Genomic DNA, 57671 nt, shown 5'->3' on the forward strand with positions numbered 1-57671 from the left:
CGAGCGAATACCACCGCCGACCGGCGTGGTCAGCGGGCCCTTGATGGACACCACGTAATCCTTGACCGCGTCCAGGGTTTCCTGGGGCAACCAGGTGTCCTGGTCGTAGACCTGGGTCGCCTTTTCGCCGGCATACACCTCCATCCACGAGATTTTGCGCTTGCCGCCGTAAGCCTTTTCAACAGCTGCGTCGACTACCTTGATCATCACCGGGCTGATGTCGACGCCAATACCGTCACCTTCGATATAGGGGATGATCGGTTGGTCAGGAACATTGAGAGAATGGTCTGCATTGACGGTGATTTTGTCGCCGACTGCCGGAACCTGAATCTTCTTGTATCCCATGCTGAACTCCATCTATGGATTGAACATCTGGCTGCATTCGAGCCTACTCCAGATAAATGGCGACCGAAACCTCGCGCCATGCTCATTTGCATCGAAAACAGCATAAATTGTCGCCTACAAGCCCGAAAGCAAAGGGAAAAGTGCCAATCTTGAGCACAACGTGCGACTTTAGGCGTAACGCAGCACCTGCGACCTTTAGACCAATGGACGACACACCTTTTGTATGAAGGCTCTGCGTAAGCATAGCGACCTATGTATAATGCCGCCGCTGACCAAAGAGTCACGACGGTTGACCGCTCTAGACAGTAGCCTTCAGCCAGAAAGCAGGACTATTACAATAGTCCAAACGCTTGACGCTCGACTGATGCAACCCAACATCACCGCGAAGAAACCTCGACATTTCGCTCATGGATGACTTTGAACGAACGCGCTCCACCCGGCGCATCTCGAGTTTCTGCGCACGCTTTCAGCAAAGAAGAGAGTTAATCCGAATATGCCCACCCGCTCGAAGATCATCTACACCTTCACCGACGAAGCTCCAGCCCTCGCCACCTATTCACTGTTGCCTATCGTAGAGGCCTTCACCGCTTCCGCTGATATTGCCGTTGAAACCCGCGACATCTCCCTCGCAGGGCGCATCCTCGCAAGCTTCCCCGAGCAACTGGGCACCAAGGCTATCCCGGACCACCTCGCCGAACTGGGCGACCTGGCCGTAACCCCTGAAGCCAACATCATCAAGCTGCCTAACATCAGTGCCTCGACCCCGCAGCTGCAAGCCGCGATCAAGGAACTGCAGGCCCAGGGCTACGCCCTGCCGGACTACCCGGAAACCGTAACCACCGACGCGGAAAAAGAAACCCGTGCACGTTACGACAAGGTCAAGGGCAGCGCCGTGAACCCGGTACTGCGCGAAGGCAACTCCGACCGCCGCGCGCCGCTGTCGGTCAAGAACTACGCACGCAAGCACCCTCACAAGATGGGCGCCTGGGCTGCCGACTCCAAGTCGCACATTGCCCACATGAGCAATGGTGACTTCTACGGCAGCGAAAAAGCCGTACAGATCGAAGCCGCCGATGCTGTCAAAATTGCGCTGGTTGCTCAGGACGGCACCACCACCGTCCTGAAAGAAAAGACCAGCGTCCAGGCCGGCGAGATCATCGACACCGCCGTGTTGAGCAAGAAAGCGCTGCGCAGCTTCATCGCCGCTGAAATCGAAGACGCCAAGAAGCAAGGCGTGCTGCTGTCGGTCCACCTTAAAGCCACCATGATGAAGGTCTCCGACCCGATCATGTTCGGCCAGATCGTTGCCGAGTTCTATAAAGATGCCCTGGCCAAGCACGCTACCGTGCTTGAGCAGATCGGCTTCAACCTGAACAACGGCATCGGCGACCTGTATGCCCGCATCAAGGCCCTGCCGGCCGACCAGCAAGCGCAGATCGAAGCCGACATCCAGGCCGTCTACGCCGCTCGTCCTGCCCTGGCGATGGTCAACTCCGACAAAGGCATCACCAACCTGCACGTGCCGAGCGACGTGATCGTCGACGCCTCGATGCCAGCCATGATCCGTGACTCCGGCAAGATGTGGGGCACCGACGGCCAGCTGCACGACACCAAGGCTGTGATCCCGGATCGCTGCTACGCCACTATTTACCAGGCAGTCATCGAAGACTGCAAGGCCAATGGCGCCTTCGACCCGACCACCATGGGCAGCGTGCCAAACGTTGGCCTGATGGCCAAGAAAGCCGAAGAGTACGGTTCCCACGACAAGACCTTCCAGATCAAGGCTGACGGCGTTGTTCGCGTCACCGACAGCCAGGGCAACCTGCTGATGGAACAGAAAGTCGAGGCCGGCGATATCTTCCGCATGTGCCAGACCAAAGACGCGCCGATCCAGGACTGGGTCAAGCTCGCCGTCAACCGTGCCCGCGCCAGCAACACCCCGGCCATTTTCTGGCTGGACCCCAAGCGCGCTCACGATGGCGTAGTGGTCGAGAAAGTTCAGGCGTACCTGAAAGACCACAACACCGAAGGCCTGGACATCCGCATCATGGCCCCGGTCGATGCGATGAAGTTCACCCTGGAGCGCACCCGCAAAGGCCTGGACACCATTTCGGTGACCGGTAACGTGCTGCGCGACTACCTGACCGACCTGTTCCCGATCATGGAACTGGGCACCAGCGCCAAGATGCTGTCGATCGTGCCGCTGATGAACGGCGGCGGCCTGTTCGAAACCGGCGCTGGCGGTTCGGCGCCCAAGCACGTTCAGCAGCTGCTGGAAGAAAACTTCCTGCGTTGGGACTCCCTGGGCGAGTTCCTGGCCCTGGCCGCTTCCCTTGAGCACCTGGGTGTGACCTACAACAACCCCAAAGCCTTGGTACTGTCCAAGACCCTGGACCAGGCTACCGGCCAGTTCCTGGACAACAACAAGTCGCCATCGCGTAAAGTCGGCAACATCGACAACCGCGGCAGCCACTTCTACCTGGCGCTGTACTGGGCCCAGGCCCTGGCTGCCCAAACCGAAGACGCTGCACTGCAAGCGCAGTTCGGCGAACTGGCAAAAACCCTGGCCGAGAACGAAGCAACCATCGTTGCCGAGCTCAACGCCGTACAGGGCAAGCCCGTGGACATCGGCGGCTACTACGCACCGAACCCCGAGTTGACCAGCAAGGCCATGCGCCCAAGCAACACCCTCAATGCGGCGATTGCCAAGTTGAAGTAAGGTTGTAAGGATGCAAAGAAGCCCCGGCCCAGTGCCGGGGTTTCTGTTTGCAGGGACTTCATTGAAGAAACCCAATCAAGTGTGGGAGCTGGCTTGCCTGCGATTACAGCCTGTCAGTTCATACAGGTGCAGCTTACCCACCGCCATCGCAGGCAAGCCAGCTCCCACATTGACCGAGTCACCTTCCCGATACCGAGGCTTGCAATGACCTGGCTTCCCCATATCACCGTCGCCACCATCGTCGAAGACAACGGCCGCTTCCTGATGGTTGAAGAACTCAAGGGCGGCCGCGCCGTGCTCAACCAGCCCGCCGGCCATCTGGACCCGAACGAAACCCTGACCGAAGCGGCCGTGCGCGAAACCCTCGAAGAAACCGGCTGGGATGTCGAGCCCACTGGCATCGTCGGCATTTACCTGTACACCGCACCGAGCAATGGCGTGACCTATCAGCGCGTATGCTTTATCGCCAAGGCGCTGAAACATCACCCGGATTATCAACTCGACGAAGGCATCCTGCGCGCCCGCTGGCTGACCCGTAACGAGCTGATGACCGTGCGCGATGACTGGCGCAGCGAGCTGATCATCCGCTGTATCGATGATTATCTGGCCGGCCACCGGCACAGTCTCGAATTGATCCGCCCTTCTCTTTAGCCTTAGCGGCTCGGGCCTGATAGAATCGCGTCCTTTTTCAAGACACCCGTTGAAACCCTATGCGTGATCCAGCCCCTTCTGACACACAAAAGAAGCGCGTCATCGTCGGTATGTCCGGCGGCGTGGATTCTTCCGTTTCCGCCGTTCTGCTCATGGAGCAGGGTTATGAGGTGGAAGGCCTGTTCATGAAGAACTGGGAAGAAGACGATGGAACCGAATACTGCACCGCCATGGACGACCTGGCGGACGCCCAGGCCGTGTGCGACAAGATCGGAATCAAGCTGCACACTGCCAACTTCGCCGCCGAGTACTGGGACAACGTGTTCGAGCACTTCCTGGCCGAATACAAGGCCGGCCGCACGCCGAACCCGGATATCCTGTGCAACCGCGAGATCAAGTTCAAGGCGTTCCTCGACTACGCCATGATGCTTGGCGCCGACCTGATTGCCACGGGCCACTACGTGCGCCGTCGCGATATCGATGGCCGCACCGAATTGCTCAAGGGCCTGGACCCGAACAAGGACCAGAGCTACTTCCTGCACGCCGTCGGCGGCGAACAGATCGCCAAGACCCTGTTCCCGGTCGGCGAGCTGGAAAAGCCCGAAGTGCGCAGGATCGCCGAGCAACACGGCCTGGCCACCGCCAAGAAGAAAGACTCCACCGGGATCTGCTTTATCGGCGAGCGCCGCTTCAGCGATTTCCTCAAGCAGTACCTGCCGGCACAGCCGGGCGAGATCAAGACCACTGACGGCGAAGTGATCGGCCGTCACCATGGCCTGATGTACCACACCATTGGCCAGCGCCAGGGCCTGGGCATCGGCGGCCTGAAAGACGCCGGTGAAGAGCCTTGGTACGTGCTGGTCAAGGATCTGGAAAACAACGTGCTGGTGGTCGGCCAGGGCAACGAACATCCATTGCTGTTCTCCGGCGCCCTGCTCGCTTCCGAGATCTACTGGGTCAACCCGATCGACCTGAGCACGCCACGCCGCCTGACCGCCAAGGTGCGCTATCGCCAGAGCGACCAGCCGTGCACCCTGGAAAAAACCGCCACAGGTTACCGCGCGACCTTCGATGACCCGCAACGCGCGGTCACCCCAGGCCAATCCGTGGTGTTCTACGACGGCGAAATCTGCCTGGGCGGCGGCGTGATTGAAGTTGCGCAAGCCTGGAGCCATCCGGCATGAGCCCGACCCAGGAGCAATTGACGGCGCTTGGCGGGGTATTCCTGGCCGCCGTACTGGTGGACAAGATCGCCAAGACCGGCCAGGTCACCGAGGCCGGCCTGACGTGCATGCTCGGCAGCCTGCTAGTGGTTGATCCGAAGGATACCCTGGACGTGTACGGCGGCGACGACCTGAGCCTGCGCGAAGGTTATCGCGCCCTGATCGGCGCCCTCGAACGCGACCCAAGCACCCTGCAGCGCGAGCCGTTGCGCTACGCCCTGTCGATGCTCGGCCTGGAACGGCAGCTAGCCAAGCGCGACGACCTGCTGGAAACCATCGGCAAGCGCCTGCCGCAAATCCAGTCTCAGGTTGAGCACTTCGGCCCGGCCCACGAAAACGTAATCGCGGCCTGTGGGGCGCTTTACCAGGACACCTTGAGCACCTTGCGCCAACGGATCCAGGTCCACGGCGACATGCGCAACCTGCAGCAACCCAATAACGCCTCGAAGATCCGCGCGCTGCTCCTGGCCGGCATTCGTTCGGCGCGGTTGTGGCGGCAGTTGGGCGGACATCGCTGGCAACTGGTGATCAGCCGACGCAAATTGCTCAAAGAGCTTTACCCGTTGATGCGCAACGAATAAGTCGCATCAGCAGGCCATTTTCAAGCCGTTACGCGTAATACGCCGGTCAGTTGGCAACGGACCGGCGGATTTTTTCATGTATGATACGCGCCCCATTTCGTTGCCCGACTGTCCGAGAACACCCCATGCAGCTCTCTTCGCTCACTGCGGTTTCCCCTGTTGACGGCCGCTACGCCGGCAAAACCCAGGCCCTGCGCCCTATTTTCAGCGAATACGGTTTGATCCGTGCGCGTGTACTGGTTGAAGTGCGCTGGCTCCAGCGCCTGGCCGCTCACCCTGCCATCGGCGAAGTGCCGGCGTTTTCCGCCGAGGCCAACGCTGTATTGAACACCCTGGCGGAAAACTTCTCCCTGGAGCACGCCGAGCGTGTGAAAGAGATCGAGCGCACCACCAACCACGACGTCAAAGCCATCGAGTACCTGCTCAAAGAGCAAGCGGCCAAGCTGCCGGAACTGGCCCAGGTCAGCGAATTCATCCACTTTGCCTGCACCAGCGAGGACATCAACAACCTGTCCCACGCCCTGATGCTGCGTGAAGGCCGTGATGACGTGATGCTGCCGCTGATGCGCCAGACCGCCAACGCGATCCGTGAACTGGCGATCCGTTTCGCTGATGTGCCGATGCTCTCGCGCACCCACGGCCAGCCGGCTTCGCCGACCACCCTGGGCAAAGAACTGGCCAACGTGGTGTACCGCCTGGAGCGCCAGATCGCTCAAGTGGCCGCCGTGCCATTGCTGGGCAAGATCAACGGCGCCGTGGGCAACTACAACGCCCACCTGTCGGCCTACCCCGAGATCGACTGGGAAGCCAACGCCCGCGCCTTCATCGAAGACGAGCTGGGTCTGGGCTTCAACCCTTACACCACGCAGATCGAACCCCACGACTACATTGCCGAGCTGTTCGACGCGATTGCGCGCTTCAACACCATCCTGATCGACTTCGATCGCGATATCTGGGGCTACATCTCCCTGGGCTACTTCAAGCAGCGCACCATTGCCGGTGAAATCGGCTCGTCGACCATGCCGCACAAGGTCAACCCGATCGACTTCGAGAACTCCGAAGGCAACCTCGGCATCGCCAACGCGCTGTTCCAGCACCTGGCCAGCAAGTTGCCGATCTCTCGCTGGCAGCGCGACCTGACCGACTCCACCGTACTGCGCAACCTCGGTGTCGGCTTTGCCCACAGCGTGATCGCGTACGAAGCCAGCCTCAAAGGTATCAGCAAGCTTGAGCTCAACGAGCAGAAAATCGCCGCTGACCTGGATGCCTGCTGGGAAGTCCTGGCCGAGCCGATCCAGACCGTGATGCGTCGCTACAACATCGAAAACCCGTACGAAAAACTCAAAGAACTGACACGCGGCAAGGGGATCACCTCTGAAGCGCTGCAGACTTTCATCGACGGCCTGGACATGCCAGCTGCCGCCAAGGCCGAGCTGAAACTGCTCACCCCGGCCAACTACATCGGCAACGCTGTAGAGCAAGCCAAGCGCATCTGATTACCGCAAGACCCTTGAGACGCCCGGCCGCGCCGGGCGTTTTTATTCCAGTCTTAAAAGTGCTTTTTTTCAATAGGTTACACATGAATCCTGATATCCCTCTTCAACTTCTGGGCGGCATCACGGCACGGGAATTCCTGCGCGACTACTGGCAGAAGAAACCCCTGCTGATCCGTCAGGCCATCCCTGACTTCGAAAGCCCGATCGACGCCGACGAACTGGCAGGCCTGGCCCTGGAAGAAGAAGTCGAATCGCGCCTGGTGATCGAACACGGCGAGCGCCCGTGGGAACTGCGTCGCGGCCCATTCGCCGAAGATGCCTTCAGCGCCCTGCCAGAGCGTGAGTGGACCCTGCTGGTGCAAGCGGTCGACCAGTTCGTGCCGGAAGTCGCCGAACTGCTGGAGCACTTCCGTTTCCTGCCAAGCTGGCGTATCGACGATGTGATGATCAGCTTCGCCGCGCCCGGCGGCAGCGTCGGTCCGCACTTCGATAACTACGATGTGTTCCTGCTGCAAGCCCAGGGCAAGCGCAACTGGAAGATCGGCCAGATGTGCAGCTCCGAAAGCCCGCTGCTGCAACACGCTGACCTGCGCATCCTCGCCGAATTCGAAGAAAGCGCCGAATGGGTGCTGGAGCCAGGCGACATGCTCTACCTGCCACCGCGCCTGGCGCACTTCGGCATTGCCGAAGACGATTGCATGACCTACTCGGTGGGTTTCCGCGCCCCGAGCGCCGCCGAAGTGCTGACCCACTTCACCGACTTCCTCAGCCAGTACCTGACTGACGAAGAGCGCTACACCGACGCCGACGCCCAGCCGGTCAGCGACCCACACCAGATTCAGGTCGACGCTCTGGACCGCCTCAAGGGTCTGCTGGCTGAGCACATGAGCGACGAGCGCATGTTGCTGACCTGGTTCGGCCAGTTCATGACCGAGCCGCGCTACCCGGAACTGGTCGCTGGTGAAGAACTGGGCGAAGAAGACTTCATCAACAGCCTGCAAGATGGCGCGATTCTGGTACGCAACCCAAGCGCGCGCCTGGCCTGGTCTGAAGTCGACGACGATGTATTGCTGTTTGCCAGTGGCCAGAGCCGTTACCTGCCCGGCAAGCTGCGTGAACTGCTGAAGCTGGTGTGCTCGGCCGACGCACTGCACAGCGAAAACCTCAGCGTATGGCTGGCCGACGAAGACGGCCGCGACCTGCTGTGCGAACTGGTCAAGCAAGGCAGCCTGGGGTTCGCGGATGAATAAGATTCACGTAAGTGTCGCGGACTGGCGAAAGGATATCGACGAGATTCGGCGCATTCGTGAAGCGGTATTTATCGCCGAGCAATCGGTTCCAGCCGAGCTCGAGTGGGATGCGGACGACGCTGGCGCCATGCATTTCCTCGCATTCGAAGGCGACTTTCCGATTGGTACCGCACGCCTGCTGCCCAGCGGCGAGATTGGTCGCGTGTCGGTGCTCAAGGACTGGCGCGGGCTGAAGGTGGGCGACAAGCTGATGGAAGCGGTGATTGGGGTGGCTGAAAAGCGCGGCCAGACCCGGCAGTTTCTCAGTGCGCAGGTGTATGCGGCGGCGTTTTATGAGCGGTTGGGTTTCAAGATTATCAGTGATGAGTTTCTTGAAGTCGGGATTCCGCATGTGGACATGGAGCGCGAGGGCTGACCCGAGTCCGCGTCGCCTGCATCGCAGGCAAGCCAGCTCCCACACTGACCGCATTCCAAAGGTTGTACTCGGTCAAGTGTGGGAGCTGGCTTGCCTGCGATAGCGATTTCAGCAACACCGCAAATGCCCTGCCATGCCAGGGCATTTTGCCGTCTACGATTCAACTTGCGACCCTTCAGGCCGACAAACTGGCACTATCAAGCCAAATGACTCGCAGAGATAACGGACATGTCCCTACGCACCTTGCTCACCGCCCTGCTCCTGACCGCCAGTGTTTCGGCCATGGCTGCCACCGAGGTCGTCAACCTGAGCAACCGCACCAGCGCCGACCTGCTGCCCGTGGCGCAGAACTTCATCGGCAAGGACGGCACCGTCAGCGCCTACGGCAACCAGCTTATCGTTAACGCCGACCCTGCGAAGATCGAGGGCTTGCGTACCCTGCTCTCCCAACTGGACACGCCGGCCAAGCGCCTGCTGATCACCGTCGACACCAACGAAACCAACCAGCAGAACAGCGGCGACAGCCAGACCCGCATCATCAGCTATGGCACCGTCAGCCGCGATGGCGGCATCCAGCAGATCCAGGCCAGCGAAGGCGTGCCGGCGCTTATTCAGATCGGCCAGAGCGTTCCGCTGACCACCACGCACCAGGATGGTTATGGCCGCCTGCAGAACCAGACCCAGTATCGCAACGTCACCCAGGGCTTTTACGTCACAGCCAGCGTCACCGGCGAGACCGTACACCTGGCTATCAGTACCAACCGTGACCGTATGAGCCAGGAACGTCCTGATGTAGTGAACGTGCAAAGCACCGACACAACCGTCAGCGGGCGCTTGGGCGAATGGATTACCCTGGCTGGCATCAATGGCGAAACCCAGGCCGACAAATCTTCTACAACCCGCAACTACTCTACTCAGGGCCGCGATGACCTGACGGTGCGGGTCAAGGTCGACACCCTGAACTGAAGCACCAAAAACTGACTGGCGAGTCGTATTAGACCAAAGATGTAGTGCCTTGAAAAAAGCACTACAAAACATTTGACGATCCAAAAAAGCATGGGCATGATGGCCTCGCTCCCGCTAATCAGGGGCCCTGGCAAGGGCCTTCGGATCGCCGCTCCAAGTTACCCACCTGAGCCGATTCGTGTCTGTACCGCCCACAAGGCACGTTGGACGAGGTTGCGACTGGAACGAAGTTGTCCCGAGGGACGGAAGCTAACCAGGTAACCCGGCTACGCACTGATGAATCGTACAAAGGCCCACGACGCCCGAAGACCGTTTGCAGTTTGCCCTTACCTGCTCAACTCCGCCTTGAGGCAATCGTTCATCCCGTCGCCTACCCCGCCGAACTTGACTTGAACACCCAAGCTTCTGGTCAGCGAGCAGCCATCACCACGCACTTTCTACGTGGCTGGCAAATGGAATTTTCCACCTAGACCTATGCGACGAGGTTTTTCCCCATGGCACTGACACGCGAACAGCAAATTGCAGCCCTTGAAAAAGATTGGGCTGAAAACCCACGCTGGAAAGGCGTGACCCGCGCTTATTCCGCTGCTGACGTCGTCCGCCTGCGTGGCTCGGTCCAACCTGAGCACACCTTTGCAAAACTCGGCGCCGAGAAGCTGTGGAAGCTGGTCACCCAAGGTGCCAAGCCGTCCTTCCGTCCCGACAAAGATTTCGTCAACTGCATGGGTGCCCTCACTGGCGGCCAGGCAGTCCAACAGGTAAAAGCCGGCATCCAGGCGATCTACCTGTCCGGCTGGCAAGTGGCAGCGGACAACAACTCCGCTGAATCCATGTACCCCGACCAGTCGCTGTACCCGGTGGACTCGGTTCCAACCGTGGTCAAGCGCATCAACAACTCGTTCCGTCGTGCCGACCAGATCCAGTGGAAAGCCGGCAAGAACCCGGGTGACGAAGGCTACATCGACTACTTCGCGCCAATCGTGGCTGACGCCGAAGCCGGTTTCGGTGGCGTACTCAACGCCTACGAGTTGATGAAGAGCATGATCGAGGCAGGCGCTGCCGGCGTGCACTTCGAAGACCAGCTGGCTTCGGTGAAGAAATGCGGCCACATGGGTGGCAAGGTATTGGTGCCGACCCAGGAAGCTGTGCAGAAGCTGACCGCCGCCCGCCTGGCCGCTGACGTTGCCGGTACTCCGACCATCATCCTGGCCCGTACCGACGCCAACGCGGCAGACTTGCTGACCTCGGACTGCGACCCGTACGACCAGCCGTTCGTCACCGGCGAACGTACTCAGGAAGGCTTCTATAAAGTACGCGCCGGTCTCGACCAGGCGATTGCCCGCGGCCTGGCCTATGCCCCCTACGCCGACCTGATCTGGTGCGAAACCGCCAAGCCGGACCTGGACGAAGCCCGTCGTTTCGCCGAAGCGATCAAGAAGGAATACCCAGACCAACTGCTGTCCTACAACTGCTCGCCTTCCTTCAACTGGAAGAAGAACCTGGACGACGCGACTATCGCCAAGTTCCAGCGCGAGCTGTCGGCCATGGGCTACAAGCACCAGTTCATCACCCTGGCCGGCATTCACAACATGTGGCACAGCATGTTCAACCTGGCGCATGACTACGCCCGCAACGACATGACTGCCTACGTGAAGCTGCAGGAGCAGGAATTCGCTGACGCCGCCAAAGGCTACACCTTCGTGGCGCACCAGCAGGAAGTGGGTACCGGCTACTTCGACGACATGACGACCGTGATCCAGGGCGGCACCTCGTCCGTGACCGCGCTGACCGGTTCGACCGAAGAAGAGCAGTTCCACTAAGTAACGCGTACACGGCCACTGCGGCCCCAGGGAAGACCTAACCGCAGTGCCGCACAACAATCACGCCCCGACTGGTTCGGGGCGTTTTTTTGCCTGAAAAAATCTGACTGACATAATGCAGAGCAGATGTGGGAGCTGGCTTGTCGGGTCGCCGCATCGCTGCGATGGCGGCGTGCCAGTCACCACATTCTTTTGCTGACACACCGCCATCGCGGGCAAGCCCGGCTCCCACAGAGACCGAGTCGGGTGCTTTTTACGCAAAACATTGATCCAGAGCGGTATTCGCACACATCCAATCGGTTAAAAGAACCGTTGCGACAACTAAGCGACACTCAAGCAAGTAACGGCAACTTCCCCCGCCACATGAGAAACAATCGCTTAAACCCCACGCAAACAATATTCATTATCATTTGGCGCCTGAAAACTTCGTTACAGCTTAAACAAAACATAATTGATGAAAAGCCCGCTAATGCCCACGGCATAAGGGCTACAGCCTCAAGAAGGTGCACTATGTGCTTATTCCACCGAATAATTTCGCCCTGGGAATTTTACTTGCCCGGTGTTTAGCCATAAAATCACCGCGATTGATTGCAGTGCGACATATCGTCACTGCATCGTTACTTTTTCGAGCTCAGAGACCTTTGCTCTCTGTTAAGGATTTCCAGCATGACCGACGCGACAGGACTCATGGCCCACAACTGGGGCTTTGCCATTTTCCTCCTCGGTGTAGTGGGCCTTTGCGCCTTCATGCTTGGCGTCTCCAGCCTACTCGGGTCAAAAGCCTGGGGCCGCAGCAAAAACGAACCGTTCGAGTCCGGCATGCTACCTACAGGTGGTGCCCGCTTGCGGCTCTCAGCCAAATTCTATCTGGTCGCGATGCTCTTCGTGATCTTCGATATCGAAGCCCTCTTTCTCTTTGCATGGTCTGTGTCCGTCCGCGAAAGCGGCTGGACCGGATTCGTCGAAGCTCTCGTTTTCATAGCAATTCTGTTGGCAGGTCTTGTCTACCTGTTCCGAGTGGGCGCCCTTGACTGGGCTCCGGAAGCTCGTCGCAAGCGGCAGGCGAAGCTGAAACAATGAGGCTTTGGCAATGCAATACAATCTCACCAGGATCGACCCGGATGCTCCTAACGAGCAGTACCCCATCGGCGAACGGGAAACCGTTTCCGACCCGTTAGAAGACCAAGTCCACAAAAACATCTACATGGGCAAGCTGGAAGACGTGCTGAGTGGCGCGGTCAACTGGGGGCGTAAAAACTCCCTGTGGCCGTACAACTTCGGCCTTTCGTGCTGCTACGTGGAAATGACCACCGCCTTCACGGCGCCCCACGACATCGCGCGCTTTGGTGCCGAAGTGATCCGGGCATCACCGCGCCAGGCGGATTTCATGGTTATCGCCGGTACCTGCTTCATCAAGATGGCGCCGATCATCCAGCGTCTCTATGAGCAAATGCTCGAACCGAAGTGGGTCATCTCCATGGGTTCGTGCGCCAACTCCGGTGGCATGTACGACATCTACTCGGTCGTTCAAGGGGTGGACAAGTTCCTGCCCGTGGACGTCTACGTGCCTGGCTGCCCGCCCCGCCCTGAAGCTTTTCTGCAAGGCTTGATGCTGTTGCAGGAATCGATCGGCAAGGAGCGTCGCCCACTGTCCTGGGTCGTCGGTGATCAAGGTGTGTACCGCGCCGAGATGCCGTCCCAAAAGGAACAGCGCCGCGAACAGCGAATCGCAGTCACCAATCTGCGCAGCCCCGACGAAGTCTGATCCAGCCCGCTTCTTTTATAGAACGAAAACCTGGCTTCATTCTTTACGTTGACCGAAAGCGATAAAAAACCATGACTACAGGCAGTGCTCTGTATATCCCGCCTTATAAGGCAGACGACCAGGATGTGGTTGTCGAACTCAATAACCGTTTTGGCCCTGACGCCTTCACCGCCCAGGCCACACGCACCGGTATGCCGGTGCTGTGGGTGGCGCGCGCCAGGCTCGTCGAAGTCCTGACCTTCCTGCGCAACCTGCCCAAGCCGTACGTCATGCTCTATGACCTGCATGGCGTGGACGAGCGTCTGCGCACCAAGCGCCAGGGGCTGCCGAGCGGCGCCGATTTCACCGTGTTCTACCACCTGATGTCGCTGGAACGTAACAGCGACGTGATGATCAAGGTCGCCCTGAGCGAGAGCGACCTGAGCATCCCGACCGTCACCGGTATCTGGCCGAATGCCAGCTGGTACGAGCGTGAAGTCTGGGACATGTTCGGCATCGACTTCCCTGGCCACCCACACCTGACGCGCATCATGATGCCGCCGACCTGGGAAGGTCACCCGCTGCGCAAGGACTTCCCTGCCCGCGCCACCGAATTCGACCCGTACAGCCTCAACCTCGCCAAGCAGCAGCTTGAAGAAGAAGCAGCGCGCTTCCGTCCGGAAGACTGGGGCATGAAACGCTCCGGCACCAACGAGGACTACATGTTCCTCAACCTGGGCCCGAACCACCCTTCAGCTCACGGTGCCTTCCGTATCATCCTGCAACTGGACGGCGAAGAAATCGTCGACTGCGTCCCGGACATCGGCTACCACCACCGTGGCGCCGAGAAGATGGCCGAGCGTCAGTCCTGGCACAGCTTCATCCCGTACACCGACCGTATCGACTACCTCGGCGGCGTGATGAACAACCTGCCGTACGTGCTCTCGGTCGAGAAGCTGGCCGGCATTAAAGTGCCGGACCGCGTCGACACCATCCGCATCATGATGGCCGAGTTCTTCCGCATCACCAGCCACCTGCTGTTCCTGGGTACCTATATCCAGGACGTCGGCGCCATGACCCCGGTGTTCTTCACTTTCACCGACCGTCAGCGCGCCTACAAGGTCATCGAAGCCATCACCGGTTTCCGCCTGCACCCGGCCTGGTACCGCATCGGCGGCGTGGCCCACGACCTGCCGAACGGCTGGGAGCGCCTGGTCAAGGAGTTCATCGACTGGATGCCCAAGCGTCTGGACGAGTACCAGAAAGCCGCGCTGGACAACAGCATCCTCAAGGGCCGCACCATCGGCGTTGCGCAGTACAACACCAAGGAAGCCCTGGAATGGGGCGTCACTGGTGCCGGCCTGCGTTCCACCGGTTGCGACTTCGACCTGCGTAAAGCCCGCCCGTACTCCGGCTACGAGAACTTCGAGTTCGAAGTACCGCTGGCGGCCAATGGCGATGCCTACGACCGTTGCATCGTGCGCGTCGAAGAAATGCGCCAGAGCCTGAAGATCATCGAGCAGTGCATGCGCAACATGCCGGCTGGCCCGTACAAGGCGGATCACCCGCTGACCACGCCGCCGCCCAAAGAGCGCACGCTGCAACACATCGAAACCCTGATCACGCACTTCCTGCAGGTTTCGTGGGGCCCGGTCATGCCGGCCAACGAATCCTTCCAGATGATCGAAGCGACCAAGGGTATCAACAGTTATTACCTGACGAGCGATGGCGGCACCATGAGCTACCGCACCCGGATTCGTACTCCAAGCTTCGCCCACTTGCAGCAGATCCCTTCGGTGATCAAAGGCGAGATGGTCGCGGACTTGATTGCGTACCTGGGTAGTATCGATTTCGTTATGGCCGACGTGGACCGCTAAGCATGAACAGCACGCTTATCCAGACAGACCGTTTCACCCTCAGTGAAACCGAGCGCTCGGCCATCGAGCACGAGCTGCATCACTACGAAGACCCGCGCGCGGCGTCGATCGAAGCCTTGAAGATCGTCCAGAAGGAACGTGGCTGGGTGCCCGACGGCGCCCTTTACGCCATCGGCGAGATCCTCGGCATCCCCGCCAGCGACGTTGAAGGCGTGGCGACGTTCTACAGCCAGATCTTCCGTCAGCCAGTCGGCCGTCACATCATTCGCGTGTGCGACAGCATGGTCTGCTACATCGGCGGCCATGAGTCCGTGGTCAGCGAAATCCAGGCCAAGCTCGGCATCGGCCTCGGCCAGACCACCGCCGACGGCCGCTTCACGCTGCTGCCGGTGTGCTGCCTGGGCAACTGCGACAAGGCGCCGGCGTTGATGATCGACGACGACACATTCGGTGACGTACAGCCTGCTGGCGTGACCCAATTGCTCGAGGGCTACCCATGACCCTGACCTCTTTCGGCCCGGCCAACCTGATCAAGCGTTCGGCCGAGACCCACCCGCTGACCTGGCGCCTGCGAGACGACGGCGAGCCGGTATGGCTCGACGAATACCAAGCCAAGAACGGTTACGCCGCTGCGCGCAAAGCCTTCGCCGACATGGCCCAGGACGATATCGTCCAGACCGTCAAAGACGCCGGCCTCAAGGGCCGCGGCGGCGCAGGCTTCCCCACGGGTGTGAAGTGGGGCCTGATGCCCAAGGACGAATCCATCAACATCCGCTACCTGCTGTGCAACGCGGATGAGATGGAGCCCAACACCTGGAAAGACCGCATGTTGATGGAGCAACTGCCCCATCTGCTGATCGAAGGCATGTTGATCAGCGCCCGTGCGCTCAAGACCTACCGTGGCTACATCTTCCTGCGTGGCGAGTACACCACCGCCGCCAAGCACCTCAACCGTGCAGTGGCAGAAGCCAAGGCTGCGGGCCTGCTGGGCAAGAACATCCTCGGGTCCGGCTTCGACTTCGAACTGTTCGTGCACACCGGCGCCGGGCGTTATATCTGTGGTGAAGAAACCGCACTGATCAACTCCCTCGAAGGTCGCCGCGCCAACCCGCGCTCCAAGCCGCCCTTCCCCGCCGCCGTAGGCGTGTGGGGCAAGCCGACCTGCGTGAACAACGTCGAGACCCTGTGCAACGTGCCGGCGATCATCGCCGACGGCGTGGACTGGTACAAATCGTTGGCTCGCGAGGGCAGCGAAGACATGGGCACCAAGCTCATGGGCTTCTCCGGCAAGGTCAAGAACCCTGGCCTGTGGGAGCTGCCGTTCGGCGTGACCGCACGCGAGCTGTTCGAGGACTACGCCGGCGGTATGCGCGACGGCTACACCTTGAAAGCCTGGCAGCCAGGCGGCGCCGGCACCGGCTTCCTGCTTCCTGAGCACCTGGACGCACAAATGTATGCCGGCGGCATCGGCAAGGTGGGCACCCGGATGGGTACCGGCCTGGCAATGGCGGTCGACAACACCGTGAACATGGTCTCGCTGCTGCGCAACATGGAGCAGTTTTTTGCCCGTGAGTCCTGCGGTTTCTGCACCCCATGCCGCGACGGTTTGCCGTGGAGCGTCAAGCTGCTGATGGCCCTGGAAAATGGCGAAGGCCGCGAGGGTGACATCGAAACCCTGCTGGGCCTGGTCGGCTTCCTCGGCCCAGGCAAGACCTTCTGTGCTCACGCACCGGGCGCCGTAGAGCCATTGGGCAGCGCAATCAAATACTTCCGCTCGGAGTTCGAAGCCGGCATCGCGCCCACCAGCGCCGCCGTCCCGCCTCTGGCGAAGCCGATCGTAGTCGGCGCGTAACGCTTAAACAGGCGAAGGGTCCGTGCCCTTCGCCTGCTCATGTGCTGACGCCGTCAAGGCTGTGTAGATGCACATGAATAACAAGATTCCATTAGCCACGCCCGCTGACAACGGGCCAACGAAGAACTTTGAACCATGGCCACTATCCACGTAGACGGCAAAGCGCTCGAAGTCGATGGGGCGGACAACCTGTTACAGGCGTGTCTGTCACTCGGCCTCGATATCCCGTATTTCTGCTGGCACCCCGCGCTCGGTAGCGTCGGTGCCTGTCGCCAGTGTGCGGTCAAGCAATACACCGACGAGAACGACACCCGTGGTCGTATCGTCATGTCCTGCATGACCCCAGCCACCGACAACACCTGGATCTCCATCGACGATGAAGAATCCAAGGCGTTCCGCGCCAGCGTTGTCGAATGGCTGATGACCAACCACCCCCACGACTGCCCGGTCTGTGAGGAAGGCGGTCACTGCCACCTGCAAGACATGACGGTGATGACCGGCCACAACGAGCGCCGTTATCGCTTCACCAAGCGTACCCACCAGAACCAGGACCTCGGCCCGTTCATTTCCCACGAAATGAACCGCTGCATCGCCTGCTACCGCTGCGTGCGCTTCTATAAAGACTACGCCGGCGGCACCGACCTGGGCGTCTTCGGCGCCCACGACAACGTGTACTTCGGTCGCGTTGAAGACGGCGTGCTTGAGAGCGAGTTTTCCGGCAACCTCACCGAGGTCTGCCCGACCGGTGTGTTTACCGACAAGACTCACTCCGAGCGCTACAACCGTAAGTGGGACATGCAATTTGCGCCGAGCATCTGCCATGGCTGCTCCAGCGGTTGCAACATCTCCCCGGGCGAGCGCTACGGCGAACTGCGTCGTATCGAAAACCGCTTCAACGGTTCGGTCAACCAGTACTTCCTGTGCGACCGTGGCCGTTTCGGCTATGGCTACGTCAACCGCGAAGACCGCCCACGCCAGCCGCTGCTGGCCGATGGCGCCAAGCTGAGCCTGGACGCCGCGCTGGATAAAGCCGCCGACCTGCTGCGCGGGCGCAATATCGTCGGTATCGGTTCGCCGCGTGCCAGCCTCGAAAGCAACTTCGCGTTGCGCGAGCTGGTCGGTGCCGAGCACTTCTACTGCGGTATCGAAGCCGGCGAGCTGGAGCGCATCCGCCTGGTCCTGCAAGTGCTGAACGACAGCCCGCTGCCGGTTCCGAACATGCGCGACATCGAAGACCACGATGCCATCTTCGTGCTCGGTGAAGACCTGACCCAGACCGCTGCGCGCATTGCCCTGTCGCTGCGCCAGTCGGTCAAAGGCAAGGCCGAAGAAATGGCTGACGCCATGCGCGTACAGCCGTGGCTTGACGCGGCGGTGAAAAACATCGGTCAGCACGCGCTGAACCCGCTGTTTATCGCCTCGCTGGCTGAAACCAAGCTCGACGACATCGCCGAAGAATGCGTGCACGCCGCACCGGACGACCTGGCACGCCTCGGTTTCGCCGTGGCCCACGCCCTCGACGCCAGCGCGCCTGCCGTCGACGGCCTGGACACCGAAGCCGTCGAACTGGCCCAGCGCATCGCCGACGCCCTGCTGGCCGCCAAGCGCCCGTTGATCATTGCCGGTACCTCGCTGGGTTCCAAGGCGCTGATCGAAGCCGCCGCCAACATCGCCAAGGCCCTGAAGCTGCGCGACAAGAACGGCTCCATCAGCCTGGTGGTGCCGGAAGCCAACAGCCTGGGCCTGGCCATGCTCGGTGGCGAGTCCCTGGACGCCGCCCTGCAAGCAGTGACCGACGGAAACGCCGACGCCATTGTGGTATTGGAAAACGACCTGTACACCCGCACCGCTGCCGCCAAGGTTGACGCTGCACTGGACGCTGCCAAAGTCCTGATCGTGGCCGACCACCAGAAGACCGCCACCAGCGAGCGCGCCGACCTGGTGCTGCCAGCCGCCACCTTCGCCGAAGGCGACGGTACCCTGGTCAGCCAGGAAGGCCGCGCCCAGCGCTTCTTCCAGGTGTTCGATCCGAAGTACATGGATGCCAGCATCCTGGTGCACGAAGGCTGGCGCTGGCTGCATGCCCTGCGCGCCACCCTGCTGAACCAGCCGATTGACTGGACCCAGCTCGACCACGTCACCGCAGCCACCGCTGCGAGCGCGCCGCAGTTGGCCCGCATCGTCGACGCTGCACCGTCCGCCGCGTTCCGTATCAAGGGCCTGAAACTGGCCCGTGAACCGCTGCGCTACTCCGGTCGTACCGCCATGCGCGCCGACATCAGCGTGCACGAACCGCGTACCCCGCAAGACATCGACACTGCGTTCGCCTTCTCCATGGAAGGTTACTCGGGCTCGGCCGAGCCGCGTCAGCAGGTGCCATTTGCCTGGTCGCCGGGCTGGAACTCGCCGCAGGCCTGGAACAAGTTCCAGGACGAAGTCGGTGGTCACATCCGTGCTGGCGACCCGGGCACCCGCCTGATCGAAAGCACCGGTGACTCGCTGAACTGGTTCACTGCGGTACCGCGTCCGTTCAACCCGGCGCCGGGCACCTGGCAGGTCGTGCCGTTCTTCCACCTGTTCGGCAGCGAAGAGACCTCTTCCAAGGCCGCGCCGGTGCAGGAACGCATCCCTGCGGCCTACGTGTCGCTGGCCAAGTCCGAAGCCGACCGCCTGGGCGTCAACGACGGTGCCCTGCTCAGCCTTAACGTGGCCGGCCAGACCCTGCGCCTGCCGCTGCGTATCAACGAGGAGTTGGGCGCTGGCCTGGTTGCACTGCCTAAAGGCCTTGCCGGCATTCCGCCCGCTATCTTTGGCCAAACCGTTGACGGTCTGCAGGAGGCAGCGCAATGACCTGGTTCACGCCGGAAGTAATTGACGTGATCATCTCGGTGGTCAAGGCCATCGTGATCCTGTTGGCCGTGGTCGTCGCGGGCGCGCTGCTCAGCTTCGTCGAACGTCGCCTGCTGGGCTGGTGGCAGGACCGTTACGGTCCGAACCGCGTTGGCCCATTCGGCATGTTCCAGATCGCGGCCGACATGCTGAAAATGTTCTTCAAGGAAGATTGGACCCCGCCGTTCGCCGACAAGGTGATCTTCACCCTGGCACCGGTGGTGGCCATGAGCGCCTTGCTGATCGCCTTCGCGATCATCCCGATCACCCCGACCTGGGGCGTGGCGGATCTGAACATCGGCTTGCTGTTCTTCTTCGCCATGGCCGGTCTGTCGGTGTATGCGGTGCTGTTCGCCGGTTGGGCCAGTAACAACAAGTTCGCCCTGCTGGGCAGCTTGCGGGCCTCGGCCCAGACCGTGTCCTACGAAGTGTTCATGGGCCTGGCCCTGATGGGCATCGTGGTGCAGGTCGGCTCGTTCAACATGCGCGATATCGTCGAGTACCAGGCACAGAACCTGTGGTTCATCATTCCGCAGTTCTTTGGCTTCTGTACCTTCTTCATCGCTGGCGTGGCCGTGACTCACCGTCACCCGTTCGACCAGCCGGAAGCGGAGCAGGAACTGGCCGACGGTTACCACATTGAATATGCCGGCATGAAGTGGGGCATGTTCTTCGTCGGTGAGTACATCGGCATCATCTTGATCTCGGCCCTGCTGGTCACGCTGTTCTTCGGCGGCTGGCACGGTCCGTTCGGCATCCTGCCGCAGTTGGCCTTCTTCTGGTTCTTCTTGAAGACCGCGTTCTTCATCATGCTGTTCATCCTGCTGCGCGCCTCGATTCCGCGCCCGCGCTATGACCAGGTGATGGATTTCAGCTGGAGATTCTGCCTGCCGCTGACCCTGATCAATTTGCTGGTGACGGCTGCCGTCGTGTTGTTGAACACGCCAGCTGCCGCGGTTCAGTGAGGATTTGACCCATGTTCAAATATATTGGCGACATCGTTAAGGGTACCGGTACCCAGTTGCGAAGCCTGGTGATGGTGTTCGGTCACGGCTTTCGCAAACGCGACACCCTGCAATACCCCGAAGAAGCGGTCTACCTGCCGCCGCGTTATCGCGGCCGCATCGTACTGACCCGCGACCCCGATGGCGAAGAGCGTTGCGTAGCCTGCAACCTGTGCGCCGTGGCGTGCCCGGTGGGTTGCATCTCCCTGCAGAAAGCTGAAACCGAAGACGGTCGCTGGTACCCGGACTTCTTCCGTATCAACTTCTCGCGCTGCATTTTCTGCGGCCTCTGCGAGGAAGCTTGCCCGACCACCGCGATCCAGCTCACACCGGATTTCGAGATGGCCGAGTTCAAACGTCAGGACCTGGTGTACGAGAAAGAAGATCTTTTGATCTCTGGTCCCGGTAAAAACCCTGATTACAACTTCTATCGTGTTGCAGGTATGGCCGTTGCCGGTAAGCCGAAGGGCGCCGCACAAAACGAAGCCGAGCCGATCAACGTGAAGAGCTTGCTGCCTTAAGGAAGAAAGATGGAATTCGCTTTCTATTTCGCATCGGGTATTGCAGTGGTGTCCACGCTTCGCGTGATCACCAACACCAACCCCGTGCACGCCCTGCTCTACCTGATCATTTCGCTGATCGCCGTGGCCATGACCTTCTTCAGTCTCGGCGCACCGTTCGCCGGTGTACTGGAAGTGATCGCCTACGCCGGCGCCATCATGGTGCTGTTCGTGTTTGTGGTGATGATGCTCAACCTGGGTCCGGCTTCGGTCGCCCAGGAGCGCGTCTGGCTCAAGCCCGGCATCTGGCTCGGCCCGGTTGTCCTCGCAGCGTTGCTGCTGGGTGAACTGCTGTATGTACTGTTCGCTCACCAGAGCGGCCAGGCCATCGGCCACACCACCGTAGACGCCAAAGCCGTGGGCATCAGCCTGTTCGGCCCGTACCTGCTGGTGGTCGAGCTGGCTTCGATGCTGCTGCTCGCCGCAGCCATCACCGCCTTCCACTTGGGCCGCAACGAAGCCAAGGAGCAATGACGATGCCTGCTATCCCTTTGGAGCATGGTCTGGCGGTCGCCGGCATCCTGTTCTGCCTTGGCCTGGTTGGCCTGATGGTGCGCCGTAACATTCTGTTCGTGTTGATGAGCCTGGAAATCATGATGAACGCCGCGGCACTGGCGTTCATCGTGGCGGGCGCACGTTGGGGCCAGCCGGATGGACAAGTCATGTTCATCCTGGTGATCAGCCTGGCAGCCGCCGAAGCCAGTATTGGCCTGGCGATCCTGCTGCAGCTGTATCGTCGCTTCCACACGCTTGATATCGACGCTGCCAGTGAGATGCGCGGATGAACATGATCTTTCTGACTTTCGTATTCCCCCTGATCGGTTTCCTGCTGCTGTCGTTCTCTCGCGGGCGCTGGTCGGAAAACCTCTCGGCCTTGATCGGCGTGGGCTCCATCGGCCTGTCGGCCATCGTGGCCGCCTACGTCATCTGGCAATTCAACGTGGCGCCGCCAGAAGGCGGTCACTACACCCTGGTGCTGTGGCAGTGGATGTCGGTGGAGGGCTTCAAGCCCAACTTCGCCCTCTACGTCGACGGCCTGTCGATCACCATGCTCGGCGTGGTGGTGGGTGTAGGCTTTTTGATCCACCTGTTCGCGTCCTGGTACATGCGCGGCGAAGCGGGCTACTCGCGTTTCTTCTCGTACACCAACCTGTTTATCGCCAGCATGCTGTTCCTGGTACTCGGCGATAACCTGTTGTTCCTGTACTTCGGCTGGGAAGGCGTGGGCCTGTGCTCGTACCTGTTGATCGGTTTCTACTACAGCAACCGCAACAACGGTAACGCAGCACTCAAGGCGTTTATCGTCACCCGTATCGGCGACGTGTTCATGGCCATTGGCTTGTTCATCCTGTTCCAACAGGTGGGCACGCTGAACATTCAGGAACTGCTGGTGCTGGCACCGCAGAAATTCCAGGTCGGCGACTTCTGGATCACCTTGGCGACCCTGATGCTGCTGGGCGGCGCCGTGGGTAAATCCGCGCAACTGCCGCTGCAAACCTGGCTGGCGGATGCGATGGCCGGCCCTACACCGGTTTCGGCACTGATCCACGCCGCGACCATGGTGACCGCCGGTGTCTACCTGATCGCCCGTACCCACGGCCTGTTCACCCTGGCACCGGACATCCTGCACCTGGTAGGCATCGTCGGTGGCGTGACCCTGGTACTGGCCGGCTTCGCCGCGCTGGTGCAGACCGACATCAAGCGTATCCTCGCCTACTCGACCATGAGCCAGATCGGCTACATGTTCCTGGCCCTGGGCGTTGGCGCCTGGGACGCGGCGATCTTCCACCTGATGACCCACGCGTTCTTCAAGGCCCTGCTGTTCCTCGCCTCCGGTGCGGTGATCGTCGCCTGCCACCACGAGCAGAACATCTTCAAGATGGGCGGCCTGTGGAAGAAACTGCCACTGGCCTACGCCAGCTTCATCGTCGGTGGTGCCGCCCTGGCCGCCCTGCCGCTGGTGACCGCCGGTTTCTACTCCAAGGACGAAATCCTCTGGGAAGCGTTTGCCAGCGGTAACCAGAACCTGCTCTACGCAGGCCTGGTGGGTGCGTTCATGACCTCGCTGTACACCTTCCGCCTGATCTTCATCACCTTCCACGGTGAAGCCAAGACCGAAGCGCACGCAGGCCACGGCATCTCCCACTGGCTGCCACTGTCGGTGCTGATCATCCTGTCGACCTTCGTCGGCGCCATGATCACTCCACCACTGGCCGGCGTATTGCCAGAAAGCGTCGGCCATGCCGGCGGCGCAGACAAGCACAGCCTGGAAATCGCCTCGGGCGCCATTGCCATCGCCGGTATCCTGCTGGCCGCCCTGCTGTTCCTCGGCAAGCGTCGCTTCGTGACCGCCGTGGCCAACAGTGGCATCGGGCGCTTCCTGTCGGCCTGGTGGTTCGCTGCCTGGGGCTTCGATTGGCTCTACGACAAACTGTTCGTCAAGCCATACCTCGCCATCAGCCATGTACTGCGCAAAGACCCGCTCGACCAGACCATCGGTTTGATCCCGCGCGCCGCCAAGGCTGGTCACACAGCCCTGAGCCGCAGCGAGACCGGCCAATTGCGTTGGTATGCAGCGTCCATGGCGGCCGGTGCCGTGCTGGTGATCGGCGCCATCGTCGTGGTAGCGGTCTGACTATGTTTAAGTGCACTGCGTACTTTGCAAACTTGCGAAAGGAAACGAGCCCGTCATGATTCTGCCCTGGCTAATCCTGATCCCCTTTATCGGCGGCCTGCTCTGCTGGATGGGTGAACGCTTCGGCGCCACCCTCCCCCGCTGGATTGCGTTGCTGACCATGTCCCTGGAACTCGCACTCGGCCTCTGGCTGTGGGCCCATGGCGACTATTCATTTGCTCCGGCACCGGGTGTCGATCCCACCTTCGCGCTTGAATTCAAGCACGTGTGGATCCAGCGCTTCGGCATCAACGTGCACCTGGCCCTCGACGGCCTGTCTCTGTTGATGATCCTGCTGACCGGCCTGCTGGGTATCCTCTCGGTACTCTGCTCCTGGAAAGAGATCCAGCGTCACGTGGGCTTCTTCCACCTGAACCTGATGTGGATCCTGGGCGGCGTTGTCGGCGTGTTCCTGGCGCTGGACCTGTTCATGTTCTTCTTCTTCTGGGAAATGATGCTGGTGCCGATGTACTTCCTCATCGCGCTCTGGGGTCACAGTTCTTCGGACGGCAAGAAAACCCGGATCTACGCGGCGACCAAGTTCTTCATCTTCACCCAGGCTTCCGGCCTGATCATGTTGGTGGCGATCCTGGGCCTGGTCCTGGTCAACTTCAACAGCACCGGCGTGATTACCTTCAACTACGCCGACCTGTTGAAAACCAAGATGTCGCTGACCACCGAGTACGTGCTGATGCTGGGCTTCTTCATCGCCTTCGCGGTGAAGCTGCCAGTGGTGCCGTTCCACTCCTGGTTGCCTGACGCTCACGCCCAGGCGCCGACTGCCGGTTCCGTGGACCTGGCCGGTATCCTGTTGAAGACGGCGGCCTACGGCCTGCTGCGTTTCGCCCTGCCGCTGTTCCCGAATGCCTCGGCCGAGTTCGCGCCGATCGCCATGACCCTGGGTCTGATCGGGATCTTCTACGGCGCGTTCCTGGCCTTCGCGCAAACCGACATCAAGCGTCTGATTGCCTTCTCGTCCGTTTCCCACATGGGTTTCGTACTGATCGGCATCTACTCCGGCAGCCAACTGGCGCTGCAAGGCGCAGTGATCCAGATGCTGGCCCACGGTGTTTCGGCCGCTGCCCTGTTTATCCTCAGTGGTCAGTTGTACGAGCGCCTGCATACCCGTGACATGCGTGAAATGGGTGGCGTGTGGTCGCGCATTGCTTACCTGCCGGCGATCAGCCTGTTCTTCGCCGCTGCATCCCTGGGCTTGCCGGGTACCGGTAACTTCATCGGCGAGTTCCTGATCCTGATGGGTGCCTTTGTGCAGACGCCGTGGATCAGCGCCATTGCTACCTCCGGCCTGGTGTTCGGTTCGGTGTACTCGCTGATCATGATCCACCGCGCCTACTTCGGCCCGGCCAAGTCCGACACCGTCCTGCAAGGGATGGATGCGCGCGAACTGATCATGGTGCTCGGCCTTGCGGTGTTGCTGATCTTCATCGGCGTGTACCCGCAACCGTTCCTGGACACTTCTGCCGCAACGATGCATGGCGTGCAGCAGTGGTTCGGCACCGCCTTCTCTCAACTCGCTTCGGCCCGGTAAGAGCGCTATGGAATTCACGATCCAACACTTTATCGCGCTTGCGCCGCTGCTGATTACCAGCCTCACCATCGTGGTGGTGATGCTGGCAATCGCCTGGCGCCGCAATCACTCGCAAACGTTCCTGCTGTCCTGCGCCGGGTTGAACCTGGCCCTGCTGTCGATCATCCCGGCCCTCAAGGTCGCGCCACTGGCGGTCACGCCATTGATGATGGTCGATGACTTCGCGTTGCTGTACATCGCCCTGATCCTGGTGGCGACCCTGGCGTGCGTCACCCTCGCCCACGCTTACCTCGGCGAAGGCGGCACCGGCTACCCGGGCAACCGCGAAGAGCTGTACCTGCTGATCCTGCTGGCTGCGGCCGGCGGTATCGTGCTGGTCAGCGCGCAGCACCTGGCCGGCTTGTTCATCGGCCTGGAACTGCTGTCGATCCCGACCTACGGCCTGGTGGCCTACGCCTTCTTCAACAAGCGCTCCCTGGAAGCCGGTATCAAGTACATGGTGCTGTCGGCCGCCGGTTCCGCGTTCCTGTTGTTCGGTATGGCCCTGCTCTACGCAGAAGCTGGCAGCCTGAGCTTCACCGGTATCGGCCACGCCCTGGCTGCCACCAACAGCCCGGCGCCGATTGCCCAACTGGGCCTGGCGATGATGCTGATCGGCCTGGCGTTCAAGCTGTCGCTGGTGCCGTTCCACTTGTGGACTCCGGACGTGTACGAAGGCGCCCCCGCACCGGTGGCCGCGTTCCTGGCAACTGCGTCGAAAGTGGCAGTATTTGCGGTGATGGTGCGTCTGTTCCAAATCTCCCCTGCCGCCAACACCGGCGTGCTGAGCAACGTGCTGACCGTGATCGCCATTGCGTCGATCCTGTTCGGTAACCTGCTGGCCCTGACTCAGAACAACCTCAAGCGTCTGCTGGGTTACTCGTCCATCGCCCACTTCGGCTACCTGCTGATCGCCCTGGTGGCGAGCAAAGGCCTGGCCGTGGAAGCCATCGGCGTGTACCTGGTCACCTACGTGATCACCAGCCTTGGCGCATTCGGCGTGATCACGCTGATGTCCTCGCCCTACAAAGGCCGTGATGCTGATGCCCTGTACGAATACCGCGGCCTGTTCTGGCGCCGTCCGTACCTGACCGCCGTACTCACCGTAATGATGCTGTCGCTGGCCGGTATCCCGCTGACCGCGGGCTTTATCGGCAAGTTCTACATTGTCGCGACCGGTGTTGAAGCCCACGAGTGGTGGTTGGTAGCGTCGTTGGTACTGGGCAGCGCCATCGGCGTGTTCTACTACCTGCGCGTGATGGTCACCCTGTACCTGATCGAGCCAAACCTGCGCCGTGTGGATGCCGAGCTGCATTGGGAACAGAAAGCCGGTGGCGTGATGCTGCTGGCCATCGCCGTGCTCGCGTTCTTCCTGGGCGTGTACCCGCAACCGTTGCTCACCCTGGTGCAGCACGCGGTGTTGGGGGTTTGATCGCTTAGATTGATGCAGTAAGCAGAACGGCGCCTTTGGGCGCCGTTTTGCGTTTTCAGGGCAAGAGTAGGTGCTCTGGTCACCAAATGTATTGACTGCCCCGCCGCCTTCGCGAGCAAGCCCACACACACATTTGGATCGAGGAGCGTCAGTTGGATACTCATGGGCTCACCGCGGTCCCATGCCACGCTAGCATCGCGAATGGTCTGACCCGATACACAGCGACAGCTGACATCTGTGCTCCGTCCTGCCTTCGAAAAGTGATCAATTCATACGCAACCTACGTAGTGATCAGCACAAAACGCACTATTGCTTCAGAGTTGATCGAAGGCTTCGACGCCCTGGCCGACGAACGCCAGGGCAAAATCACCCTGCGCACTCACCAAGTGCACCTCAACAAACTGGCACCGCTCACCGCAGACGAGGTGATCGCCGTGCGACAGCAACTCAACCTCTCCCGGTCGGTATTCGCCATGTACTTGCGTACGAACATCCGGACCCTGGAAAACTGGGAACAAGGCCGGGCCAAACCCAACGCCCAGGCCGTCACCCTGATCCGCCTGGTGGCGCGCTTTCCGAAAACCGTGGCACAACTTGCTGCACTGGGCTGACCTGCAAAAGCATCGAGTAGTAGGCTGCTTCCATTGACGCCACAGCACACAGCGGAGTTTGTGTCGTACCCTTGCCGGGTGTGTAGAGGACTTTCACCTCCAAGTCATTCGACTCACCACCATAGTGAGTCGAACAGCACCAGGCATGGCGGTTTCGGCCGCAAGCGTAAACGCCAGATGCAGATCAATATCAACATAGGCATTCCATACGCCGCAGTTGGTGTCCTCGACTAAACGCTTCTAGCGTTGAGCACCCGCGAAGAAAAATATGTGAACCACAACGACAACGGAACGTCGGCTTATATGCAACTGGATATTACAGTCTTGTATATGAACCAATACTTTTAGAAATCAACGATGGAGCGAAATGTAGGAAATGCCAATCAGACCGATCCGATAAATACCTGGAAAAACACAGGAAGACTCAACTGAAAAATAATACAGCTCAAGAAATAATATTGACAATCACAATAGACGCTCATACGGTTTAAGTGCATCGCAAATCTGCGAAGGCAATAATCATGAGGAACTATATATGAGACGAGTAATTTTGCGGCGCCCTACCCTAGAGAAAACCTCATTAGATTGAATAAAATCAAGAAGCGCGAGGGGTTTCGACCCATTGCGCCGATATGCTTAGAAGAATGTATGGCTGAATACTTTCGCCCGTCTAACCCATCCCCTTTCATGCTGGAATTTCGAAAAGTTATTTCATCTAAAATTCCAGCCGTAACGCACGTTGATAACTCAGCGCGCCCTCAATCAGTCAATAAATCGCAGAATCTTCGTATGCATCAGTTACTGAGCGCCTATCGTGATATATCAGGAGTCGGCGTACTTTGTAACACGTCCCTGAACTTTAACGGCCGCGGTTTTATAAATAGGTTGAGCGACCTGTATCGATTCGCCAGTGAACATGGACTCGACGGCTTCGTGTTTGAAGACAAACTTTTTCTCAATTCAGATCGGCATGATGAAAACGTCAAGTAAGCTTATTTACGTGCAAGCGCTATCCAGCCTATCACTATGGCTTGATATTTTTTTGATCTTCACGGTCCCCGTCTATCTATGGCATGCATCTCCTTCATCGATAGCGTTCCTGGCTTTTTGCCTGGGTGCCCCAATGTTGTTTCTTGGCCCTATCGTTGGAACGCTGATAGATCGACATGACGTAAGGAAGACACTATTATTTGGTGCCATACTGCGCACACTATCTACTGTAGCACTCGCAGTGTCTCCAGACCTTCAGAGCTTTTTGTTTTTGGTTTTATTCAAAGGCGTGTCAAACCTATTTTACTTCCCTTCGATAACCATCATGGTTCGACAACTGATACTTGCCGAAGAGCGCAAATCATTTTTCAGTCACGTCAGTGTATTTGATCAATCCTCCAAAATTCTTGCACCATTACTTGCAGGTATGTTAACGGCAGTATTATCACCTAAGGATTTATTCTTTTTGTCGGCTGCCGCCACTTCATTAACCTTTCCACTCCTAAGGTCTATTTGCCTGGCATTCCGAATGCAAATTAATGACTCCTCTACGAAAACCCTTCCACTCTATCGCGACATAACAAGAGGAATTTCTATTTTCAAAGCCTTGCCATTTCAACTACGCATAGGCTTTTTATACTCCCTACTGACATCGCTGGCTTTAGGAATTTACGACCCGCATTTGGCGTCCTTTCTAGCCTACGAAGGCTTACCTCCAGTTAATTTTTCAGTGATCGTTTCCGCAACCGCCGGAGGCGCGATATGTGCCGCACTGTTGATGAAGTTCAAATTGAGCAATATCGATGAGATTCTACTTCGATCACATGCATTATTTATTTTTTCTGCAGCATTAATCCTGACCGCAATTTTAGTATTTTTCCAAGTACCTGGAAGAGCCTATCTCTATCCGCTGATTTGGTTTTTGAATGGTTTAAGTTATGAGTTATTAATCATATCGTCCAATATAATACTTCAACAATTATGCCCTTCTGATAATATCGGAAGAGTATCCATGTCTTTCAGAAGCATCCAAATGCTATGCGTTATAATTGGACCTTCTTTAGGGACAGTGCTAATAATTGCAGGCGGTCGTCCAGCCCCTTTTGTTGTGGCTGCATGCGTGGCTTTTTTAACTGCATCAGTATCAATTGCGCTCTATCTATATTTGTATAAAAAACAAGCACATACACCTGTCGGTTAGTGCCGAATCAAACGATCACCCAGTGAATCCCCTATTACTTTAAGTTACCTAATCAAGTCCAAGATCGAGTAGGCTTGCGCGCAATGCGCCATGCCTGGCCCACCCAAAAAACGCCCCGAGCATTCGGGGCGTTTTTACAGCGTAAACAGCGTCAGAATGCGATACCCACCTTGAAACCATACTCATCACGCTTGAGCTTGGTGTTATCGGCCACATAGGAATCGCCGTCGAGCTTGTACTCGGTGCGGGTGTAGTACAGGCCCGCCATCACTGGCAGATCGCCCTTCTGGTTCATCAGCAGGCTGACTTCGGCATAAGGGTTGGTGCGGTCCTTGAGGTCCACGCTGTCGCTGCCAACGCCGTCTACCTTGAGTTTGGCGCGGCCATCGATGGTGTGACGGGCGCCGGCTTCGACGCGCAGCGTCATGTCATCGAACTGGTGGTTGTAGCCCAGGGCTGCCTTGGCAAACGGCGACTTGTTGGTCAGCTTCATATCGTAGCCATTGGTGTCCGGCTCATAGCGGGTCCAGGTGTAGCCACCGCCTACGATCACGTCGACGAAGTTGCGCGCATCCAGCGCGGCACGCCAGCCGAGGTCGAGGTCAGCCTGGCCTTCCTTGAGTTTGTTATCGCTTTTTTCGCCGTACTTGGCTTCGATACCGGCCTGGTAGATGAAGCCGGATTCGGCGGTGAGCTTGTTGCCGAAGTTATAGAACAGGCCCGCTTCAGGCATGTGGTCCTTGTCGCTTTCGCTACCGCCTTCCAGTTTGAAGTCGTTGTAGCTGCCCAGGATCCCGAACGTGGAGATCGGGTCGGTGGAAGGTGCAGCGAACACCACGCCAGGCGCAGCTACCAGGGCCAGCAACGAGGTGTTCTTGAGAAATTTTCCGAATAGTTTGGACATCGTTTTACATCTCCATTTTAAGGTGGGCAAAGTATTCAGGAATCGGTTCGAACCTTGGCATTTGCAAAAAGTTCGAACTGATTTGCACCAAAATGGAGAAAAAACGGTTCAGCGAAGGCTCTATCTCAATATTCTTCAGGATTCGTGCGGATAAGGCTTTCAACGGCTTCGCGAAGTTGAGGCTGATCCGGCAGCTGAATCCCGAACGTGTCGTGCAATAGCGCCAGCAACTCGTCGGCACTCTGAAGCGTGCGCTTTTCACTGGGCCGATCCAGGTAATGAAGCGCATAGTGGGCGTTGGCCAAGGTATGACGTTTACCGGGGGCAAGCAGCGCGGCTTTCAACTGCCCCACGAACGGCGACCCAGGGTGCGTGGAGACGTACCAGTTGCCGATTTCGTAGTCGATATCTGCCTGCACTTGCAGATCGAACACGTACAAGCCGCGCCACTCTTCACCGACCTGGGCCCACAATGTGTAGCTGCCCTGATTGCATGTCAGGCGAAAAGGCTCATGGGCAGTGGCCTGGGGCGCTTCGTTGTCCAGTTGCAACGGGCTGCTGGGGACCATGCCACCGAAGCCGACATCGGTGATATAGCGCACGCCGTCGAGGGTCACCAGGCTCAGACGATGAGTACGGCCGGTGTGGGCGTCCGGTGGCCCGCCAATCACCACACGACCGGTAATGCCGCGAGCCTCATAGCCCAGCTCCTGCAACAAGGCCAGGAACAGCTGGTTCAACTCATAGCAATAGCCGCCGCGTCCTTGGTGCAACACCTTTTGCGTGACGCTTTGCAGGTCAATCGGCACCGGCGCATGCATCAGGGTCGACAGGCTTTCAAAGGCAAAAGTGCAGACATGGCGCAGCTGCAAGTCCCGCAGGGTCTGCAAGGTGGGTGCCGGTGGCGAGGCATAGCCCAGGCGTTGCAGGTACAGGCGGCTATCCGTGGGTGTGAGCATGGCGCGATCCTCGGGCGCAGGGCAAGAGCGTCACTATGCCGCGCCACCGCGTACGTTGTCATTTTGAATGAACCTTTTAGAACGCTGGCCTATCCATCTATAACAAGACAGGGAGGCAACATGAGTACCGCAAAAATCTACACCATCCACTATCAGCTACACGGTAAACCCAAGTCTTTCGTGGTGCGCGCCGAGGTGATGAATAACGCCGAAGCCTGGCACTGGGCGGCCGTTGATGCCGACATTGCCCATGTCAGCCGCATCGGCCGCGTCGGTCACGAGCAAGTGAAAAAAACCACCCGGCCCTGGGCGGAAAAATACGGCATCACCGACGTCAGTTGGACCCCACCCAAATAAACAAAGCCCCGCACGACGGCGGGGCTCGGTTCACTTCTTCAAGTCGCCCAACGGATCGTAGGGCGGCTTTTTCTCAGATGACTTTTTCTCATCCAGCGGCGCAATAGCCGGACCTACCGGGTCGACCTGAGGGTCGGCCACATCTGGCGAGTCCGGGTCGAAACCCAGCTCATCCTTGCCACTGGCGTGCTCGTTGGAGTGGGGACCATCGGTACGTTTGTTCATCACATGCTCCTGCTAAAGCGGCCGCGCTTTGTCGTGGAGGTTTTCCAGGTCTTGTTCGACGTGCTCGACATCATTGTCGGGGCCACGCTCTTTGGGATCGTTGGGGCGCAAAGCATCGTTGTCGCGCTCCTCCTCACCCGGCGTGCGGTTCGGATCCGGTGTACCTGGCGGTGGCTGCTTGTGTTCAGACATGATGGCTTACCTCATGAGGGGCTTCACAGGTTTAGAGAAACCGTGCGCAGTCATCGTTCAACTTCATTGCTGCAAGCATGAGAAGATGACCGCCCTTTCTGGAGACCTGACCCGGATGTTCGAGCTCAAACCCTGCGACCCTGTCACCTACCGTCAACAGACCCGCCGCAGCACGCTGATCGTGGCCGTGCTGTTCCTGGCCCTGGCCATGCTGCTGTCGAGCCTGGCGGTGATGCTGTTTGGTGAGCCTGGGGGGGACAACTTTCGCTTCAATGTCGGCGGTGTATTTGCCGGGGTGTTGATCACCGTCGCACTGGTGCGTGGCCCGTTCTGGTCCCAGCCCTGGCTCGCGCCGGCGGTGTACGGCTGGCGGCTCAAGCGCAGCCTGATGAGCGTGACCAACGTAATGCACAAGGTCACCGAGCGGGTACAAGCCAACGACCCGGCCGCCATCAAACTGTTGCGTTTCTATCACCTGGGGCTGACGCAAATGCATGAGCTGGATGCCAACTCCAGCGCCCAGGCGCAACTGGTCGGCGAGATTGACGCACACAAGGCCAAGATGCACGCCCTGGGGATCGATACCGAGCAAACACGGTTTGACCCCGCGTGGCTGGAAACCCTCAAAAGCACTTGAAACGTGCCTCAGGCAGCAAGCAAAAAGGCTGTTAACAAACCAAACTCAGGTCCAGACGCCCTTCCCTGACCGGGGGACACCAGTAATAGCCACCGGTCAATGGCTTACTGATGCGGTACAAACCATCGACAATCCCATCCTCCAACCCGCTCATACGCCGCAACTGCGCTTCAAATGCATCGAAGGAATGACCAAACGCGAGGAACATCAATCCTGCCTGGCCATTCTCGGCCCAAGGCATCGAGCGGCGCACCACGAAGGCTTCCGGGGTGAAGCTTTCCTGGGCTGTGCGCTTGGTGTGGGCCGATTCCGGAGCGTCGTCGAGTTCTTCGTTGTCGCCATGGCGGCGGCCGATGATGTGGTCACGCTCTTGGGCAGGCAACGCGGCGAACCCGTCGAGGTCGTGCTGCCATTGCTGGATAGCGGCAAAGCTGGCACCGCTGTCGGTCAAGGCGGCCTCCACGGCAGCATCGTCGTGAGGGTTTTCGGTGCCGTCTTCGTAGTCGGTCAGGTCAAAGCCGGTCTTGTAGCGGAAGCCTTCAGTCGATTGCACCAGGCGAAACGCCGGGGCCAGGGCTTTCTCGATGGCACGACTACGCAGCAGCAACTCGCCACGATCCGCCCCATGCAGCCATACCCACAGCGCCTGTTGAGTCGAAGGGTTGTCAGCGCCAGGGCCGCTGACGGCGGGGAATGCACGCAGCCCTTCAATTTCGGCGCCCAGCGCCTTTACCAGCGAATCACCGAAACCGACCACGGCCGCCGCATCCGTCAACTGCACCAGCGCGTCCAGCGCCGCGGGCACGGCTTGCAGGGAATCGAGGGCGAAAAACAGATGGCGGGCCTGCAAAGGCACCGGTGCGGCAAGAATGCCCGGCTGGTACTGACTCATGTGAACTCCTTCTGAAAAGCCGCGCAGTTTACCCGGCGCGCACCGCGCTGCGAACAACAATGCGCGTAAGCCTTGCCTTAGAGCCGCTAGTTGGGTGACTCTCTAGTCATGTTTTGCAACTATTCCAGGGGTAGCGACATGACCACCAGCAACCTGCTCGCCCAGCTGTTTCCCACTTCCGTCGCCCAGATTCCCGAGCAATTTCGCCTGACGGCGCCCATTGAGCAGCGTGACTATCTGGTTGATGGCCAGCTGCGGGTGTGGAATGGCCCGCTCGCTCGCGTGCAAAGCCCGGTGCAACTGGGCGACGAACGCGTGCATATCGGCAGCACGCCATTGCTGGACGCCGACACCGCCCTCACCGCCCTGGATGCCGCCGTGCGTGCCTATGACCGCGGCCAGGGTGAGTGGCCGACGATGCGCGTTGTCGAACGTATCCAGCACGTCGAGGCATTTTTGCGGCGTATGCGCGAACAGCGCGATGCGGTGGTGAAGCTGCTGATGTGGGAAATCGGCAAGAACCTCAAGGACTCGCAGAAAGAATTCGACCGTACCTGCGACTACATCACCGACACCATCAACGCCCTCAAGGAACTCGACCGCCGTAGCAGCCGCTTCGAGCTGGAACAGGACACACTCGGGCAAATCCGCCGCGTACCGCTGGGCGTGGCGCTGTGCATGGGGCCTTACAACTACCCGTTGAACGAGACCTTCACCACACTGATCCCGGCGTTGATCATGGGCAATACCGTGGTGTTCAAACCGGCCAAGCTCGGTGTGCTGTTGATCCGCCCCTTGCTGGAGGCGTTCCGCGACAGCTTCCCGGCCGGGGTGATCAACGTGATCTACGGCAGCGGCCGCGAAACCGTGAGCGCGCTGATGGCCAGCGGCAAGATCGACATCTTTGCCTTTATCGGCACCAACAAGGCCGCCAGCGACCTGAAAAAGCTGCACCCCAAGCCGCACCGCTTGCGAGCCGCCCTGGGCCTGGACGCGAAAAATCCCGGCATCGTGCTGCCCGAGGTGGACCTGGATAACGCGGTGAGTGAAGCGGTCACCGGTTCGCTGTCATTTAACGGCCAGCGTTGCACTGCATTGAAGATCCTGTTCGTGCATGAAGATGTCGTCGATAGCTTTATCAAAAAATTCAACGCCAAACTCGCGACGCTCAAGCCCGGTATGCCCTGGGAAGACGGCGTGGCGCTGACGCCACTGCCGGAAGTGGGCAAGGTGGATTACCTCAACGAACTGGTGGCGGATGCCGCCCGACACGGCGCCCAGGTGGTCAATAGCGAGGGCGGCAGCAGCCGTGGTTCGTTCTTCTACCCGGCGGTGCTGTACCCGGTGAACCCACAGATGCGCGTCTACCATGAGGAGCAATTCGGCCCGGTGGTGCCGATCGTGCCCTACCGTGACCTGGAGACCGTGATCGACTACGTGCTGGACTCGGATTTTGGCCAGCAGTTGAGTATCTTCGGCACCGACCCCGTCGCCGTCGGGCGCCTGGTGGACACCTTTGCCAACCAGGTCGGCCGCATCAATATCAACGCCCAGTGCCAGCGCGGGCCGGACACCTTTCCGTTCAACGGCCGCAAGAACTCGGCCGAGGGAACGCTGTCGGTGCATGACGCCTTGCGCGTGTTTTCGATCCGCACCCTGGTGGCGACCAAGTTCCAGGAGAGTAACAAGGCGTTGGTCAGCGATATCCTGCGCAACCGTGACTCGAGCTTCCTGACGACCGATTACATTTTCTGAAGCCAACCCCGTTCCAATGTGCAGACAGGTCAGTGTGGGAGCTGGCTTGCCTGCGATGCCGGCGCCTCGGTCTTTCAGTCAGGTCGCGGTGATGCTATCGCAGGCAAGCCAGCTCCCACATTGAGTCGAGCACATTCATACATTTGAGGCCACTTCAATACCGATGAACCTGCCCATTTTTGCCCGGCGCCTGCTGCGCCCCCTGCTCGACCCGTACCGGCGTTTTCGCCACGCCAAGCTGATCCACGCTGCGCGCGTATCCGTCGGTTTGCTGGCGACCATCCTGCTCACCAGCGGCCTGAGCCTGCCCCACGGCGAATGGGCATCGGTGACCATGCTGATCGTGATCGGCGGCTTGCAGCACCATGGCAATATCGGCAAGAAAGCCGTGGAGCGCGCTTACGGCACCTTGATCGGCGCCAGCGTCGGTTTACTGCTGGTGGTGCAACAGGCTTACTTCGGCCTGCCACTGTTGACCTATCTGTTGATGTCGGTGGTGTGCGGGTTCTTTTCCTACCATGCCATCGGCAAGGGCGGTTACATCGCGCTGCTGTCGGCGATCACGGTGTTTATCGTCGCCGGCCACGGGGACAATCCGATCTCTGATGGCTTGTGGCGTACCGTCGATATCCTGATCGGCATCGTACTGGCCCTGGCCTTCTCCTTCGCCCTGCCACTGTATGCGGTGTACTCATGGCGCTACAACCTGGCCAGTGCATTGCGTGATTGCGCGCAGATCTACAGCCGCATCATCGGTGGCCAATCGGTGACCGATGATGAACACCTCAAGCTGCTCAACCGCCTGAATGCAGCAATGTTGCAACTGCGCTCGTTGATGCCGTCGGTGTCCAAGGAAGTGCGGATCTCCATGACCGAACTGGACGCGATCCAGCGTCACCTGCGCATGTGCATCAGTACCCTGGAGATTCTCGGCAATACCCGGCCAGATCCGCGCGACAAGCAGGCCACGGCGCGGATGCAGGTGATGCTCAAGGCCGAGCACCGGCAGATTCGAGTGCAGTTGGTGGGGATGGCGCGGGCGTTGAAATCGGGGGTCACCGAGCGCTTGGAGCGCACAGGCCCCAGAGCTGGCAGTGAGTCTGCATTGGATGCGCCGGTTTACAGTGCGCTGGATGGGTATCGATTATTGACGGTGCAATTGGCAGCGAATGTCGATGCGATGCGTCAACGCTTGGCCAAAAGCGCTGGCCGCTGGAAGATCTGAATAGGTGAACGCCTCGACTATTTTATGGCCGTCACACATTCACACTTTCTCTTACATATTTTTCACGATTTGTTCACATCCCAGAACGTAGGGTAAAGCCTCATCCGTTACAAACGTTGCATATCAAGCCCGCCGCCCCAGCGGGCTTTTTTTTGCCTGCACTATGGCAATCAGTGTTTCTTTATCCAGACCATTCGTCGCCACTGTCATTTCTCACAGCTATCCCATTCGTCTTCCGAGACGCTTAATTCCTCCAGTGAGCTAATTAATTTGCGGAGGGATTTTTCCATGAGCCAAAACACTGACCTTTCAGTCGTCACAAACGCCGCGCCATTGCCCGTGATCGACTCAGGGCAATTGTCAGAGTCGGCAGAAGAGGCCATTGACCTGTCCGGCCCCCGGCCCCTTAACCGCAGCTACTTCCTACCGCCACAGTCAATCCAGGGCACCATCACCTCCGATAGCTTTAAAAACGTGCCGTTCGAGGTGTTGCCCCTCTATATTCCGGGCTTGACGCAAACAGTCGTCGGCTTCGATGGTGGCATAAACAAAGCGGCTCTGGAGGTTCATCGGGACCTGGGGCTGTTGTGCAACCTGTTGGCCTACCTGAATATGGCTAAGGACGACTTCGTAGAGCTGTTCAGCGAAGACCTGCTAATCCCTGTCGCGACCTATAACGTCACCCAGGATGACGTCGACAAGAGTCGTATGATTCCGTTGTACATCCCTCGAACCCGTCTTCCTGATGGTCCGGTCAACCCGGTGTTCATGAGAGTGACTCGCCTCGGTGGCACGCCCAAAGAAACCAAACACTTCAATCTGAAGGTCGATACCGTGGCCCCCGCTGGTCGCAACCCGATCGGCAGTACGCTGCAAAACGAAAACCTGCCGATTCCGGTGTTCCCTGAGCACATCATCATTTTTGGAGTGACGCAGGCCGACGCACAAAAGGGGGTACCGGTTACCTTCAAGTTCTACCCGGTCGATGCGACCCAGGAACCCAGCACCTACCGGGCCACACGTGACCGTATTCGCTTGCGCATTAATGGGATCGCGGCGCCCATCCTTCCGCTCACCGAAAGCCAAGCCTCCGGACGTGAAGACATCACCTTCACGCTTTATGATGGCTTCTGGAAGCAGGTACGCAGTGGTTCCCATGTGTGTGAATATGAAATCATCGACGAGGTCGGCAACGCGTCCCTCGGCTGGTCACCGGCGCTGCTGTTGAATGTCAGGCTTGACGACGGGGCTGAGCCGCTCTTACCCAAAGCGCTTGTGCTCGAAGCCCCGAACAATACCCTTGACCACGATCAACTCAATGGGCGCGATGCAACCATCTTTATTAACACCCCAGGCCCGGACTTTGCCCTTGAGGATGTTGTGCGTGTAACCGTCAAGGGCCGTTCGAGCGGTGGCGTTATCACCACCACCTACAACTCTCCACCGCTTACCTCACTGAGCTTTATCACCCTGCCCTTCCCGAATGCCGACCTGCGCCCCCTTATCAGCGGGCAGTTCCAGCTGTCCTATGAGCGCATTCGCAGCGACGTGCCCAACCGTTACTCCGACGGCAACATCTTTAATGTCATCGGTACGCCCATCGATATGCGCCTGCCGCCACCCGTAGTGCTGGAAGCGCCCGGCGGCGTCCTCGACCCACAATCACCGCTTGTTAACATTGTTGTCAGGGCGTACCCCGAACTGGGCCAGGACCCCTTTGATCTGGTGATTCTGATCCTCGAGGGCACGAAAGCCAACGGCACTCGCTACTACGACGAAATCTACGAATCTGCGGGAGGGGGCGATGTGTTATTTCCCATTGCCAACGGCCCGAACGGCGTGATTGCCGGTCTTGAAGGCGGCACACTCAGGCTTCTTTATCAGGTGGACAATGGGGATGACGTGCGCACTTCAATGGACGTGACAGTCAACGTCGGCAACGCAGTGGCCTCATTGCCGGAGCCTGAGGTCATGGAAGCGCCGGCGCCGCTGTATCAATTCGACCCCGAACAATCCACCGAGCACGCCAATATCGTGGTCAAGAGTAACCCTGACTTTCTGCTCAACGATATCGTGACGCTTTACTGTGAGGGCAGCGCGCCTGGCGGAACAGCACCTGCGCAGGCGTTTCCGATACGGCGTCAATGGGTCGGGCGAGATCTGCGCTTCAAACTGGAGCGTAGCTACATCCTTGCCAATATCGACAAGACCATGCGCATCTACTACACGCGCTGGCGCGAAAACGTACTGACGCGGTTTTCTCACGCGGTGAACATAAAGGTGGGCTCCAAGCTCGAACTGAAAGCCCCCACCGTGCTCGAGGCGACGCCGACAGGCCCGGACCAGGCCAGCCTGGACCCATTGCACGTGCTGCCGCCTAATCGACCGGTGGTGACTATTCGCGTGGTATCGGACAAGTTCCCTCCTGGGTCGGATATCAAAGTGTTCATCGTCGGCAAGCCGGGTGTCGGCATGCCGAATATTCCGGCCAAACCCGCCACGCCCGAACCTGGAGAAAACTACGTCAGCTTCACCGTGCCACATGCTTTTGTGGCAGCGTATCTGGCCGATAAATGCACGATTTATTACAACCTTATCGAGACCAGCAAGACCACCAAGTCCGATGAGTTGACATTGATGATCCAGGCACTGTCAGCGCAAGAGTGGAATTTGGTGAGTGTGCCCAGTGCGCCCTCCGGTGTGATCGATACCAGTAAATCCCATCGCATAGAAGTGCGGGGATGGCGGTTCATGAAAGCTGGACAGCCCGTTTATATTGACTTGTGCAGTAGCCAATACCATGAACTACGAACCGGCGCAGTGGTGAGCCCTGGTGAGGCCAACGCCAAACTGATCAGCGCAGAAATACCATCGAGTTATCTGCGCTCATTGAAAGAGGGTGACCCACTGGACGTGCATGTATTTGTAAACTTGGAAGAACATGACGACAAGGCCTCAGCACAACCGTTGAAGCCTGTGAGCTATACAATAAAAAAAGTATCAGGGGAAATCGTGGGCAACGTAACGGTCAGGAATGGGCCGACATACCTTGCCATTAGCTCGGATGATAAACGGGTGTACGTTGCCAGCACGGGAACTGGCGGCTATGGCATTACCGTATTCGATGCAGATGGGGGTGAAGTTATCAGTACCCATCCGCTCTCATATCAACCGCGCGGAGTGGCGCTAAAACCTGACGGCAACGTGCTTTATGTAAGTATTTCCAATGCCAGATACCAAGCGCCCAATTTTTTGAACGACGTACTGGTATTGAATACCAGTTCTTGGGCAACAATAAAAGCGATAGCCACTTACCAAACTGGTGAGCTATGCATCAATAACGACGGAACGAAAATATATGCCGGAAGCAGCGCCTACTACTTCATTAGAACCGCAGGCACTCCTTGGTACAATCATACCTCTTCAGTAATAAGTACTGCCTCTAACACGGTCACGGCTCACTTCAATGCATACGAATCGAGCGGTAGCACTATCCATGCCCCGGCACTAGGGCTCAATAGACAGTCAACCATTACTTATGGAACGTGGGGATCCACGAGTATGAGAGTTCACAATGCAATTACGTATGCGGACTTCGGTTCTGGGCCGTCTCCAGGAGGGGTACTCACCGCCTTTGCTCACAGCCCAGTCAACTCAAGGCTTTACGCTACGGTAGCCGATGCCAATAAACTACTGGTTCTCGACAACAGCACTAATGTCCCGACAACTATTAGAAGCATTGACGGCCTCAAAACTCCATGGGGTGTAGCGGCCAACCCTCGCACTGGCGTTATCTATGTGACCGAAAGATCTGGCAATACGGTAAAGTTGTACGACAGCGAAACATTCGAACTCATCAACACCCTCGAAGGCTTCGACCAACCCAGAGCTATTGTGGTCAACTCAGAGGGAACGAGGATGTTTGTCGCTAACTCCGGAAGCAATACCGTCACCATTGTGGATCTTTAACAACGCAAGCATCACCAATGAAAAAGCCCTGATTGGTTCAGGGCTTTTTTCATGTCTGCTACACCTGATAGGCAAGAGTTAGCTCACACCGGGTCAGCGTACCGCTTGTTCACGAATCGCCCGTTGAGTATCCAGCACCTTGGCCAACGCGGTTTCAGCTTCCGGGCTTTGCTGCGGCACTCGAATCGCCGCCGACACCAAGGTAATCAACTTCGCCATCACCTCCGCATCCGTCGCCGGGCGGCCCAGGCTCATGGAGTTCATCAGCAGGCGCAGTTCGGTGCCGGCCATGACCCCGGAAATGGCCTTGAGGGCAAATTGCAGGCGCACGCCCAGCTCATTACGCGGCAAATCCGGCAAGGCCAGGGCGAAGGCTTCGAAGAAGCGCTGGAACACCGGCTGGTAATGCACCTTGAGGTATTCCTGAATGAACGGCGAGGTGTCGCTGTAGACCCGGCCAAGGAAGCGAATGAACGAACGCCCTTCCCCGCTGGCCGGATCGCTGCGCTCCAGGCCCATGGCCGGGGCGAACAGCACGCCGAGCAGCGTGTCGCAATCCAGCGGGCCATCGGATTCGGCTTCACAGCGCGCCAGCAGTTCCAGGCGCTGCTCGTTGAGCGGCTCCAGACGTTGCATCAGCAGGGTTTTCATCAGGGAGTCCTTGTCCCCGAAGTGGTAGTTCACCGCCGCCAGGTTGACCTGTGCGCGTTCGGTTATCTGGCGTAGCAACACGGCGTCGTAGCCGTACTTGATGAAGAGGGCCTCTGTCGCATCCAGCAATCGAGTCTTGGTAACGTTTGGAGCGCTGAGTTTCTTCGCGACCATAAGGGTTCCACGGCGGAAATATTGTTTTAAAAAATAATTTGATTTTTTATACCGGGGCGGCCCGGCGAAAGCAAGTAGTGACACTCCGCCATATCACTAAAAGCCTGTATAACCGGGCTATCGAGACCGATTGAAAGCATTTCTGCCGGTCCGAAACCTGCATTCGGCAAAACGTTTCAAAGGGTAAAACCGCTCTACATCCATGGCTGGCGAAGCAGATTGAACGCAGGTACTATTCAAACAATATTTTAAAAACAAGAAATAAAACCAGTCCGTGACGCGTACAGGCAGCTCCCGAACTTGTTACAAGGATTTTCCGGGGGCATGGCAGTACCGTCGTGACTGCAGGCGTAGTCATGATGACAGACACCCCCACGCAACCCGGCTTGATCTCCCTGCAAGGCATCGGCAAGCGCTATCAGCTCGCCGGGCAGGAACTGAGCATTCTCAATGACGTGTGCCTGTCCATCGCTCGCGGTGACAGCTGCGGCATCCTCGGTGCCTCCGGTTCCGGCAAGAGCACCCTGCTCAATATCCTCGGCCTGCTGGACCTGCCCAACTGCGGCCAATACCACTTTGCCGGTCACGATATTTTCAACGCCACGCCCGACGAACTGGCCGCGATCCGCAACCAGCAGATCGGTTTTGTGTTCCAGAGCTTCAACCTGCTGCCACGCCTGAGCGCCCTGGACAACGTCGCGCTGCCCTTGAGTTATCGCGGCGTATCGCGGCATGAATCGGTGGAACAGGCCCAGCGTATGCTCGATCAAGTCGGCCTGGCCGAGCGCGCCCACCATCGCCCGGCCGACCTCTCCGGCGGCCAGCGTCAGCGCGTCGCCATTGCCCGCGCACTGGTCGGCAAACCCTCGGTGATCCTCGCCGACGAACCCACCGGCAACCTCGACAGCGCCACCGCACAGGAAATCATGGACCTGCTGCTGAGCCTCAACCGTGAGCAGCAGGTGACGCTGATCATCGTCACCCACGACGCCCACATTGCCGAGCGCCTGGAGCGCAAGATCCTGGTGCGCAACGGTGTGGTGCACGAGGCCGGGCGCCTATGAGCCTGCGGGTCGAGCAGAGCCTCAGCCAACTGCTGCATGAAGCCTTGATCAGCCTGCGGACCCTGGGCAAACGTTCGATCCTGGCGCTGCTGGGCATTGTGATCGGCAGTTCCTCGGTAGTGGCGCTGATCAATATCGGCCACAACGCGGCGGTGGATGCCGCGATGATCTTCAAGGACATGGGCACCGATACCCTCATCGCGCAGTTCCCGCCCAAGGGCAGCAGCAATGTGCCGATGCGTACCCAACTCGACCTCGACGCCGTACGCCTGGCCGTACAGGGCATTGCCCATATCGGCGCGCTCAGCCTGTTCAGCGGGCCCATTGTGTTTCATGGACGCACCACTAATGCCAACCTGGTCGGCAGCACGCCGGGTATACAGGCCGCCATGCGCCTGGCCGTGCGCGAGGGGCGCTTCCTGTCGGCCTTCGACGCCAGCGAAACTTTCGCTGTGATTGGTGACCCACTTGCCCAGGCCCTCAGTGCGCCGGGCGACCCACTGCAACTGGGCGACCGCGTGCGCATCAACGACTACCTGTTTCTGATCGTGGGCATCCTGCACGACCAACCCCGGGCCATGCTGATGCCGGTGCAGGCCAACGAGTCGTTGTTTATTCCGGCCGAAGGTATGCGTCGCATCTATGCCAGCCCGCAGATCAGCAATGTGATCATCCGTGCGGCGCCAGGGCAGGACATGGAGCGTATCGCGAGGGACGCCGCCGCTGCGCTGCAACCCCAACTCAGCGACCACGACGTCAATATCACGGTGCCCCAGCAGATGATCGACGGCATGACGCGCCAGAGTCGCACCTTCGCCTACCTGCTGCTGGCCCTTGGCGCGATTTCCCTGGTGGGCGGCGGTGTCGGGGTGATGAACGTGATGCTGATGAACGTCTCGGAGCGCCGTCGCGAGATCGGCATCCGCATGGCCCTGGGCGCACGTCAGCGCGATATCCGTAACCTGTTCCTGCTCGAAGCCGTCACGCTCACCGCCGTGGGTGCGCTGTGCGGTGCGGTGCTGGGCATGACCGCCGCCTGGCTGTATGCGTGGCTGTCGGGCTGGGCATTTGCCCTGGCGGTGGCCGCCCTGCCCCTGGGGGTGGGCAGTACGTTACTGGTAGGTTTGTTCTTTGGCATCTACCCGGCGGTCTCGGCCTCGCGGTTACAGCCGGTGGAGGCCCTGCGCGATGAATAAGTGCGGGCTGCTCCTTCTGCTGATCAGCCTGCCGGGCATGACTGCCGAGATGGTTATCAACCCTTCGGCGCCCAGCAGTACCCGCAGCGGCTACGAGCGCGGCGTGTCGCTGAATGCCCAGGCCACCACCATGACCCTGGGTGACGCGGTGTACCTGGGCCTGCGCAACAACCCGGCGATACGCAGCGCCTACCTGCAACGGGTGGCACAGAAGTTTGACCTGCGTGTCGCCGAGGACGTGTTCAACCCCAAGCTCACCCTCAACAGTAACTACCGTACCTCTCGTGGCTCTCAGGACAACGTGCGCAACGCCAACCTGGCGCCGACCAGCAGCCTGCTCGGCGAATACGGCACGCGCTTGAGCATGGCCTGGACTCAGCAGTTGAACAACGCCAACCGCGCCGGCCGTTACCGCAGCGACGGGCTCGACCTAGCGATCATCCAACCGCTGATGCGCGGCGCCGGCTGGGACGCCACCACCGCGCCGCTGCGCCTGTCGCGCCTGGCCGAGCAGGCCAACCGTTTGAACCTCAAGGCCACCGTGGCGCAGACCATCAGCCAGATCATCGCCACCTATCGCGAACTGCTGCGTGCCCAGGAACAACTGGTGATCGTGCAGGACGCACTCAAGCGCTCCAACACCTTGCTGGACGTGAACAAGGCACTGATCAGCGCCGGGCGCATGGCCGAGTTTGAGATCGTCCAAACCGAAGCCGACATCGCTACCCAGCAATTGGGCGTGGAAGAAGCCCGCAACCAACTCGACACCAGCCGCCTGGCGTTGCTGCGCCTGTTGGCCCTGGACCTGTCGACACCGGTGCGCGCCACCGAAGCCCTGGAGGCCAACCCCATGGAAATCGACCAACGCCAAGCCTTCACCCTGGCGCAGAACCAGCAACCGGAATACCTCGCCGCCCTGCTCGGCAGCCAACAGGCCGACCTCAACCTGGTGATCGCCAAGGACTCCGGGCGCTGGCAAGTGGACCTGGTGGCCGGCGCCAACCAGGTACGCGCCGCCACCGACAACAACAACGGCCATGACAATAACCGTACCTGGGACAGCTACGCCGGGGTGCAGGTGCAGATCCCCATTGGCGACATCAGCACGCGCCAGGCCGAGGTACGTGCACGAGTGAACGTCGAGGACCAGGAAATCCGCATTACCGATGCGCGCCAGGAGCTGGAGCGCAACGTCAACAACGTGGTGCGTGACCTCGGCACCCGCTGGCGCCAATATGAAATTTCCAAGCGTGCCGTGGAGTTGTCACGGCGCAAGATCGAAATCGAACGGGAAAAACTCAGTGCCGGGCGCTCCACTAACTTCCAGGTGTTGAGCTTCGAAACCGACCTGCGCAACGCCGAAAACGCCCAGCTCAACGCGCTGATCGCTTATTTGAACGCCCAGACCCAGCTCGATCTGACCCTGGGCATGACGCTGGAAAGTTGGGAAATCGCCCTCAATGACTACTAAGAAAAAAACGCTGCTGGTCGTTGTTTCGATCCTGCTGTTGGCTGGCGCGGCAATCGGTCTCCTCAACCAGCGCAACGGTGCCGAGCAGGCAGGTCCGACCGAGCAATGGCTGGAGGTAAAACCCGACCCGCTGGTGCACCAGATCGGCCTGGTGGGCAAGATCGAGCCCGACACTACCGTCACCCTCACGGCGCCGTTCGACGGCAACGTGTTGGCCAACCTGGTCGAACAAGGCCAGCGCGTCGAGGCCGGCCAGGTGCTGTTGCGCATGGACCCGGCGACTCTGGAAGTGCAACTGCGCGATGCCCTCTCCGCCCAACTCAAGGCCCGGCGCACTGTGCAGGAAATGCAGGACTGGAACAGCAGCCCCACCGTCAGCCGCGCTCGTCGTAGTTTACGCACCGCCGAAATGACCGCCGGCAATACCCAGCGCAAACTTACCGAGAGTGAAAACCTGTTCAAGCGCGGCATCATTCCGCGCAACGAGCTGGACGATCTCAAGCAGCAAACCCAGCAGCAGCAACTCGACCTGGCAGCGGCGCGCAGCGAACTGCAACAGGCCCAGGACCAAGGCAGAGGCGAATACCGACAGATTGCCGAAATGGAGCTGACCAATGCCACGGTAAAATACGAAGCCTTGCAAAAACTCCTTGAAGGCAAGGAGGTCAAGGCGCCGTTCTCCGGCATCGTGGTGCCCGCGCCCGGCAGCAGCAACACCGCCCAAGGGGGTGGCAACAACAACGCGCCGGTACAGGCCGGCAGCAAGGTCAGCCAGGGTCAGGTGCTGTTTGGCCTGGCCAATATCGAGCGCCTGAAAATCGTCGCCAAGGTCTCCGAACTGGACATCAACCAGTTGCACCAGGGCCAGGCGGTGGAAGTAATGGGCGATGGATTTGACGGCGAACGGCTGACCGGCTCAGTCAGCGTGGTCAGTGGCTTGGCCATCGCCAGCGACAACCAGGGCAGCGCGCAATTTCCGGTGACCCTGTCGATCCCCAAGCTGACACCACAGCAGTTGCAACGGGTGCGTCTGGGCATGAGTGCGCGGCTGACCATCGTCACCTACAACAATGACCAGGCGCTCGTGATTCCCAGTCAGGCGATCCAGGCAGATATGACGGTGGAGTACCGACCAGCGATGGATAAACCGGTAGAGCGGGTGAAGGTCACCACCGGGCAATCGACGCCCCAGGGCGTTGAGGTATTCGGACTCAAACCAGGCTTCGTGAAAACCTCAAGATAAGCGCAGATCAACCTGTGGCAGGGGGCTTGCTCCCGATAGCGGTGCATCAGCCACAAATGCATTTACTGACACGCCCTCATCGGGAGCAAGCCCCCTCCCACATTTGTTTTTCGTTGCTTTGAGCATTGACGTTCACTTCGCGGATCAGGGCTTGCTCACCTCCCCCATTTAGATCTGTGTGAGCTTGGTTGCCAGTGCCTTGGCCTGAAGCGCCACATCCGTCACCGCCGTACTCTCCCACCACATGCCCCGCAACGGCGGCCCCATGGCAAATAGTCGCTGGCTGACCTGGCCTTGGGCATCCAACACTGCACCGTGCGCATGCGCCGCAATCCCCAACGCCAACGGCCCGGGCTGGATCAACCCGCGCTTGAGCAATTGCTGCGGCAACGGCCGGGCCACGCGGCGCCAGTCGTACTCGATGCCGCTGGAGTTGATCAGCGCCGCTCCCGAAACCTGTGTGATCCCCTGCTCGCCACGATAGCGCACCGCAATGGCAACCCCCTCATCCGCAGGCACCAGCCCCTTGAACGACGCCGCACGTATCCGCAACCGCCCTTCTTCCTGCAAGCGCGCCACCAACTGCGCACTCAACGGTGGCGAGCGGTGGTGATGGCTTTCCCACCATGGCCGCACATGTCGCACGAACTGGCGCTTCTGAATTTCACTGGCCTGGCTCCACAAGCGTGCGATGTGCCCGCGCACAGTGTCCAGCGGCGCCTGCCAGTCGATGCCTTGCGCCAGCGCGAACCGACATTGGCGTCGCACCTCGCGCAGCAATTGCCGCGGGCTACGCAGGCGGTGGTCCGCGGCCAGGAAGTCGTCCCAACCCGGTGGTTGCCGCCGCACATGGGGCAACAGGCCGTGGCGTGAAAAAATCTCGACAGGGCCGCGATGCCCAGCCTGTTCCAGTGAGACCACGGCATCGACCATGGTCAACCCGGAGCCGATGATCAGCACCGTTGATTGCGGGTCGAGCTGAGTCATGGACTGCACGTCCCAGGGATCCAGCGCGGCGGCGTTCAGCCCAGTGGACTCGGTCTGTGGCGTGCGCGCTGCCGGAAACATGCCGGTGGCCAAGACCGCGAAGGAGCCACGCAGTTGCTCGCCATTATCGAGGGTGACCCGCGTCGACGTTGCATCGACTTGCAGGTCGACCCCTTCAGCACGGATATGCTCGACGATCGAAGTGGATAGCGCCTTGGCCTCGGCCAGGCGCTGTTGCGCATACAGCCCGAAAATCCCCCGCGGCGGGAACAGTTCGCTGACCGGCACGTGCTGCTGGTCCGACTCCGGCCACTCACCGCCGGCGATGTAGTCGGTGAGCCATTGGGTCAGGTCGTCGGCATTGTCCGGGTCTACACTCATGCGCGCCGCATTGCCGTTCAAGGTGTGGCCCAGCTCGACTGCGCTGTAGGCCTCGCCGCGCCCCAGCTCAGCACGCGGCTCGATCACCAGGATGCGCCGCGTGCCCGGCAGGCGCAGCAGCTGCACGGCGAGCATCGTGCCGCTCAGGCCACCGCCGATAATCAGTACATCAGCGTTGTGGGAGGATTCACTCATGCAGGTTCGCCTCACATTCCGTCCCTATACTGCCTCCAGCGCAAGTGTGCCGGTTACTTTGGACCCCGCCGAGGAGACAGTACACCTCAATAAAGCGCAAAGTGGTACACGAATCGTCACCCTTACAAATGGCGATATGAAAGTCAAAGGCACGACGAAACGGCGCAAGGCCAACGCAACAGGTTCAGTGACCTGCAATATCAGCGATGCCGTCAACCGGACCTATCGGTCGATGGAGACCCACTGTTGTTTCCAGCTCCGCAAGTTTAAGCAATTAGACTCGTGACGCACAAACCGAAGGCGCTGGTAAGCGCCTACGGTTTTAACTGCTAAGAAAGCGGTTCAGCGTATGACCTCATACTCTGCGACAGGGGATTGCACCACATTACCCGAGGGGGAAGTGATCATGTAACGGGCTGACGCCGCCCCTAGAACGAACGCCTCCGCCGGCAGCATGAAAATAATTGGCCGACCAACGTCGCTGGCGCTCACCACATAAAATGCCTTCCACTCGTCAATGCTGCTCTTGTAGAACACCGTCAACAGATCACCCTCTTCCATCCCTTCGTAAGCGTCGACTACATAAGTGCCGCCGTTTACTACAGCAGTAAGATGAATAACCGTGCCGACGGCTTCCTGAATGTAGGGTGGATTGATCGAGGCGCTGGTGACCGTAACAACTTTGTGCAGTTTCGTGATCATCTTGAAATCTCCATTTTCTGATAACGCTGGCGTCGCCCAAATTGCCGAAGCAACTCAAGACTCACTGGCGGGCGAATGGAGTAAACATGTATTTTCAGGTTTGCTCTACTGTGAAAACTAACAGGTATAAACCAGTTGACGGCCCGGTCAGATCACCACATTACGAACAAATCGCACCGCCACATCACCCTCATTGCGATAGCCGTGGGATTGGCGGCTGGCGAACATGTAGAACTCACCGGCCGCGACGGTGTGTTCTTTGTCGTCGAGAATCAGGGTCAATGCACCTTCATACACGAACAACTGCACACTCCAACCTTCCGGGTCCGGCTCGGGGCTGTAGCGATCCCCCGGCTCCAGGCGCATCTCCCACAATTCCACTTCGCGCCGGGCGTTGGCTTTGGCGAGCAGTACGGCTTTGCTGCCGGGTATATCGCCGGCCCAAGCCAGCTCATTGATACGACTATGGTCAGGCGCATCCGGTGCCTGGATCAAGTCGCTGAACGCCACCTCCAGCGCTTCGGCCACGCGGTCGAGGGTGGACAAGCTGACGTTCTTCTCCCCCGCTTCAATCGCCACCAGCATGCGCCGGCTGACACCGGATTTTTCCGAGAGCGCGGTCTGGCTCAGGTCCGCTGCATGGCGCAGGCGACGAACGTTCTGGCTGACATGCTGCAGGACCGAAGCCCGTTGCGGATTTTCTTTGTGCACTATATTGCTCAATAGGTGGGTGTGCGCAGTATACTGCCCAGCGTGCGGCGCATTGTGCGGTCCGTGCCTTCCCCTTGCAAGACCGAGCCGCCATGACCGCCCCGAACTCCCCTTCGCGTTTCAACCGTTTCAGTAAAGCCGAATGCATCCTGGTGGTGATCACCATGATCTGGGGCGGCACCTTTTTGCTGGTGCAGCACGCCATGACCGTCAGCGGGCCGATGTTTTTTGTGGGGCTGCGCTTCGCGGCGGCGACGCTTGTGGTGGGGTTCTTTTCCTTGCGCACCCTGCGCGACCTGACCCTGTTCGAATTGAAGGCCGGGGTGTTTATCGGGGTGGCGATCATGTTCGGCTACGGTTTGCAGACCATCGGCCTGCAAAGCATCTTGAGCAGCCAATCGGCGTTTATCACCGCCTTGTATGTACCGTTTGTACCGCTGTTGCAGTGGCTGGTGCTGGGCCGTCGCCCCGGCTTGATGCCCAGCATCGGCATCATGCTGGCGTTTGCCGGGTTGATGCTGTTGACCGGACCGGCGGGGGCCTCGCTGAATTTCAGCCCGGGTGAAATCGCCACGCTGATCGGTGCCGTGGCAATAGCGGCCGAGATCATTTTGATCAGCGCATTTGCCGGCCAAGTGGATATTCGCCGGGTGACCGTTGTGCAATTGGCCACCGCTTCGGTGCTGTCGTTCATGATGGTGGTGCCGATGGGCGAGGCGTTGCCGGGCTTTTCGTGGTTGTTGCTGTTCAGTGCCGTGGGTCTGGGCTTGACCAGTGCGGTGATCCAGGTGGCGATGAACTGGGCACAGCAAAGTGTTTCGCCAACCCGGGCTACCCTGATCTATGCCGGCGAGCCGGTGTGGGCAGGCGTGGTCGGGCGGATTGCCGGGGAGCGCTTCCCGCCGATTGCAATGGTCGGGGCGGTGTTGATTGTGGTGGCGGTGATTGTGAGTGAGATGAAGACGAAGGGGCAGAAGGCAGTTGAACTCGCCGATGCCCTGGAACAGGAGCGTCAGGGATAATCTGCAAATGCTGTGGCGCCTGCTCTATCGTCATCGCGGGCAAGCCCGGCTCCCACAGGGGGCGGCGTTTCAATTCAAGGGTTTTGAACCAGTGCCAAATGAGAGGTTTCGGCCTACCTTGTAGGATCCTGCCACATCTTGCCGTTTGGTGATCGTGAAAGCGGCACGTATGATGCATCCCAAACTCCCGCAGATTAGAAGCCTATGTCCCTGATAGTTCTACTGCTTCTGCCTTTTATCGGCAGCTGTCTGGCGGCCTTGCTGCCGCATAACGCACGTAACACCGAATCCCTGTTGGCCGGCCTGGTGGCATTGGTCGGCACTATTCAAGTCGCACTGCTCTACCCCCAGATCGCCCATGGTGGCGTGATACGTGAAGAATTCATGTGGTTGCCCAGTCTTGGGCTGAACTTCGTGTTGCGCATGGACGGGTTTGCCTGGCTGTTCTCGATGCTGGTGCTGGGTATCGGCACGCTGGTGTCGCTGTATGCGCGCTACTACATGTCGCCGGACGACCCGGTGCCGCGTTTCTTTGCGTTTTTCCTGGCCTTCATGGGCGCCATGCTTGGCCTGGTGATCTCCGGCAACCTGATCCAGATCGTATTCTTCTGGGAACTGACCAGCCTGTTCTCGTTCCTGCTGATCGGCTATTGGCACCACCGTGCCGATGCGCGACGTGGCGCGTATATGGCGCTGATGGTCACCGGCGCTGGCGGGTTGTGCCTGCTGGCGGGCGTGATGTTGCTGGGGCATATCGTCGGCAGCTATGACCTGGACCAGGTGCTGGCGGCGGGCGACCAGATTCGCGCGCATTCGCTGTACCCGGTCATGCTCGCCCTGGTGCTGATCGGCGCCTTGAGCAAAAGTGCGCAGTTCCCCTTCCATTTCTGGCTGCCCCACGCCATGGCGGCGCCGACGCCGGTTTCGGCCTACCTGCACTCGGCGACGATGGTGAAGGCCGGCGTGTTCCTGCTGGCCCGCCTGTGGCCGTCGCTGTCCGGCAGCGAAGAATGGTTCTGGATCGTCGGCGGTGCCGGCGCCCTCACTCTCCTCCTCGGCGCTTACTGCGCCATGTTCCAAAACGATCTCAAGGGCCTGCTGGCCTATTCCACCATCAGCCACCTCGGGCTGATCACCCTGCTGCTGGGCCTCAACAGCCCACTGGCTGCAGTTGCCGCTGTATTCCACATTCTCAACCACGCCACCTTCAAGGCTTCGCTGTTCATGGCGGCGGGCATCATCGACCACGAAAGCGGCACGCGGGATATCCGCAAGCTCAGTGGGCTGGTGCGGTTGATCCCGTTTACCGCGACCCTGGCGATGGTGGCCAGTGCGTCGATGGCCGGGGTGCCGTTGCTCAACGGCTTCCTGTCCAAAGAGATGTTCTTTGCCGAAACCGTGTTTATCTCGTCGACCCAATGGGTGGAAATCGCCCTGCCGGTGATTGCGACCATCGCCGGCACCTTCAGCGTGGCCTACGCCCTGCGCTTTACCGTGGATGTGTTCTTCGGCCCACCGGCTACGGACTTGCCGCACACGCCTCACGAGCCACCGCGCTGGATGCGTGCGCCGGTGGAATTGCTGGTGTTCACCTGCCTGCTGGTGGGGATTTTCCCGGCCCAGGTGGTCGGCTCGATCCTTGCCGCTGCGGCGTTGCCCGTGGTCGGTGGTGTGCTGCCCGAATACAGCCTGGCGATCTGGCACGGCTGGAACGCGCCGATGATCATGAGCCTGGTGGCAATGACCGGCGGCGTGGTGCTGTACCTGATGCTGCGCAAGCAACTCAAGCGTGGCCGCTTCGAATACCCGCCGCTGATCGGCTATTTCAACGGCAAGCGTGGCTTCGAGCGCTGCCTGGTGGTGATGATGCGCGGTGTGCGCAGGATCGAAAAACGCATCAGCACCAAGCGCCTGCAAACCCAATTGTTCCTGCTGGTGATCGTCGCGGTGATCGGGGCCATGATCCCCATGATCAACAGTGGCCTCACCTGGGGCGACCGGCCGAAGATCCCGGGCTCCATTGTGTTCGTCACCCTGTGGCTGCTGGCGATCGCCTGCGCCCTGGGCGCAGCCTGGCAAGCCAAGTACCACCGGCTGGCGGCCCTGACCATGGTCAGCGTGTGCGGCCTGATGACGTGCGTGACCTTTGTGTGGTTCTCGGCACCGGACCTGGCCCTGACCCAATTGGTGGTGGAAGTGGTGACCACCGTGCTGATCCTGCTCGGCCTGCGCTGGCTGCCACGGCGTATCGAAGAGGTGTGGCCATTGCCCAACACCTTGCGCAAGGCGCGCATTCGCCGGGTGCGCGACTTGTTGCTGTCCACCGTGGTGGGCGGCGGTATGGCGCTGTTGTCCTACGCGATGCTGACCCGCCAGACACCCAACGATATCTCCTCGTTCTACTTGAGCCGAGCCCTGCCCGAAGGCGGCGGCAGCAATGTGGTGAATGTGATGCTGGTGGACTTCCGTGGCTTCGACACCTTGGGCGAAATCACCGTACTCGGCGCCGTGGCGTTGACTGTTTACGCCCTGCTGCGCCGCTTCCGTCCGTCCAAGGAAAGCATGCAGTTGCCGGCGCAACAGCGCCAATTGGCACCGGACGTGGCCACAGACCTGGTCAACCCGCGCCAGGCCAGTGACACCGCCCTGGGCTTTATGATGGTGCCGGCGGTGCTGGTGCGCCTGCTGTTGCCGATTGCGCTGGTGGTGTCGTTCTACCTGTTCCTGCGCGGTCACAACCAACCAGGCGGCGGGTTTGTCGCCGGGCTGGTGATGTCGGTAGCGTTTATCCTGCAATACATGGTGGCGGGCACCCAATGGGTCGAAGCGCAGATGAGCCTGAGGCCCATGCGCTGGATGGGCTTCGGCCTGCTGTCGGCGACCTTGACCGGCCTTGGCGCGCTGTTCGCCGGGTACCCGTTCCTGACCACCCATACCTGGCATTTCCACGTGCCACTGCTCGGCGATATCCATATCGCCAGTGCGTTGTTCTTCGACATTGGCGTGTACGCCATGGTCGTGGGCTCGACGCTGCTGATGCTGACCGCCCTCGGCCACCAATCTGTGCGAGCACATAAACCGAGCAACCAGCCCAAAGTCGTTGCTGCAACCGAAGGAGCCGCCTGATGGAAGAAGTCATCGCAATTGCCATTGGGGTCCTGGCGGCCTCCGGCGTCTGGCTGGTGCTGCGGCCACGGACATTCCAGGTGGTGATGGGCCTGTGCCTGTTGTCATACGGGGTCAATCTGTTCATTTTCAGTATGGGCAGCCTGTTTATCGGCAAGGAGCCGATCATCAAGGACGGCGTGCCGCAAGACCTGCTCAACTACACCGACCCTCTGCCCCAGGCCCTGGTACTTACAGCCATCGTGATCAGCTTCGCCATGACCGCGTTGTTCCTGGTGGTGCTGCTGGCATCCCGGGGCCTGACCGGCACCGACCATGTGGATGGCCGGGAGCCGAAGGAATGAATTGGGTTAATCAACTGATCGTTGCGCCGATTCTGCTGCCGTTGTTCACGGCGGCACTGATGCTGATGCTCGGCGAGAAACGCCGGCCGCTGAAGGCCAAAATCAACCTGGTCTCCAGCTTGATCGGCCTGGGCGTGGCCGTCCTGTTGCTGTACTGGACACAAAAAGGCGGGCCCGGCTCGATCGGCGTGTACCTGCCGGGTAACTGGCAAGTACCGTTCGGCATCGTGTTGGTGGTGGACCAGCTCTCGGCGCTGATGCTGGTGCTCACCGGGGTTATCGGCGTAAGCGCATTGCTGTTCGCCATGGCCCGCTGGGACCGTGCAGGCACTAGCTTCCATGCGCTGTTCCAGATCCAACTGATGGGTCTGTACGGCGCATTCCTCACCGCGGATTTGTTCAACCTGTTCGTGTTCTTCGAGGTGCTGCTGGCGGCGTCCTACGGCCTGATGCTGCATGGTTCGGGTCGTGCTCGGGTGTCGTCCGGCCTGCATTACATTGCGATCAACCTGCTGGCGTCGTCGCTGTTCCTGATTGGCGCGGCGATGATCTACGGCGTCACCGGCACGCTGAATTTCGCTGACCTGGCGCTGAAAATCCCGCTCGTGCCGGAGGCTGATCGCGGCCTGCTGCACGCTGGCGCAGCGATCCTGGCGACCGCGTTTCTGGCCAAGGCCGGCATGTGGCCGCTGAACTTCTGGCTGGCGCCCGCCTACTCCTCGGCCAGTGCGCCGGTGGCGGCGATGTTCGCGATCATGACCAAGGTTGGCGTGTACACCGTGCTGCGCCTGTGGACCCTGCTGTTCTCCGGCCAGGCCGGCGCCTCGGCGCTGTTTGGCGGCGACTGGCTGGTGTACGGCGGCATGGCGACCATCATTTGCGCGGCACTGGCGATGGTGGCGGCGCAGCGCCTGGAGCGCATGGCCAGCCTGAGCATCCTGGTGTCGGCCGGGATTCTGCTGTCGGCCGTCGGGTTTGCCCAGCCGAGCCTGACCGCTGGGGCGCTGTTCTATCTAGTCAGCTCCACCCTGGCACTGAGTGCGCTGTTTTTGCTGGCGGAATTGATCGAGCGTTCGCGCTCGGCCAACGACCTGCCGCTTGATGAAGAGATTGATGCGCTGCCCAAGGCCATGGAATCGCTGCATCCGCGTCCGGGTGTGAACCTGGACGATGAGCAGAAAGCCGTGGTCGGACAGGTCATCCCTTGGACCATGGCCTTCCTCGGCTTGAGCTTTATCGCCTGCGCGCTGCTGATTATCGGCATGCCGCCATTGTCGGGGTTCATCGGCAAACTCAGCCTGTTGAGTGCGCTGATCAACCCACTGGGCCTGGGCAACGCCGTGGACGAATCGATCCGTCCTGCAGCCTGGGGCCTGGTGGCGTTACTGATTTTGTCTGGCCTGGCGTCGCTGATCGCCTTCGCCCGCCTTGGTATCCAGCGCTTCTGGACCCCGGAAGAGCGCCCCTCCCCGCTGCTGCGACGCTACGAATGCGTGCCGATCTTCGTGCTACTGGGTTTGAGCATCGCCTTGACGTTCAAGGCCGAACCCTTGATGCGCTACACCCTGGCCACCGCCAAGAGCCTGAACAACCCGGAAAGCTATGTGATGGCGGTGATGGCCACGCGGCCCGTACCGAGCCCTGAAGCCAAGGCCGCCGCGCTGGAGGTGCAACCATGAAGCGCCTGTTTCCTGCACCTTGGTTGTCGCTGGCCCTGTGGGTGTTGTGGCTGCTGCTGAACCTGTCGATCAGCCCCGGCAACCTGCTGCTGGGCGCGCTGCTGGGCTTTCTCGCGCCTTTGCTGATGGCGCCGCTACGCCCGCAGCCGATCAGCCTGCGTCGCCCTGGCGTGATCCTGCGCCTGTTCCTGTTGGTGGGCCGCGACGTGATCGTCTCCAACCTGCAAGTAGCATGGGGTGTACTGACCTGCGGCACACGCCCGCCGCGCTCGCGCTTCATCAAGATCCCCCTGGACCTGCACAGCCCCAACGGCCTTGCCGCGCTGTCGATGATTACCACGGTGATCCCCGGCACCATTTGGTCAGAACTGGCGCTGGACCGTAGCATCTTGCTGCTGCACGTATTCGACCTTGACGATGAAGCCCTGTTTATCCAGCACTTCAAAGCCACCTACGAGCGGCCCCTGATGGAGATCTTCGAATGAGCGCCCTGCTCTCCAATGCGATCCTGTTCAGCCTGTTCCTGTTCTCGCTGGCGATGGTGCTGACACTGATCCGCCTGTTCAAAGGCCCCTCCGCCCAGGACCGAGTCCTGGCGCTGGACTACCTGTACATCCTGGCGATGCTGATGATGCTGGTACTGGGTATTCGCTACGCCAGTGACACTTACTTTGAAGCGGCGCTATTGATTGCGCTGTTCGGCTTCGTCGGCTCGTTTGCCCTGGCCAAATTCCTGCTGCGTGGGGAGGTGATTGAATGATGCCGTTATGGGTTGAAGTGATAGTGGGGGTGCTGCTGGTGCTCAGCAGCGTGTTTGCCTTGATTGGCGCGATAGGCTTGCTGCGGATGAAGGAGTTTTTCCAACGCATGCACCCGCCGGCACTCGCCTCGACATTGGGCGCATGGTGCGCGGCACTGGCGTCGATTATCTATTTTTCGGTGCTCAAGTCCGGGCCGGTGTTGCACGGGTGGCTGATCCCGATTCTGCTGTCGATCACCGTGCCGGTGACTACCCTGCTGCTGGCGCGTACCGCGTTGTTCCGCAAGCGCATGGCCGGTGACGATGTGCCGGCTGAAGTCAGCAGCCGTCGCTGATTAATCAAGCGGACACAGTAAAAATGTGGGAGCTGGCTTGCCTGCGATAGCGGAGTTTCAGTCAATGATGCTGTGACTGATAAACCGATATCGCAGGCAAGCCAGCTCCCACATTGGGTTTGGCGCCAGGCAAACGATCGGATACGCGCCGCCAATAGCGCCAACTCAACATCATCCCGATACGCACCACATCGGGAAGCGCCCGGTCGATCCAGCACTAAACCTTTCCCCATACAACATGAGAGAACAATAAATGTACTCGATCGACTTGGCACTGATGAAGCCCGGAGATATCGTTTTCACCACCGAAACAAGTCTCACAAGCAAGACTATAAGAAACTTTACCGGCGGCAACTATTCGCACGTCATGCTTTGCGTAGGTTATGGCAGCTGCATACATGCGGATAAAAAAGGAGGTGTTCATTCTTTTAATGCACAGAGATTACTTGTTGAACACCCGAATCAAATCGCCCTAAAGCGATATAACCCGTCTCTTTCACCTGAGACGTTGAAAATCATTGATCAATACGCTCGATTAAAAATTGGCACTGTATATTCTATATGGGAGGCCATGAAGGCGGCGCCCCTTTTCAAGAAAGAATGGTTTGGGCATTTAAAAGTCGACCT

At 59.5% G+C, this 57671-nt stretch carries 52 protein-coding genes (2 of these 52 only partly in view); 42 read left to right on the forward strand and 10 right to left on the reverse strand.

Annotation, left to right across the window (positions count from 1 at the left end):
- Positions 1 to 345 carry the 5' end (the start) of an NADP-dependent isocitrate dehydrogenase gene (icd, locus tag IH404_RS17365; RefSeq protein WP_005789095.1) on the reverse strand. 912 nt of this gene lie to the left of the window's left edge, so only the first 345 of its 1257 coding nucleotides appear in the window; the start codon lies at positions 343 to 345; its stop codon lies off the left edge, out of view.
- A gap of 493 nt (positions 346 to 838) precedes the next feature.
- Between icd and IH404_RS17370 the strand changes: the two genes are divergently transcribed.
- The 24 genes from IH404_RS17370 (at position 839) to IH404_RS17490 (ending at position 29888) form a co-directional block, all read left to right on the forward strand.
- Positions 839 to 3064, forward strand: coding sequence for an NADP-dependent isocitrate dehydrogenase (locus IH404_RS17370; protein WP_005789097.1), 2226 nt, complete (start codon positions 839 to 841; stop codon positions 3062 to 3064).
- 204 nt (positions 3065 to 3268) lie between these two features.
- Positions 3269 to 3715: an NUDIX hydrolase gene (locus IH404_RS17375; protein ID WP_194438588.1), complete on the forward strand. Its 447-nt coding sequence runs from the start codon at positions 3269 to 3271 to the stop codon at positions 3713 to 3715.
- 59 nt (positions 3716 to 3774) lie between these two features.
- On the forward strand, positions 3775 to 4899 hold the full coding sequence (gene mnmA / locus IH404_RS17380; protein WP_005789102.1) for a tRNA 2-thiouridine(34) synthase MnmA: 1125 nt from the start codon (positions 3775 to 3777) through the stop codon (positions 4897 to 4899).
- Complete coding sequence (gene hflD / locus IH404_RS17385; protein ID WP_005789104.1) at positions 4896 to 5519, forward strand: high frequency lysogenization protein HflD; 624 nt, start codon at positions 4896 to 4898, stop codon at positions 5517 to 5519. The genes mnmA and hflD overlap by 4 nt, the downstream gene beginning before the upstream one ends.
- A gap of 125 nt (positions 5520 to 5644) precedes the next feature.
- A complete protein-coding gene (gene purB, locus IH404_RS17390; RefSeq protein WP_005789106.1) occupies positions 5645 to 7015 on the forward strand; it encodes an adenylosuccinate lyase in 1371 nt (456 codons plus the stop codon).
- A gap of 83 nt (positions 7016 to 7098) precedes the next feature.
- Positions 7099 to 8265 (forward strand): cupin domain-containing protein, encoded by a 1167-nt coding sequence (locus IH404_RS17395; RefSeq protein WP_005789108.1) that lies wholly within the window; start codon positions 7099 to 7101, stop codon positions 8263 to 8265.
- Positions 8258 to 8680, forward strand: a complete 423-nt coding sequence (locus tag IH404_RS17400; protein ID WP_194438590.1) for a GNAT family N-acetyltransferase — start codon at positions 8258 to 8260, stop codon at positions 8678 to 8680. Before IH404_RS17395 ends, IH404_RS17400 begins: the two co-directional genes overlap by 8 nt.
- 228 nt (positions 8681 to 8908) lie before the next feature.
- Positions 8909 to 9646 carry a secretin N-terminal domain-containing protein gene (locus IH404_RS17405; RefSeq protein ID WP_005789111.1) on the forward strand — a complete coding sequence of 246 codons (738 nt, stop codon included), beginning with the start codon at positions 8909 to 8911 and terminating at the stop codon, positions 9644 to 9646.
- Positions 9647 to 10140: 494 nt separating this feature from the next.
- Entirely contained in the window at positions 10141 to 11466 is a 1326-nt protein-coding gene (aceA, locus tag IH404_RS17410; RefSeq protein WP_005789113.1) for an isocitrate lyase, read from the forward strand.
- Between the two features lie 666 nt (positions 11467 to 12132).
- Positions 12133 to 12546 (forward strand): NADH-quinone oxidoreductase subunit A, encoded by a 414-nt coding sequence (locus IH404_RS17415; RefSeq protein WP_003192109.1) that lies wholly within the window; start codon positions 12133 to 12135, stop codon positions 12544 to 12546.
- A gap of 10 nt (positions 12547 to 12556) precedes the next feature.
- Positions 12557 to 13231 (forward strand): NADH-quinone oxidoreductase subunit B, encoded by a 675-nt coding sequence (locus IH404_RS17420; protein WP_003174719.1) that lies wholly within the window; start codon positions 12557 to 12559, stop codon positions 13229 to 13231.
- A 71-nt stretch (positions 13232 to 13302) separates the two neighbouring features.
- Complete coding sequence (gene nuoC / locus IH404_RS17425; protein WP_005789116.1) at positions 13303 to 15087, forward strand: NADH-quinone oxidoreductase subunit C/D; 1785 nt, start codon at positions 13303 to 13305, stop codon at positions 15085 to 15087.
- Between the two features lie 2 nt (positions 15088 to 15089).
- Positions 15090 to 15587 (forward strand): NADH-quinone oxidoreductase subunit NuoE, encoded by a 498-nt coding sequence (gene nuoE, locus IH404_RS17430; protein ID WP_003232080.1) that lies wholly within the window; start codon positions 15090 to 15092, stop codon positions 15585 to 15587.
- Positions 15584 to 16939 carry an NADH-quinone oxidoreductase subunit NuoF gene (gene nuoF / locus IH404_RS17435; protein WP_005789119.1) on the forward strand — a complete coding sequence of 452 codons (1356 nt, stop codon included), beginning with the start codon at positions 15584 to 15586 and terminating at the stop codon, positions 16937 to 16939. Before nuoE ends, nuoF begins: the two co-directional genes overlap by 4 nt.
- A gap of 135 nt (positions 16940 to 17074) precedes the next feature.
- Positions 17075 to 19789: an NADH-quinone oxidoreductase subunit NuoG gene (gene nuoG / locus IH404_RS17440; protein ID WP_005789121.1), complete on the forward strand. Its 2715-nt coding sequence runs from the start codon at positions 17075 to 17077 to the stop codon at positions 19787 to 19789.
- On the forward strand, positions 19786 to 20793 hold the full coding sequence (nuoH, locus tag IH404_RS17445) for an NADH-quinone oxidoreductase subunit NuoH (RefSeq protein WP_003192116.1): 1008 nt from the start codon (positions 19786 to 19788) through the stop codon (positions 20791 to 20793). Before nuoG ends, nuoH begins: the two co-directional genes overlap by 4 nt.
- An 11-nt stretch (positions 20794 to 20804) precedes the next feature.
- Positions 20805 to 21353: an NADH-quinone oxidoreductase subunit NuoI gene (gene nuoI, locus IH404_RS17450; protein ID WP_003174725.1), complete on the forward strand. Its 549-nt coding sequence runs from the start codon at positions 20805 to 20807 to the stop codon at positions 21351 to 21353.
- 9 nt (positions 21354 to 21362) lie between these two features.
- On the forward strand, positions 21363 to 21866 hold the full coding sequence (gene nuoJ / locus IH404_RS17455) for an NADH-quinone oxidoreductase subunit J (RefSeq protein ID WP_003174726.1): 504 nt from the start codon (positions 21363 to 21365) through the stop codon (positions 21864 to 21866).
- A 2-nt stretch (positions 21867 to 21868) separates the two neighbouring features.
- Complete coding sequence (gene nuoK / locus IH404_RS17460; protein WP_003174727.1) at positions 21869 to 22177, forward strand: NADH-quinone oxidoreductase subunit NuoK; 309 nt, start codon at positions 21869 to 21871, stop codon at positions 22175 to 22177.
- Entirely contained in the window at positions 22174 to 24027 is a 1854-nt protein-coding gene (gene nuoL, locus IH404_RS17465) for an NADH-quinone oxidoreductase subunit L (protein WP_005789126.1), read from the forward strand. Before nuoK ends, nuoL begins: the two co-directional genes overlap by 4 nt.
- A 55-nt stretch (positions 24028 to 24082) precedes the next feature.
- Positions 24083 to 25615 (forward strand): NADH-quinone oxidoreductase subunit M, encoded by a 1533-nt coding sequence (nuoM, locus tag IH404_RS17470; protein ID WP_005789127.1) that lies wholly within the window; start codon positions 24083 to 24085, stop codon positions 25613 to 25615.
- 7 nt (positions 25616 to 25622) lie between these two features.
- A complete protein-coding gene (nuoN, locus tag IH404_RS17475) occupies positions 25623 to 27086 on the forward strand; it encodes an NADH-quinone oxidoreductase subunit NuoN (RefSeq protein ID WP_005789129.1) in 1464 nt (487 codons plus the stop codon).
- A 290-nt stretch (positions 27087 to 27376) separates the two neighbouring features.
- On the forward strand, positions 27377 to 27697 hold the full coding sequence (locus IH404_RS17480) for a transcriptional regulator (RefSeq protein ID WP_157264221.1): 321 nt from the start codon (positions 27377 to 27379) through the stop codon (positions 27695 to 27697).
- Positions 27698 to 28670: 973 nt separating this feature from the next.
- Positions 28671 to 29888: an MFS transporter gene (locus IH404_RS17490; protein ID WP_242462671.1), complete on the forward strand. Its 1218-nt coding sequence runs from the start codon at positions 28671 to 28673 to the stop codon at positions 29886 to 29888.
- Positions 29889 to 30039: 151 nt separating this feature from the next.
- Here the strand turns inward: IH404_RS17490 and IH404_RS17495 are convergent, their stop codons facing one another.
- Both IH404_RS17495 and IH404_RS17500 read right to left on the reverse strand, forming a co-directional pair.
- Positions 30040 to 30792 carry an outer membrane beta-barrel protein gene (locus tag IH404_RS17495; RefSeq protein ID WP_194438592.1) on the reverse strand — a complete coding sequence of 251 codons (753 nt, stop codon included), beginning with the start codon at positions 30790 to 30792 and terminating at the stop codon, positions 30040 to 30042.
- A 125-nt stretch (positions 30793 to 30917) separates the two neighbouring features.
- A complete protein-coding gene (locus tag IH404_RS17500) occupies positions 30918 to 31751 on the reverse strand; it encodes an arylamine N-acetyltransferase (protein WP_032880611.1) in 834 nt (277 codons plus the stop codon).
- A 120-nt stretch (positions 31752 to 31871) separates the two neighbouring features.
- Here IH404_RS17500 and IH404_RS17505 point away from each other — a divergent pair, with 120 nt between their 5' ends.
- The gene (locus IH404_RS17505) at positions 31872 to 32108 is read left to right on the forward strand and encodes a DUF6555 family protein (RefSeq protein ID WP_005789137.1); all 237 of its coding nucleotides are present in this window, start codon (positions 31872 to 31874) and stop codon (positions 32106 to 32108) included.
- Between the two features lie 30 nt (positions 32109 to 32138).
- Here the strand turns inward: IH404_RS17505 and IH404_RS17510 are convergent, their stop codons facing one another.
- Both IH404_RS17510 and IH404_RS17515 read right to left on the reverse strand, forming a co-directional pair.
- On the reverse strand, positions 32139 to 32333 hold the full coding sequence (locus tag IH404_RS17510) for a DUF6021 family protein (protein ID WP_005789138.1): 195 nt from the start codon (positions 32331 to 32333) through the stop codon (positions 32139 to 32141).
- A gap of 12 nt (positions 32334 to 32345) precedes the next feature.
- Positions 32346 to 32525, reverse strand: a complete 180-nt coding sequence (locus IH404_RS17515; RefSeq protein WP_005789140.1) for a hypothetical protein — start codon at positions 32523 to 32525, stop codon at positions 32346 to 32348.
- Positions 32526 to 32640: 115 nt separating this feature from the next.
- On the opposite strand from IH404_RS17515, the gene IH404_RS17520 reads away from it, so the two are divergent.
- On the forward strand, positions 32641 to 33162 hold the full coding sequence (locus IH404_RS17520; RefSeq protein ID WP_005789141.1) for a DUF3087 family protein: 522 nt from the start codon (positions 32641 to 32643) through the stop codon (positions 33160 to 33162).
- A 31-nt stretch (positions 33163 to 33193) separates the two neighbouring features.
- On the opposite strand, the gene IH404_RS17525 is transcribed toward IH404_RS17520, so the two are convergent.
- Positions 33194 to 34054, reverse strand: a complete 861-nt coding sequence (locus IH404_RS17525; RefSeq protein WP_005789143.1) for a Dyp-type peroxidase — start codon at positions 34052 to 34054, stop codon at positions 33194 to 33196.
- Positions 34055 to 34192: 138 nt separating this feature from the next.
- On the opposite strand from IH404_RS17525, the gene IH404_RS17530 reads away from it, so the two are divergent.
- The 3 genes from IH404_RS17530 to IH404_RS17540 all read left to right on the forward strand — a co-directional run bounded on the left by IH404_RS17530 (position 34193) and on the right by IH404_RS17540 (position 41003).
- The gene (locus tag IH404_RS17530; protein WP_005789144.1) at positions 34193 to 35809 is read left to right on the forward strand and encodes an NADP-dependent glyceraldehyde-3-phosphate dehydrogenase; all 1617 of its coding nucleotides are present in this window, start codon (positions 34193 to 34195) and stop codon (positions 35807 to 35809) included.
- A 163-nt stretch (positions 35810 to 35972) separates the two neighbouring features.
- Positions 35973 to 37034 (forward strand): FUSC family protein, encoded by a 1062-nt coding sequence (locus tag IH404_RS17535; RefSeq protein WP_005789146.1) that lies wholly within the window; start codon positions 35973 to 35975, stop codon positions 37032 to 37034.
- A 288-nt stretch (positions 37035 to 37322) separates the two neighbouring features.
- Complete coding sequence (locus IH404_RS17540) at positions 37323 to 41003, forward strand: YncE family protein (RefSeq protein WP_194438594.1); 3681 nt, start codon at positions 37323 to 37325, stop codon at positions 41001 to 41003.
- Between the two features lie 93 nt (positions 41004 to 41096).
- Here the strand turns inward: IH404_RS17540 and IH404_RS17545 are convergent, their stop codons facing one another.
- A complete protein-coding gene (locus IH404_RS17545; protein ID WP_005789149.1) occupies positions 41097 to 41828 on the reverse strand; it encodes a TetR/AcrR family transcriptional regulator in 732 nt (243 codons plus the stop codon).
- 356 nt (positions 41829 to 42184) lie between these two features.
- Here IH404_RS17545 and IH404_RS17550 point away from each other — a divergent pair, with 356 nt between their 5' ends.
- Genes IH404_RS17550 through IH404_RS17565 form a run of 4 tightly spaced genes read left to right on the forward strand, consistent with a single transcriptional unit; the run spans position 42185 to position 46802 of the window.
- Entirely contained in the window at positions 42185 to 42892 is a 708-nt protein-coding gene (locus IH404_RS17550) for an ABC transporter ATP-binding protein (protein ID WP_032803604.1), read from the forward strand.
- A complete protein-coding gene (locus IH404_RS17555; protein ID WP_194438597.1) occupies positions 42889 to 44088 on the forward strand; it encodes an ABC transporter permease in 1200 nt (399 codons plus the stop codon). Before IH404_RS17550 ends, IH404_RS17555 begins: the two co-directional genes overlap by 4 nt.
- Positions 44081 to 45559, forward strand: coding sequence for a TolC family protein (locus tag IH404_RS17560; protein WP_194438599.1), 1479 nt, complete (start codon positions 44081 to 44083; stop codon positions 45557 to 45559). Before IH404_RS17555 ends, IH404_RS17560 begins: the two co-directional genes overlap by 8 nt.
- Positions 45549 to 46802 carry an HlyD family efflux transporter periplasmic adaptor subunit gene (locus IH404_RS17565; RefSeq protein ID WP_194438601.1) on the forward strand — a complete coding sequence of 418 codons (1254 nt, stop codon included), beginning with the start codon at positions 45549 to 45551 and terminating at the stop codon, positions 46800 to 46802. Before IH404_RS17560 ends, IH404_RS17565 begins: the two co-directional genes overlap by 11 nt.
- Before the next feature lie 168 nt (positions 46803 to 46970).
- Here IH404_RS17565 and IH404_RS17570 read toward each other — a convergent pair whose 3' ends face one another.
- On the reverse strand, positions 46971 to 48365 hold the full coding sequence (locus IH404_RS17570) for an FAD/NAD(P)-binding protein (RefSeq protein WP_005789157.1): 1395 nt from the start codon (positions 48363 to 48365) through the stop codon (positions 46971 to 46973).
- Here IH404_RS17570 and IH404_RS17575 point away from each other — a divergent pair.
- The gene (locus tag IH404_RS17575) at positions 48364 to 48651 is read left to right on the forward strand and encodes a hypothetical protein (RefSeq protein WP_032803606.1); all 288 of its coding nucleotides are present in this window, start codon (positions 48364 to 48366) and stop codon (positions 48649 to 48651) included. The two genes, IH404_RS17570 and IH404_RS17575, sit on opposite strands and share 2 nt — an antisense overlap.
- A gap of 56 nt (positions 48652 to 48707) precedes the next feature.
- Here IH404_RS17575 and IH404_RS17580 read toward each other — a convergent pair whose 3' ends face one another.
- Both IH404_RS17580 and IH404_RS17585 read right to left on the reverse strand, forming a co-directional pair.
- On the reverse strand, positions 48708 to 49067 hold the full coding sequence (locus IH404_RS17580) for a hypothetical protein (protein ID WP_005789158.1): 360 nt from the start codon (positions 49065 to 49067) through the stop codon (positions 48708 to 48710).
- A gap of 147 nt (positions 49068 to 49214) precedes the next feature.
- On the reverse strand, positions 49215 to 49778 hold the full coding sequence (locus tag IH404_RS17585) for an XRE family transcriptional regulator (protein ID WP_005789160.1): 564 nt from the start codon (positions 49776 to 49778) through the stop codon (positions 49215 to 49217).
- A 92-nt stretch (positions 49779 to 49870) separates the two neighbouring features.
- Here IH404_RS17585 and IH404_RS17590 point away from each other — a divergent pair, with 92 nt between their 5' ends.
- From IH404_RS17590 to IH404_RS17625, 8 genes are all read left to right on the forward strand, one after another.
- A complete protein-coding gene (locus IH404_RS17590; RefSeq protein WP_194438603.1) occupies positions 49871 to 50800 on the forward strand; it encodes a DMT family transporter in 930 nt (309 codons plus the stop codon).
- 204 nt (positions 50801 to 51004) lie between these two features.
- Positions 51005 to 53926, forward strand: a complete 2922-nt coding sequence (locus IH404_RS17595) for a monovalent cation/H+ antiporter subunit A (RefSeq protein ID WP_122733449.1) — start codon at positions 51005 to 51007, stop codon at positions 53924 to 53926.
- Positions 53926 to 54270, forward strand: coding sequence for a Na+/H+ antiporter subunit C (locus IH404_RS17600; protein WP_005789164.1), 345 nt, complete (start codon positions 53926 to 53928; stop codon positions 54268 to 54270). Before IH404_RS17595 ends, IH404_RS17600 begins: the two co-directional genes overlap by 1 nt.
- Positions 54267 to 55949, forward strand: coding sequence for a monovalent cation/H+ antiporter subunit D (locus IH404_RS17605; RefSeq protein ID WP_005789166.1), 1683 nt, complete (start codon positions 54267 to 54269; stop codon positions 55947 to 55949). Before IH404_RS17600 ends, IH404_RS17605 begins: the two co-directional genes overlap by 4 nt.
- Positions 55946 to 56434 carry a Na+/H+ antiporter subunit E gene (locus tag IH404_RS17610; RefSeq protein WP_194438605.1) on the forward strand — a complete coding sequence of 163 codons (489 nt, stop codon included), beginning with the start codon at positions 55946 to 55948 and terminating at the stop codon, positions 56432 to 56434. Before IH404_RS17605 ends, IH404_RS17610 begins: the two co-directional genes overlap by 4 nt.
- Complete coding sequence (locus IH404_RS17615) at positions 56431 to 56709, forward strand: K+/H+ antiporter subunit F (RefSeq protein WP_005789171.1); 279 nt, start codon at positions 56431 to 56433, stop codon at positions 56707 to 56709. The genes IH404_RS17610 and IH404_RS17615 overlap by 4 nt, the downstream gene beginning before the upstream one ends.
- Positions 56706 to 57044 (forward strand): Na+/H+ antiporter subunit G, encoded by a 339-nt coding sequence (locus IH404_RS17620; protein WP_194438607.1) that lies wholly within the window; start codon positions 56706 to 56708, stop codon positions 57042 to 57044. The genes IH404_RS17615 and IH404_RS17620 overlap by 4 nt, the downstream gene beginning before the upstream one ends.
- Positions 57045 to 57297: 253 nt before the next feature.
- Positions 57298 to 57671: the 5' portion of a YiiX/YebB-like N1pC/P60 family cysteine hydrolase gene (locus IH404_RS17625; RefSeq protein ID WP_005789174.1), read on the forward strand. The gene runs 634 nt beyond the window's last position; only the first 374 of its 1008 coding nucleotides appear in the window; its start codon is at positions 57298 to 57300; its stop codon lies off the right edge, out of view.

The organism is Pseudomonas sp. OST1909, from assembly GCF_015277575.1.
Classification (GTDB): domain Bacteria; phylum Pseudomonadota; class Gammaproteobacteria; order Pseudomonadales; family Pseudomonadaceae; genus Aquipseudomonas; species Aquipseudomonas synxantha_A.

Coding starts and splice junctions, on each gene's coding strand:
- IH404_RS17540 (WP_194438594.1), top strand. CDS start 37,323: ATGAGCCAAAACACTGACCTTTCAGTCGTCACAAACGCCGCGCCATTG.
- nuoK (WP_003174727.1), top strand. CDS start 21,869: ATGCCTGCTATCCCTTTGGAGCATGGTCTGGCGGTCGCCGGCATCCTG.
- IH404_RS17615 (WP_005789171.1), top strand. CDS start 56,431: ATGAGCGCCCTGCTCTCCAATGCGATCCTGTTCAGCCTGTTCCTGTTC.
- nuoJ (WP_003174726.1), top strand. CDS start 21,363: ATGGAATTCGCTTTCTATTTCGCATCGGGTATTGCAGTGGTGTCCACG.
- nuoE (WP_003232080.1), top strand. CDS start 15,090: ATGAACAGCACGCTTATCCAGACAGACCGTTTCACCCTCAGTGAAACC.
- nuoM (WP_005789127.1), top strand. CDS start 24,083: ATGATTCTGCCCTGGCTAATCCTGATCCCCTTTATCGGCGGCCTGCTC.
- IH404_RS17415 (WP_003192109.1), top strand. CDS start 12,133: ATGACCGACGCGACAGGACTCATGGCCCACAACTGGGGCTTTGCCATT.
- IH404_RS17620 (WP_194438607.1), top strand. CDS start 56,706: ATGATGCCGTTATGGGTTGAAGTGATAGTGGGGGTGCTGCTGGTGCTC.
- IH404_RS17550 (WP_032803604.1), top strand. CDS start 42,185: ATGATGACAGACACCCCCACGCAACCCGGCTTGATCTCCCTGCAAGGC.
- IH404_RS17395 (WP_005789108.1), top strand. CDS start 7,099: ATGAATCCTGATATCCCTCTTCAACTTCTGGGCGGCATCACGGCACGG.
- IH404_RS17520 (WP_005789141.1), top strand. CDS start 32,641: ATGTTCGAGCTCAAACCCTGCGACCCTGTCACCTACCGTCAACAGACC.
- hflD (WP_005789104.1), top strand. CDS start 4,896: ATGAGCCCGACCCAGGAGCAATTGACGGCGCTTGGCGGGGTATTCCTG.
- IH404_RS17500 (WP_032880611.1), bottom strand. CDS start 31,751: ATGCTCACACCCACGGATAGCCGCCTGTACCTGCAACGCCTGGGCTAT.
- IH404_RS17590 (WP_194438603.1), top strand. CDS start 49,871: ATGACCGCCCCGAACTCCCCTTCGCGTTTCAACCGTTTCAGTAAAGCC.
- IH404_RS17525 (WP_005789143.1), bottom strand. CDS start 34,054: ATGAGTCAGTACCAGCCGGGCATTCTTGCCGCACCGGTGCCTTTGCAG.
- IH404_RS17530 (WP_005789144.1), top strand. CDS start 34,193: ATGACCACCAGCAACCTGCTCGCCCAGCTGTTTCCCACTTCCGTCGCC.
- purB (WP_005789106.1), top strand. CDS start 5,645: ATGCAGCTCTCTTCGCTCACTGCGGTTTCCCCTGTTGACGGCCGCTAC.
- nuoN (WP_005789129.1), top strand. CDS start 25,623: ATGGAATTCACGATCCAACACTTTATCGCGCTTGCGCCGCTGCTGATT.
- nuoF (WP_005789119.1), top strand. CDS start 15,584: ATGACCCTGACCTCTTTCGGCCCGGCCAACCTGATCAAGCGTTCGGCC.
- IH404_RS17515 (WP_005789140.1), bottom strand. CDS start 32,525: ATGTCTGAACACAAGCAGCCACCGCCAGGTACACCGGATCCGAACCGC.
- IH404_RS17555 (WP_194438597.1), top strand. CDS start 42,889: ATGAGCCTGCGGGTCGAGCAGAGCCTCAGCCAACTGCTGCATGAAGCC.
- nuoH (WP_003192116.1), top strand. CDS start 19,786: ATGACCTGGTTCACGCCGGAAGTAATTGACGTGATCATCTCGGTGGTC.
- aceA (WP_005789113.1), top strand. CDS start 10,141: ATGGCACTGACACGCGAACAGCAAATTGCAGCCCTTGAAAAAGATTGG.
- IH404_RS17575 (WP_032803606.1), top strand. CDS start 48,364: ATGCAGGTTCGCCTCACATTCCGTCCCTATACTGCCTCCAGCGCAAGT.
- IH404_RS17375 (WP_194438588.1), top strand. CDS start 3,269: ATGACCTGGCTTCCCCATATCACCGTCGCCACCATCGTCGAAGACAAC.
- IH404_RS17535 (WP_005789146.1), top strand. CDS start 35,973: ATGAACCTGCCCATTTTTGCCCGGCGCCTGCTGCGCCCCCTGCTCGAC.
- IH404_RS17600 (WP_005789164.1), top strand. CDS start 53,926: ATGGAAGAAGTCATCGCAATTGCCATTGGGGTCCTGGCGGCCTCCGGC.
- IH404_RS17370 (WP_005789097.1), top strand. CDS start 839: ATGCCCACCCGCTCGAAGATCATCTACACCTTCACCGACGAAGCTCCA.
- nuoI (WP_003174725.1), top strand. CDS start 20,805: ATGTTCAAATATATTGGCGACATCGTTAAGGGTACCGGTACCCAGTTG.
- IH404_RS17595 (WP_122733449.1), top strand. CDS start 51,005: ATGTCCCTGATAGTTCTACTGCTTCTGCCTTTTATCGGCAGCTGTCTG.
- nuoC (WP_005789116.1), top strand. CDS start 13,303: ATGACTACAGGCAGTGCTCTGTATATCCCGCCTTATAAGGCAGACGAC.
- mnmA (WP_005789102.1), top strand. CDS start 3,775: ATGCGTGATCCAGCCCCTTCTGACACACAAAAGAAGCGCGTCATCGTC.
- nuoG (WP_005789121.1), top strand. CDS start 17,075: ATGGCCACTATCCACGTAGACGGCAAAGCGCTCGAAGTCGATGGGGCG.
- IH404_RS17505 (WP_005789137.1), top strand. CDS start 31,872: ATGAGTACCGCAAAAATCTACACCATCCACTATCAGCTACACGGTAAA.
- IH404_RS17405 (WP_005789111.1), top strand. CDS start 8,909: ATGTCCCTACGCACCTTGCTCACCGCCCTGCTCCTGACCGCCAGTGTT.
- IH404_RS17610 (WP_194438605.1), top strand. CDS start 55,946: ATGAAGCGCCTGTTTCCTGCACCTTGGTTGTCGCTGGCCCTGTGGGTG.
- IH404_RS17495 (WP_194438592.1), bottom strand. CDS start 30,792: ATGTCCAAACTATTCGGAAAATTTCTCAAGAACACCTCGTTGCTGGCC.
- IH404_RS17400 (WP_194438590.1), top strand. CDS start 8,258: ATGAATAAGATTCACGTAAGTGTCGCGGACTGGCGAAAGGATATCGAC.
- nuoL (WP_005789126.1), top strand. CDS start 22,174: ATGAACATGATCTTTCTGACTTTCGTATTCCCCCTGATCGGTTTCCTG.
- IH404_RS17580 (WP_005789158.1), bottom strand. CDS start 49,067: ATGATCACGAAACTGCACAAAGTTGTTACGGTCACCAGCGCCTCGATC.
- IH404_RS17605 (WP_005789166.1), top strand. CDS start 54,267: ATGAATTGGGTTAATCAACTGATCGTTGCGCCGATTCTGCTGCCGTTG.
- IH404_RS17420 (WP_003174719.1), top strand. CDS start 12,557: ATGCAATACAATCTCACCAGGATCGACCCGGATGCTCCTAACGAGCAG.
- IH404_RS17560 (WP_194438599.1), top strand. CDS start 44,081: ATGAATAAGTGCGGGCTGCTCCTTCTGCTGATCAGCCTGCCGGGCATG.
- IH404_RS17565 (WP_194438601.1), top strand. CDS start 45,549: ATGACTACTAAGAAAAAAACGCTGCTGGTCGTTGTTTCGATCCTGCTG.
- IH404_RS17570 (WP_005789157.1), bottom strand. CDS start 48,365: ATGAGTGAATCCTCCCACAACGCTGATGTACTGATTATCGGCGGTGGC.
- IH404_RS17490 (WP_242462671.1), top strand. CDS start 28,671: ATGAAAACGTCAAGTAAGCTTATTTACGTGCAAGCGCTATCCAGCCTA.
- IH404_RS17545 (WP_005789149.1), bottom strand. CDS start 41,828: ATGGTCGCGAAGAAACTCAGCGCTCCAAACGTTACCAAGACTCGATTG.
- IH404_RS17510 (WP_005789138.1), bottom strand. CDS start 32,333: ATGAACAAACGTACCGATGGTCCCCACTCCAACGAGCACGCCAGTGGC.